The following is a 48,481-nucleotide window of genomic DNA, read 5'->3' as shown; positions in this document are numbered from 1 at the left end:
CCTCACCCACTACATCGCCCGATCTCTACTCGAGGCCGGCGGATTCAGACCCCGACTACACCCTCAACTGCGATGAGCCATCAAAGTGCTGGTGCTGATACCGCTCGCCCTGCTCGGATGGCTGCTCGCAATGAACAGCCCCATGGGCGCCTTGGTGCCTGTTCTCATCGTCGTCGGAGGAACCGTTGTCCTCGCCATCGATGGCGTTCTGAGATACAGGGCAGAAAGGCACACCGTGCACGGCTGATCGTCCTCACATACCGATACGGCAGCAACAGCCCGTTACTGTCCTGGCGACGGGCTGTTGCCACGCCGATTTCTCGATGGCTCCGTGCTGATCTCCTCCCGGCGAACCACTGCCCGATACATGCCGCTTGGCACGACAGAGGCGGAGCGAGTCCCACCAGGTTGCTCGTAGTTCGAGCCGGGTGAGCGACCGCCGTGCAGAAGAGGCTGCCTCCCTCACACCTCGGCGAGGGCGGACTCCATGTTCGCGAGCACCCGCGGCCAGCCGGCTCCCATCCCGGTGAACGCCTGCCTGCCCATCGGGGTATCGACGTCGAGGCCTGAGTGAGCGAGGTGCAGACGGGTGCCCGTGCCTTCGGGGTGGAGTGTCCAGGTGAGCGTCGAGTCAAGACTGCCCTCGGCGAACGTATGAGCGAAGAGGGTCTCAGGTTCGGCTCGGGTGACGGTGCACGGCTGCTGGCCGAAGCCGCCCATATCGAGGGTGAAGGCGTGCCCGACGACGGGCGCGACGTCGCCGAGCGCCCACCACATCGCCAGGAACTCGGGTTCGGTGAGTGCCCGCCACACTGTGCGGGGCGGATGGGTGAGGAACTGATCGACGTCGATCGTGCGTTCGTCGGTCATCTCTGGCCTCCAAGAAGTCGTGAATCTGGGCGACGCGGCGCGCGGCGTGGGCGACATGCGACGCGTCGGTCGGTGGCGGCGCGCAACGCCGGTCGCGGTCGCTGGCAACGTCAGTCCGAGATCGTACCCCATACGTGCGGCCGCAAAAACAACCCTGGGACACGTAGGATCTGCCGCTAAGACTCTGACGTGCTGAGCTGCCGAGGCGTTATGACGCGGAGGGGGTGATGTGCGGTTACAGGGATGAATTGTCGGCACGGGGTGGATTCGACGGCCGGAGGTTTCAGCGCGGCGCAACACGGAACGGGGGTCGATTCGGCGGCCGGAGGTTTCGGCGCGGCGCGGCGCGGCGTGGGGAGACAGGCGCGGTGGGGAGCGCGCCGGGGTCGAGGGGAGTGCTGATGATGACCGCGCGGCCGCGGGCGACGGTGCCCGCGGCCCCGCGGTGGGGTGAAGCGACCGTGCGCTCAGGCCTGGGGCGTGTAGACCGCGTTCTCTGCCGGCTGGACGACGACGAAGCCCGGGCCGTGGAAGGCGAGCTGGATCGACTCGCCGGAGCCGCGGCCGAAGAACGATCCGAGGCTGACGTCGGTCTTGATCTGCGGGGCGAGCGAGGAGGACCAGCACACGGCCGACTGCGGGTCGACGAAGGTCGGCTGCTGGGAGGCGTCGAGGACCATCGGGTCGCCCTTGCAGCAGATAGCCGCCGTGCCGGTGCCGCTGAGTTCGAGGTTGAACAGGCCCGATCCGCTGGCGAGCGCGCCGACGCCGCCCTTGATCCGCTTGATCTCCCACGCGAGAGCATCGTCGAAGGCAAGGAGGTTGGCAGTGTTGACGGTGAGCGCATCCTGCTGGCCCTCAAGGGTCATCATGAAGATGTTCGAGGCCTCGCGGGCGAAGAAGACCTCGCCGTTGCCTTCGACGCGCATGACGTTGCCGCCCTCACCGGTCGCGGCCTTCTTCATGAACTGGCCGACCGACTTCGATCCCTGGTGGGAGAAGCGGACGTCGCCCTGGTAGGCGACCATGGCGCCCTTCGTGGCGATCATCGGCGCGTCCGGCGTGATCACGGTCCGCAGCATCTTGCTCGACTGCAGGGTCCAACGGTCGCGGTTCTGCACCTCGGCGTTGCGCTGGGCAAAGAGCTCACTTCTCATCGTCTGTCATGCCTTTCTCACCAGGAGGGACCCAGTGTCCCTTCCTTCGTCGTCTCAATCGTAGAGGGATTCCGCGCCGGTGAGCGGGCGAATGATGTGGTGATTCTGGAACACGGGTGAATTCGGTGCGAACACGACGCAGGGCGGAACCGGGATGGTCCCCGATTCCGCCCTGCGTCCTGGCGTCGGCCCTCAGGCCTGCGGTTCGAACTCGATCGCCGAGATGGTGATCGCGTCCCCGCCGACGTCGGTCGTGAGCGTCTGCACCCGTCCGGCGGCCTTGAGATCGCCCTCCGCCGAGGCGACGGCCCCGGTGATCTGGGCTGGGGCCTCGATCGAGAGACTGAGCACCGGAGTCTTCTGCGAGACCTTCGCCTCGGTCTTCGCCCGCCGGATCTCGCTGAGCACAGCCGCCACCGAGGTGAGCAGGCCCGGATCGACCGAGCCCATCGGATCGATGAGCTGCTCCCTGCCCGGCCACGGCGCACGGTGGACCGACCCGGTCCGCCACCACGACCACACCTCTTCGGTGACGAAGGGCATGATCGGCGCGAACAGCCGCAGCAGCACGTCGAGGGCCGTGGCCAGCGTCACGTGGGCGGAGAGCTGATCCTCCTCGGTGCCCGCACCGTACGAGCGGTCCTTGACGAGTTCGACGTAGTCGTCGGTGAACTCCCAGAAGAAGCTCTCGACCTCGCGCAGGGCGTGGGCGTAGTCGTACGCGGCCATGTGCTCGGTGGCACTCGCCGTGACCTCGCCGAGGCGCACGAGCAGCGCCCGATCGAGGTCATGGGTGACCGAACCGACCTGTCCGACGAGTCCGGCGTGGACACCCTGGGCGAGAGCGAACTTCGAGGCGTTGAGCAGCTTCATCGCCAGCCGCCTGCCGATCTGCATCTGCGAGACGTCATAGGCCGTGTCGGCGCCGAGCTTCGCACTCGCCGCCCAGTAGCGCACCGCGTCGGGGCCGAACCCCGGCTTCGCCTCGGCGAGGATGTCGGAGGGGACGACGACGTTGCCCTTCGACTTCGACATCTTCTTCCGGTCGGGGTCGAGGATCCATCCCGAGAGGCCGGCGTGCCTCCACGGGGCCGCGTCGTTGAGAGAGTTCGCGCGCACGATCGTCGAGAACAGCCACGTGCGGATGATGTCATGGGCCTGCGGGCGCAGGTCGAACGGGAAGACGGTCTCGAAGAACTTCTCGTCCCGGCTCCACTTGCCCAGCAGCTGCGGGGTCAGCGACGACGTCGCCCACGTGTCGAGGACATCGGGGTCGGCGGAGAACCCGCCCGGCTGGTCGCGCTGGTCCTCGGTGAAGCCCGCGGGCACCTCGGCGATGGGATCGACCGGCAGCGACTCGGGAACGATCGGGCTCTCGTAGTCGGGTTCACCGGCCTTGTCAAGGCGGTACCACAGGGGGATGGGCACGCCGAAGTAGCGCTGCCGGGACACGAGCCAGTCGCCGTTGAGGTTCTCCACCCAGTTCTCGTAGCGCGAGCGCATGAACGCGGGGTGCCAGTCGATCTCCCGCCCGCGGGCGATGAGCTCGTTGCGCAGCTCGGCCGAGCGCCCGCCGTTGCGGATGTACCACTGGCGGGAGGTGACGACCTCGAGCGGCTTGTCGCCCTTCTCGTAGAACGGCACCGGGTGGGTGATCGCTTCGATCTCCCCGACGAGGTCGCCGCTGTCCCTGAGCATCTCCGCGATGTCCTTGCGGGCGGTGAACGTCGTCTTGCCCGCGAGCTGCTCGTAGTTGGCCACGGCGTCGGGCTTCGGGGAGGCGGCGATCCACTCGGGCACCTCGAGGCTGAGCCGTCCGGCGCGGTTGACGACGGCGCGGGTGGGCAGGTCGAGCTCCCGCCACCACGTGACGTCGGTGAGGTCGCCGAAGGTGCAGACCATGGCGATGCCGGTGCCCTTGTCGGACTTCGCGAGCTCGTGCGCCCTGACCTCGACCTCGACGCCGAAGAGGGGAGAGACGAAGGTCGTGCCGAAGTGCGGCTGGTAGCGCTCGTCGTCGGGGTGGGCGACGAGGGCGACGACGGCGGGGATGAGCTCGGGCCGCGAGGTGAGGATGATGATCGGGTCGGCGGAGGTGTCGGCGAGACCGTCAGTGCCCTGCGGGAAGAACCTCACCTTGTGGTAGGCGCCCTCCTTCTCCCGGTCCTCGAGTTCGGCCTGGGCCACGGCGGTGCCGAAGGTGACGTCCCACATCGTCGGGGCATCCTGCGAATACGCATGCCCACCGGCGAGGTCGGCGAGGAAGGCCCGCTGGCTCACGGCACGGGAGGTGTCGTCGATCGTCCGGTACGTGTACTTCCAGTCCACGGACAGGCCGGTGGAGCGGAAGAGGTCCTCGAAGACCTTCTCGTCCTCAGCCGAGAGCTGCTCGCAGAGTTCGATGAAGTTCCGCCGGGACACGCGCACGAAGTCCCGGGAGTTCTTCGCCGGCTTCGCCGGCGGTTCGAAGTCGGCGTCGTAGGGCTGGGAGGGATCGCAGGTGACCCCGTAGTAGTTCTGCACGCGCCGTTCGGTCGGCAGGCCGTTGTCGTCCCAGCCGAGCGGGTAGAAGACGTTCTTGCCCTGCATCCGCTGGAAGCGGGCGATGATGTCGGTCTGGGTGTAGGAGAAGACGTGGCCGACGTGGAGGGATCCCGACGCCGTCGGCGGGGGAGTGTCGATCGAGTAGACCTGCTCACGGTCGGTGTCGACGTCGAACGCGTAGACGTCGGACTCGCTCCAGGCGGCATCCCATTTGTCGCGAAGTCCTTCGAGGGCCGGCTTGTCCGGCAGGCTGACTGACTCGTGCGTCGAGTCTCCGTAGGCAGGTGAGTTCATAGTTGTCGATTTTCTCACTCGCACCCCGACTCGCCAAACCGGTCCCGGCCCCCGCACGCGCGCCTCACCGGCATGCGGAGCGGCCCAGCCCCCGGGCAGGAGCAGGTCGGGAGATGAGACGATGGGGACATGGCGACCTTGGACAAGATCGGAACAGAGAATCCGCCGCCCACCTCGACGGGCTGGATGAATCCGGCCCGCGCCTTCGCCATCGTCGCGGTCGTCGCCATCCACTCCCTCGGCACTGTCGTCGAGGAGAACTTCGCCGCACAGGGCCCCGACTGGTGGGTCGCGAACGTCATCGACTCCGCGTGCCGCTGGTCGGTGCCCGTGTTCATCATGATCTCCGGCGCCCTGGCCCTCGACCCCCGTCGCGGCACCGAGCCGCGGAAGTTCCTCTCCAAACGCGTGTGGCGCATCGGCATCCCGCTCGTGTTCTGGACGGTCGTCTACGTCGCCTTCCGACGCTTCTACCTGCTGCCGCCCGATTCGGACTGGAACGCCTTCCTCGCCATCCTCTCCGGTTCGCCCTTCGTCCAGCTCTACTTCCTCTACGTCCTCGCCGGGCTCACCCTTCTCACCCCTTTCTTCAGGCTGCTCAGCGTCCACGGCTCGCGGCGCCTCCAATGGGGGACGGGGCTGATCTTCCTCGGCATCGGCATGGTCGACCAGTTCGTGTCGATGATCTTCTCCGTCGGGGAGGCGAACATCGTCACCCGCTTCCTGCCGATGGCCGGCTTCTACATCCTCGGTTGGGTGCTCCGCGACGTCGTGCTTTCCACCCGCGGCGTCGTCTGGGGCTGGGTCGCCTTCGTCGCGGCGACGGCGACGACGGCACTGTGGGCGGGTTTCGGACCCGGCGAGAAGCCGTGGCTCTACCCGTACGAATACCTGTCCCCGGGCGTCGTCATCGCCTCCCTGGCCGCCTACCTCCTCCTCCACCACTACATGCGCACGGGCCTCCGGTTCCTCCACTGGTTCTACCCGTACTCCTTCGGCGTCTTCCTCCTCCATCCCCTCGTCCTCTATCCCCTGCGCAACGAGATCGGCCTGCCGACGACCGTGCCCGGCGTCCTCGTCCACGCCTTCGTCATGCCCGTCGTCTACACCGTCATCTGCGTCGCGATCACATGGGTGGCGGTGAAGATCCCCGGAGTCCGTGCCGTCTTCGGCGAAGGCGGTCCCCGCAACCCCTCACCACCGCCGAGGCGCTCGGCCTAGTCCCGCACACCGGATCGTCCCAGCCCCGCCCCCGTCACGACTCGTAGACTGGCCCCACAGTCAGTCAGCGAGCACAGAGGAGTGGGAAGAGATGAGCGCACTGCGGGCAGTGGTGACAGGAGCGAGCTCGGGCATCGGCGCGGCCACCGTGCGTGACCTGCGGGAACAGGGTTGGGACGTCGTCGCCGTGGCCAGACGCGAGGACAGGCTCGCCGCCCTGGCCGAGGAGACCGGGGCGACCGCGATCGTCGCCGACCTCACCGACGACGCAGCCGTGGCCGCGATGGCCGCCGAGGTGCTCGCCGGCGAACCCGTCCATGCCCTCGTCGCCAACGCAGGAGCCGCGTACGGCACCGACACCGTCGCTGAGGCCTCGGTCGAGGGGTGGCGGGACATGTTCGACATCAACGTCCTGGGCGTCCTCCGCGTCGTCAAGGCGTTCCTGCCCGCTCTCATCTCATCGGGCCGCGGCGACATCGTCGTCATGTCCTCGACCGCGGGCCATCAGGCCTACGAGGGCGGCGGAGGGTACGTCGCCGCCAAGCACGGCACGCACTCGATCGCCGCGACCCTGCGCCTCGAACTCGCCGGTGAGCCGGTGCGCGTCATCGAGATCGCCCCGGGCATGGTCGCCACCGACGAGTTCACGCTCAAACGCGTCGGGGGAGACGCCGAACGCGCAGGCAAGGTCTACGAAGGGGTCGAGAACCCGCTCACGGCCGAAGACGTCGCCGACGCCGTGGTGTGGACGCTCACCCGACCGCACCACTTCAACGTCGACCTCATGGTCATCCGCCCCATCGCCCAGGCAGCCCAGCACAAGGTCGCCCGTAACAAGGGGCTCTGAGAAGGGAGAGCACACCGACCACAACGCAGTCTCCGCGCTGCCCGCAGCGCAGTCCGCACCGCCCGCCGGGCGCCCGGCGCCGCACGGCACCCGGCGGGTGGTCCGGGGCTGCGGACAGGGTATAGAATCGGGACTGCGATGATCCGGCCATCACCGGGGAGCATCCGGAAGAACAGCGACTCCGATCGCCTCGGCGGCGGACCTCGCCCATTAGACCCGGACGGTTGGACCCGTCATCGTCCGCCGATGAGCGATCCGCTCGCCGCCGCCCCGCGGCGCGAACGGATAAGCGGGGTGGTACCGCGGCAGTGATGTCGTCCTCGCGGCACGTGACCGCTGCTACGCACAAGGACGCTCATGACGCAACCGCTCTACCCCAAGGTCTCGACCTCCGCCTTCGGCCTCAGCGCCTCCCCGAACTTCCCGGAGATCGAGCGCGCCGTGCTCGAGTACTGGAAGCAGGACGACACCTTCCAGGCCTCGATCGACGAGCGCGACCCGGGCGAGAACGGCTCGAACGAGTTCGTCTTCTACGACGGCCCTCCCTTCGCCAACGGCCTGCCCCACTACGGTCACCTCCTCACCGGATACGTCAAGGACGTCGTGCCGCGGTTCCAGACGATGCGGGGCAAGAAGGTCGACCGCCGGTTCGGCTGGGACACCCACGGCCTGCCCGCCGAACTCGAAGCCGAACGTCAGCTCGGCATCACCGACAAGTCCGAGATCGGCCGGATGGGACTCGCCGCCTTCAACGACGCGTGCCGTGCCTCCGTGCTGCGCTACACGAAGGAGTGGGAGGAGTACGTCACCCGCCAGGGACGCTGGGTCGACTTCGACAACGACTACAAGACGCTCGACGTCAACTTCATGGAGAGCGTCATCTGGGCGTTCAAGCAGCTCTGGGACAAGGGCCTCGTCTACGAGGGCTACCGCGTCCTGCCCTACTGCTGGAAGGACCAGACCCCGCTCTCGAGCCACGAGCTGCGGATGGACGACGACGTCTACAAGATGCGTCAGGACCCGGCGGTGACGATCGGGTACAAGCTCTCAGACGCCGACGAATGGGTCCTCATCTGGACGACGACCCCGTGGACGGTGCCGTCGAACCAGGCCGTAGCCGTCAACCCGGAGATCCCGCTCGTCGCCGTCGTCGCCGGTGACGACGGTGCGCCCGAACTCCAGGGCAAGACCCTCATCCTCGCCGAGGCGCGCCTGAGCGCCTACGCCCGTGAACTCGGAGAGAATCCGGAGATCCTTCGCACGTTCCCCGCCGGCGAGCTCGTCGGACGCGAGTACGAACCGCCGTTCCCCTACTTCGAGGCGCGCCAGGACGACTACGGGCAGCGGATGCACACGATCCTCTCCGCCGACTTCGTCACCACCGAGGACGGCACCGGCATCGTCCACCAGTCGCCGGCCTTCGGTGAGGAGGACAAGGAGCTCACCGACTCCTACGGCATCCTCGCCGTGCGCCCCGTCGACGATGCGGGCCTCTTCGACTCGACCGTCCCCGACTACGAGGGACAGCAGGTCTTCGACGCCAACCGCCAGATCATCCGCGACCTGCGCGACCACACCGGCCCGCTCGCCGGCCGCAACGCCCTGCTCGTGCGCCATGAGAGCTACGAGCACTCGTACCCGCACTGCTGGCGCTGCCGCAATCCGCTCATCTACCGGGCCGTGTCCTCCTGGTTCGTCCGCGTCACCGAGTTCAAGGACCGCATGGTCGAACTCAACGAGCAGATCAACTGGGTGCCCGAGAACGTCAAGTACGGCCAGTTCGGCAAGTGGCTCGAGAACGCCCGCGACTGGTCGATCTCGCGCAACCGCTTCTGGGGATCGCCCATCCCGGTGTGGATCTCCAACGATCCCTCCTACCCGCGCACCGACGTCTACGGCTCGCTCGCGGAGATCGAAGCCGACTTCGGACGCCTCCCGGTCAACGACAGGGGCGAGGTCGACCTCCACCGCCCGTGGGTCGACGACCTCACCCGCCCGAACCCCGACGACCCGACGGGGAAGTCGACGATGCGCCGGATCCCGGAGATCTTCGACGTGTGGTTCGACTCGGGGTCGATGAGCTACGCCCAGGTCCACTACCCGTTCGAGAACGCGGAATGGTTCGACAACCACTTCCCGGCGGACTTCATCGTCGAGTACATCGGCCAGACCCGCGGATGGTTCTACCTCCTCCACGTCCTCGCCACCGCGATCTTCGACCGGCCCGCCTTCCGCAACGTCATCTCCCACGGCATCGTGCTCGGCTCCGACGGGCAGAAGATGTCGAAGTCCCTGCGCAACTACCCCGACGTCAACGAGGTCTTCGACCGCGACGGCTCGGATGCGATGCGCTGGTTCCTCATGGCCTCGTCCATCCTGCGCGGCGGCAACCTCGTCGTCACCGAGCAGGGCATCCGCGACGCCGTGCGCCAGGTCGTCCTCCCGCTGTGGAACACGTGGCAGTTCTTCGCGACGTACTCCAACACGGCCGACGCCGCGGGAGGGGATGCCGGTGAGGAGCGCAGCGGCTACCGCGCGCAGAAGCGCTTCGACTCCTCCCAGGTCCTCGACCGCTACCTGCTCGCGAAGACCCATGACCTCATCGTCGACTTCGCTGCGGCGATGGACGACTTCGACGTGTGGGCGGCCTGCGAGATCGTCCGCAGCTACCTCGACATGCTCACCAACTGGTACGTGCGCCGGTCCCGGCGCCGCTTCTGGGACGGCGGCGCCGAGACGCATGAGACCTTCGACGTCCTCTACACGTGCCTCGAGGCCTTCTGCCGAGTCGCAGCCCCGCTGCTGCCGTTCACGGTCGAGGAGATCTACCGCGGACTCACCGGCAACCGCTCCGTCCACCTCGAGGACTACCCGGATGCCTCCGAGTTCCCGGCCGACGCCGACCTCGTCGCCGCGATGGATCTCACCCGCGACATCAGTTCGACCGCCTCGTCGGTGCGCAAGGCCAACCGCCTGCGGGTGCGCCTGCCGCTCAGCCGCCTCGTCGTCGCCAGCGGCGAGCATCTGGGGTCCGAGTTCACCGCGATCATCGCCGACGAGCTCAACGTCAGGGAGGTCGAATCGCTCGACCTCGCCGAGGCGGAGGCCGCAGGCTTCTCGCTCACCCAGAACCTCGTCGTCAACGCCCGTGCCGCGGGACCGCGTCTGGGCAAGCAGGTCCAGGCCGCGATCAAGGGCTCGAAGACCGGGGACTGGTCGGTCGGCGCCGACGGCACCGTGACGAGCGGGGGAGTCGACCTCGTCGAAGGCGAGTACACGCTCGAGTCGGTGGCCGAATCCGGCTCCGACGGCATGGAGCTCGCCGCCCTCGACTCGGGCTTCCTCGCCCTCGACACCCGGGTCACCCCGGAGCTCGAGGCCGAGGGCGTGGCCCGTGACACCGTGCGCGCGATCCAGGGCATCCGCAAGCAGCTCGACCTCAACGTCGCCGACAGGATCACCGTCGTCATCGAGGCCGAGGACTCCGTCGCCGAGGCGCTCGGCGCCCACCGGGACCTCATCAGCGCAGAGACCCTGGCCACCGGGCTCGACTTCGCGTCCCTCGATGGGGCCGGCGAGGTCTTCGCCCCCGAGGAGCTTCCCTCGGGCACCCGGATCTCGGTGGTGCGGGCATGAGCGCCGACGAGCTCACCCGGGTGTACGCGACCCTGCTCACCCGGGCAGGGGAGACCCAGGTCGAGGTCCGCCTCGACGCGACGAAGCGCGCCGTCGAACTCCTCGGCGACATCCACCGGGCAGCGCCGGTCATCACGGTGACCGGGACGAACGGCAAGACGTCGACGGCGCGGATGATCGATGCGATCCTCACCGCCCACGACCTGCGGGTGGGACGCTTCACCAGCCCCCACCTGCATTCGGTGACCGAGCGGGTCTCCGTCGACGGCCACCCGGTCGCCGATGAGGACTTCGTGCGGATCTTCGACGAGATCGCCCCGTACCTCGACATCGTCGACGCCGAACTCGCCGAGGCGGGCCGGGCGACCCTCACCTACTTCGAGGTGCTCACGATCCTCGCGTTCGCGATCTTCGCCGACGCCCCCGTCGACGTCGTCGTCGCCGAGGTCGGCATGGGAGGGGAGTGGGACTCGACCAACGTCGCCGATGCCGAGGTCTGCGTGTTCACGCGCATCGGCATGGACCATCAGGCGTTTCTCGGCGACACGCTGGCAGAGATCGCCCGGACGAAGGCCGGCATCCTCGACCGCACCGTCGATCCCAGCCCTGCCCCCGAGCCGACCGCCGTCATCGCCCTCCAGGAGGACGAGGCGCTCACCGTCCTCGATGCCGAAGCCGCCGAACGCAGCGTGCCCACCCTCGTCGAGGACCGCAACTTCCGCCTCCTCGAGCGCCAGCGCGCCGTCGACGGCCAGCTCATCACGGTCCAGGGTCTGCGCGACGTCTACTCGGACCTCTTCCTGCCCCTGCACGGGGAGCATCAGGCGCACAACGCCGCCGTCGCCCTCGTCGCCGCGGAGACGTTCCTCGGCGATGAGGACAAACCCCTCGACCGCGACACCGTCGCCGAAGGACTCTCCCACGTCACCTCGCCCGGACGCGCCGAACTCGTGCGCACCGGACCCGCGGTCCTCGTCGACGGGGCCCACAACCCCGACGCCGCAGCGGTGCTCGCCGAGACGATCGCCGAGGCGTTCGACTTCGACTACACCGTCATCGTCCTCGGCATGCTCGCCGACAAGGACGTCCACGGGGTGCTCGAGGCCCTCCACCGGTCCGCGGACGCCTTCGTCGTCACCGCCCCGGTGAGCGACCGGGCCCTCGACATCGACACCCTCGCCGAGGCGGCCCGGGAATGGGTCGACGAGGACGCCGTCCTCACCGCCCCCGACCTCAACGCGGCCCTGATGAAGGCCCTCGACCTCGTCGCCGCCGCCGATGCGGAGCGCCCCGGCGTCGTCGTCACCGGCTCGCTCTACACCGTCGCCGAGGCCCGCCTGCTGCTGGGACGGGAGGAGGCCGAATGAAGTCGAAGTACCCCGTGCTCGCCGGGTCGATCCTCATCTGCGAACTCGTCGTCGTCTACTTCGCGGCACTGACCGCGTACGGACTGACGGTGAAGACCAACGGCACGCTCACACTCACCCAGCTGCTCGTCGGCGCCTCGATCATCGCCGTCGTCGCGATCGTCGCCGTCGTCCTCCTGCCGCGGCAGATCGGGCAGCGCCGCCCCGGGGCGGCGATCGGGTGGCTCGTCCAGGTGCTCCTCGTGGCCACCGGCTTCGTCATTCCGGCGATGTTCTTCGTCGCGGCCATCTTCGTCGCGATGTACGCCGTGGCCGTCTACTGGTCGGCGCGCATCGACCGCGAGGTCGCCGAACGCGCGTGAGCGGTCATCGCCGGGAACCGCCCGGGTACACTGTCCAACGTTGATCTCATCGACCGGAAGGACCGGAATGGAACGCACGCTCATCCTCATCAAGCCCGACGGAGTCGCCCGGGGACTCGTCGGACAGATCCTCTCCCGCATCGAGGCCAAGGGCTACACGATCGATGCGCTGAGCCTGCGCACCGCCACCGCCGAGGAACTCGCCGCCCACTACGCCGAGCACGAGGGCAAGCCGTTCTACCAGCCGCTCGTCGACTTCATGTCCGAGGGCCCGATCGTCTCGATCATCGCCTCCGGGCAGGGCGTCATCCCCGGCTTCCGCTCTCTGGCCGGGGCGACCGACCCGACGGCGGCCGCCCCCGGCACGATCCGCGGCGACCTCGGCCGCGACTGGGGCGAGAAGGTGCAGAAGAACCTCGTCCACGGCTCCGACTCCGAGGAATCGGCCGAGCGCGAGATCGGGATCTGGTTCCCCAACTGAGCCGGGTCCGCTGAGACGAGAGTGCCCCGCAGGTCAGCCGACCTGCGGGGCACGTTGCTGTCTGGGGTCCGCACCCGACCATCGACGGGGAAACGGGACCTGGAGGAGGGACGACCGCCTCGGCGGGGACTGGGACCCAGAAGGGGCCTGGGACCCAGAGGAGGGACCGGGACTCAGAGAAGCGTCGAGAAGAAGTTCCAGAACTGGACGACGACGCAGAAGGCGATGATGAGCAGCCAGACGACGGCGATCGCGATGTTCTCCTTCGCGAGCACGCGGACGATCGCACTGTCGCGCACGCCGCGACCGAAGCTGCCGGCCAGGGCGTTGTGCGCGGTGACGGCGCAGAACATCGGGATCGTCACGGTCCACACGACCATGCACCACGGGCAGCCGACGCCGATGACGTAGATCGAGGTGTAGAAGAGGAACATGACGAGGGCGACGCCGAGGGCGAGGCCGATGTTGAGCCCGATCATCACCCAGGCGGGGATCCGCGCCTTCGCGACGAGGAGGACGCCGAGGAGGAGCGGGAAGATGAACGCGGCGACGCCGATGAGCTGATTGGGGAAGCCGAAGAGCTGGCTCTGAGGCCACTCCATGACCGAACCGCACGAGAAGAACGGGTTGAGGTCGCACGAGAGCGCCGCTTCGGGGTTCTCGAGCTTCTCGTACTTCTCGACGGCGAGGGCGAAGGAGGCGAGGAAGCCGATGACGGAGCCGACGATGAGGAAGATCCCCAAGGCCGTCGGCCGCAGCACCCACGACCTCGTCGGTGCTGCTGGAGCGATGTCGTCGGCCAGGTCGTCGTCTGCGGGCGCGTGTGCGGTGTTCACCCCTCAAGCATGCCTGGCCGCGGGGTCCGTGGCAAACCGCGCACAGCCCCTCGCACCGCAGATGACAGGAGAAACTGTGACATAATGGTGCGACGGATACTCGCCCTCACACCGGGCGGGAGACGTGCCTCCACCGAGTCGAGGGAACGGCCTCGCAGGTCGACACGAAGATGAGGCAGCATCCTGAGCCAACGCGCTGAGCGCGAGCCCGGGATGACATCCACAGGTTTCGGCCCGACACGGGCCATGCAGGACACCGGTCATCCGTGTGGTGTGGACGGAGACACCGGTCCAGGAGTGATCATGAACGATTCGACGAACGACAACGGCACATCGGATGCCACTGAGGGCATCCTCGCCGATCTCGCCGATCTGCAGGAGTCCGCGAATGCCGCGCGCAGCGCCGACCACCAGGTCGACGACAAGGTGCGCGAAGAGCTCGACAGCCTCGCCGATGCGGCAGGCTCCCTGCGGGAGAACCCCGACGAGGACGGCGAGGACTCCCGCCCCCGCAGCCGTCGCGGCCCGAAGCGGGCCCGTGAGGCGGTGGCCAACCGCGGGCTCGTCTTCGAGGAGTTCGTCCGCGAGACGGATCGCACCGGGTCGGACGGATCCGAGTCCGACACCGACGCCGAGGAGGACGCCGCCGATGCACCGGCCCGTCCGCAGGCGCCCGCATTCGATCCCCGCAACCCCTTCGCCGCTCCCGCCGCCCCGCAGCCGGCCGAACCCGCGAGCCGCCCTGCCCCCGCCGTTCCGCAGCACGGAGGCCTGATCTTCCAGGTGCCCCAGGCCGAACTCGCCGAGGTCGTCACGGTCGATGACGACTACGACGATGAGGACGACGACCTCGCCGAGGACCGGGACTCACGCAACGACGACGACCGCAGCGACGATGACCGCAGCGACGACGACCGCGGCGACCGGGACGAGGACTCCGAGTCCGGCGGACGGCGCCGTCGCCGCGGCGGCCGCGGCCGCCGCTCGCGCAGCCGCGACGATGACGCCGACGCCCGTGACGACGCTGAGTCCGAGCAGACCGAGGATGAGGACGAGCGTCCCTCCCGGTCGAAGCGCCGTGGCGGCAGGGCGGAGAAGAGCTCCGATCGTGAGGAGTCCGAGAAGCCGGAGAGGTCCGAGAAGGCCGAGGCGAATGAGGACTCGCCGAAGGACAGGACCGGCGACTCCGACGACGATGACGAGGACGGCGGTTCGCGCCGTCGCCGCCGTCGCCGTTCCCGCTCGCGCGGGTCCGACGGCGACGAGGTCACCTCGCTCAAGGGCTCGACCCGCCTCGAGGCCAAGCGTCAGCGCCGCAAGGAGGGCCGTGAGGCCGGACGCCGTCGCCCGGTCATCACCGAAGCCGAGTTCCTCGCCCGCCGCGAATCCGTCGATCGCACGATGCTCGTGCGCGAGAGCGGCGACCAGACCCAGCTCGTCGTCGTCGAGGACGGCATCGCCGTCGAGCACTATCTCAAGGAGAACCGCCAGCAGTCCTCGCTCATCGGCAACGTCTACCTCGGCAAGGTCCAGAACGTGCTCCCGAGCATGGAGGCGGCGTTCATCGACATCGGCAAGGGCCGCAACGCTGTGCTCTACGCCGGTGAGGTCAACTGGGACGCCCTCGGCATGGACGGCAAGGCCCGTCGGATCGAGACGGCGCTCAGCCCCGGCGACTCCGTCCTCGTCCAGGTGACGAAGGATCCGGTCGGGCACAAGGGCGCCCGTCTGACGAGTCAGATCTCCCTGCCGGGACGCTTCCTCGTCTACGTGCCCGGGAACTCGATGACCGGCATCTCCCGCAAGCTGCCCGACGTCGAGCGCGCCCGCCTGAAGAAGCTGCTCAAAGAACTCGTCGGCGACTCCAACGGCGTCATCGTCCGCACCGCAGCCGAAGGCGCGACCGACAAGGAACTCAGCCGGGACGTCGAACGCCTGACGAAGCGGTGGGAGACCATCGAGAAGAAGTCGAAGTCGACGAAGGTGCTCGCCCCGCAGCTGCTCTACAGCGAGCCGGACATGATCGTGCGCATCATCCGCGACGTCTTCAACGAGGACTTCAACTCGCTCGTCATCGACGGCGACGGCGCGTGGAACACCATCCACGAGTACGTCGAAGCCGTCGCCCCCGACCTCCTCGACCGGGTCCACCGGTACTCCGAGGACGATGGGATCTTCGACCACTACCGGGTCGAGGAGCAGATCCAGAAGGCGCTCAACCGCACCGTCAACCTGCCCTCGGGCGGTTCGCTCGTCATCGACCGCACCGAGGCGATGACGGTCATCGACGTCAACACCGGAAAGTTCACCGGTGCCGGCGGCAACCTCGAGGAGACCGTGACGAGGAACAACCTCGAAGCCGCCGAGGAGGTCATCCGCCAGCTGCGCCTGCGCGACATCGGCGGCATCATCGTCGTCGACTTCATCGACATGGTCCTCGAATCCAATCGCGACCTCGTCGTGCGCCGTCTCGTCGAATGCCTCGGTCGCGACCGGACGAAGCATCAGGTCGCCGAGGTGACCTCGCTCGGTCTCGTCCAGATGACGCGCAAGCGCATCGGCACCGGCCTGGCCGAGTCGATGGTCTCCGCCGGTGCCGACCTCAGCGGACGCGGGCTGCTCCTGCCCGGTTCGGAGGAGGACGGCACGAAGGCCCACCGCGGCGGACGATCGTCGAACTCGGAGACCGGCGGCAAGCGCGATCGCAAGCGCCGATCGTCGGCGAAGTCGACCGAGACCGAGACGCAGTCGGATGCGGCGGCCAATGAGGCCTCCCGCTCCGCGGTCGCCGCGATCGCCAAGGCGACCCTGAAGAAGGACGACGAGGCCGAGGCGGACGCGCAGCAGCCGTCCGAGGTCTCGGAGTCTCAGCCGAGCCGGTCCGAGCGGAAGTCCGAGGGCCGATCGAAGTCGCGGGGACGGAAGCGGTCGACGAAGTCCGAGCGCGACGCCGAGTCGACGAACGACTCGAAGGCCGGGTCCACGGCCGAGGAGGCCCAGCCCGAGCTGCCGACGGAATCCGAGTCGGAGTCGCTCGCACAGTCTGAGCCGTCGGCAACGGAGCCCGAGCAGCCGGCAGGAGAGCTGCCGCTGATGATCGGTGCCGACACCACGACGAAGGTCGCGGTGGCCGCTGAGGAGCCGGCACCTCGGCGCAAGGCTCCGGTGAAGAAGGACAAGCCCGCCGAGGCCCCGCAGGAGTCCCTGCCGACCTCGTTCGTCATCATCGGCGAGGACTGAGGCCGAACCGCCGACTCCGCACCGTCGGCAATCGGCACCGCGCACAGGGAAGCGCCCCACCGGCTGGTGGGGCGCTTCTCGCGTGCCCGGGGATCGAGCCCTGTGGCCTCTGGCGGGGATCTCAGCTGCCGGGCTGTCGGTTCCTCGTCGTGCTGATCGTCGGCTGCGCCGCCTGGTCCCCGCAGAGGACGATCATGAGGTTCGTGACGAGGTCACTGCGCTCGCCATGGCCGAGCGTGACGATGTCGCGGCGCTCGATCTGCTCGATCGCGGTCTCGACCATCCCGACCGCGCCTTCGACGATGAGCTGGCGGGCGGCGACGACGGCGGTCGCCTGCTGCCTCTGGAGCATCGCGCGGGCGATCTCCGGGGCATAGGCGAGCTGGGTGATCCGCGACTCGATGACCGTCACACCGGCGGAGGCGACGCGCGCGGCGACCTCCTCGGAGAGCTTCGAGGTGATCTCGTCCGCGTTGTCGCGCAGGGACATGCGGCGCGGATCGGAGGAGTCGTAGGCGTACGAGTTCGCAATATGGCGGACGGCGGTCTCGGCCTGGATCGCGACGAACTCCTCGAAGTCGTCGACCTCGAACAGGGCCTGCGCGGTGTCCCTGACCTGCCAGACGACGACGGCGCCGATCTCGATGGGATTGCCGTCGAGGTCGTTGACCTTGAGCGTCGACGTCTCGTGGTTGCGGATGCGCGTCGAGACCTGCTGCTTCGAATAGAGCGGATTGACGAAGCGCAGCCCCGACTGCCTCACGGTTCCGACGTAGCGGCCGTAGAGCTGGAGGACGACGGCATGGCCGGGCGCCACCGAGGTGCATCCCTTGAAGAGGAACATCGAGGCGATGAAGGCGAGGCCGCCGAGGACGATGAGGATGACCCCCAGCGGCTGCTGCGCGATCATCAGCCCGAAGCCGATGAGGGCGAGCAGCGCGGCGAGAATGAGCAGTCCGACGGCGGCGACGATCGCGAAGTAGCCCGAGACCCCTCCTGCGGGCCGCTCGCGCACCCGCTCACCCTCGGGGGAGACGATGCGGGTGGGCCGTCCCGGGCCGTCACGCAGGGGTCCGCGATGATCGTTCGGAGCCTCTCCCGCTGGGCCCCCACCGTGTGGGGGAGCGCCGAGTCCGCGTCCGGGGTCGGTCGGGCCGACCTGCCCGGGACCGGCCTGCCCCGGCGGATGCGGTCGGGGGTCGGAATCGTTCGGGAATGACGGCGGATGGTTCTCTGACATGACGCCAGCTTAGGGCACCGGGGGAGTCGCGGATCATTTGGTGCCACCGAATATGTGACTCACGTAACAGTTCCGTAACTGTCCGGATGACGGACGCGAATTCGCTTGATCCGGCGGCCCCTTTGCGGAACATTGAGGCTTCATGGACAGACTCCTCTTAGCCTCAGACGCCCCCACTTCTCCCGTCGACGACGCCATCAACGCGTGGTTCGATCCGATCGCCACCTGGTTCTCGAGCGTCATCTTCGTTCCCGTGACCATCGGGGAGATCTCCTTCCCGTTCGTCGTCGCGTGGCTCATCATCGGCGCCCTCATCTTCACCCTCTACTTCGGCTTCATCCAGTTCCGCGGCTTCAAGGTCTCCCTCGAGGTCGTCCGCGGCAAGTACTCCTCGCCGACCGACCCCGGTGAGGTCACCCACTTCCAGGCGCTGGCCTCGGCACTGTCGGGAACCGTCGGCCTCGGCAACATCGCCGGCGTCGGTGTGGCGGTGGCCCTCGGCGGTCCCGGCGCGACGTTCTGGATGATCATCGCCGGGCTGCTCGGCATGTGCACGAAGTTCGTCGAATGCACCCTCGGTGTGAAGTACCGCGAGATCGACGAGAACGGCGTCGTCCACGGCGGGCCCTTCAAGTACCTGCCCGTCGCGTTCCGCCGCTTCTCCCGCCCCGTGGCGATGACGCTGACCGGCATCTTCGCCATCGCCATCCTCATCTTCGGCGTCGTCGGCGGCGGCATGTTCCAGGCCAACCAGACCTTCGCCCAGGTGCGCACCGCGACCGGCGGCGAGGACGGGTTCCTCGGCGGCCCCTTCGCCGGACTGATCTTCGGCATCCTCTTCGCCCTCCTCGTCGGACTCGTCATCCTCGGTGGCATCCGCTCGATCGCGAAGGTCACCGACAAACTCGTCCCCGCGATGGGCATCTTCTACGTCATCTCCTGCCTCCTCGTCCTCGCCATCAACTTCGACACCATCCCGCTGGCGATCGGCGAGATCTTCGAAGGCGCGTTCAACCCGCAGGGCATCGCCGGCGGCATCGTCGGCGTCATGATCATCGGCTTCCAGCGCTCCGCCTTCTCCAACGAGGCCGGGATCGGCTCGGCTGCGATCGCCCACTCCGCGGTCAAGACCCGGCGCCCGATCTCCGAGGGCTTCGTCGCCCTCCTCGAACCCTTCATCGACACCGTCGTCATCTGCACCATGACCGCACTGACGATCATCGTCGCCAACCAGCCCTCCTACACCGAATCCATCGGCACCGGGGAGATCGGCGGCGTCACCCTGGCCTCGGACGCGTTCTCGACCGTCGCCTCGTGGTACCCGGTGCTGCTCGCCATTGCCGTCGCTCTCTTCGCGTTCTCCACGCTCATCACCTGGGCCTACTACGGTGAGCGCGCCTGGAGCTTCCTCTTCGGACGGGGCAGGGCGACGATCATGGTCTTCCGCGTCCTCGTCTGCGTCTTCGTCGTCATCGGCTGTGTCGCCAGCTTCAGCAAGGTCGTCGAGTTCGCCGACGCGGCACTGTTCATGTGCGCCTTCATCAACATCCTCGGCCTCTACATCCTCATGCCGGTGGTCAAGAAGGAGCTCAAGAAGTACCTCGCCGACCGCAAGGCCGGCACGCTCACCGACCCGGACACCAAGGACGCCGTCCCGGTCGAACAGCCTGCCTGAGCGGTTGCGGCCCTCACCGCGCCCCGGGAACCCGGTCGGGTCCCGGGGCGCAGTGCGTGCGTCGCGGTTAGACTGATCCGGTGACGAACGACACCCGAGCCCAGGACCGACTCCTCGAGCTGCGCGGCAGCATCGACAACATCGACGCCGCCCTCATCCACCTCCTCGCGGAGCGATTCAAACTCACCGAGACCGTCGGGGAGCTCAAGGCCGACCATGGACTCCCGCCCGCCGACGAGTCCCGTGAGGCCCGGCAGGTCGCCCGTCTGCGCCGTCTGGCCGAGGAGTCGCACCTCGACCCCGAGTTCGCCGAGAAGTTCCTCGCGTTCATCGTCGCCGAGGTCATCCATCACCACGAGCGGATCGCCGAGTCCCGCGAGGGCTGAGTCGGCCGAGCCGTCAGCGGTTTGCCGAGACGAACCCGGATCGACTAGACTGGATCGCCGGTGCGCGTATTGCACCACGGCCGGTGATTCCTCTCAATGGGTCTCCTGCGGAAGCCTCGCTTCCGTCAGAGCCAAGGGATCAGCCGCCGTTCGTATGCGAAAGAGCAGAAAGGGTTCGACCATGGTCTACGCCATTGTCCGTGCCGGTGGCCACCAGGAAAAGGTCAGCGTCGGCGACATCATCACAGTCAACCGAATGAAGGCGAAGGCCGGAGACAGCGTCGAGCTCGATGCCGTCCTCTTCGTCGACGGCGATGCGGTCACGACCGATGCCGATGCCCTCTCGAAGATCTCGGTCAGCGCCGAGGTCGTCGATGAACTGCGCGGTCCCAAGATCGTGATCCAGAAGTACAAGAACAAGACCGGTTACAAGAAGCGTCAGGGCCACCGCCAGGACCTCACCCGTCTCAAGATCACGAACATCAAGTAAGAGGAGACATCTGACATGTCAAGCAAAAAGGGAGTCAGCTCGACCCGCAACGGTCGCGACTCGAACCCGCAGTACCTCGGCGTCAAGCGCTTCGGCGGCCAGGTCGTCAAGGCCGGTGAGATCATCGTCCGCCAGCGCGGAACCAAGTTCCACCCCGGCGTCGGCGTCGGCCGCGGCAACGACGACACGCTCTTCGCACTGACGGCGGGCGCCGTCGAATTCGGCAAGCGCAACGGCCGCAAGGTCGTCAACATCGTCGGCGTCTGACCGACGGACACTGAACGTCTCCCGCTCGGCGGGGGAGCATGAAGGGTGAGTCTCCTGACTCACCCTTCATCTGATATAAGGACATCATGGCCACCGAGTTCATTGACCGTGTCACGGTCCACCTGGCCGCCGGCGACGGCGGAAACGGCTGCACCTCGATCCGGCGGGAGAAGTTCAAGCCCCTCGGCGGCCCCGACGGCGCCAACGGCGGCCGCGGCGGCGACATCACCTTCGTCGTCGACCCGCAGACGACGACGCTGCTTCCCCTGCACCACCGCCCCCACCTCAGGGCCGACGGCGGCGGCATCGGCAAGGGCGACCTCCGCCACGGCGCCGACGGCAAGGACCTCATCGTCCCCGTCCCCGACGGCACCGTGGTCAAGACGCAGTCGGGCGAGGTCCTCGCCGACCTCGTCGGACCCGGCACCGAATTCGTCGCCGCCGCCGGCGGCCGCGGCGGACTCGGCAACGCTGCGCTGGCCTCGACGAAGCGCAAGGCCCCCGGCTTCGCCCTCCTCGGTGAACCCGGAGAGTCCTCGACGCTCGTCCTCGAACTCAAGACCATCGCTGACGTCGCCCTCGTCGGCTATCCCTCGGCGGGGAAGTCCAGCCTCATCGCCGCGCTCTCGGCCGCGAAGCCGAAGATCGCCGACTACCCGTTCACGACGCTCGTGCCCAACCTCGGCGTCGTCGAGGCCGGCGACGTGCGCTACACGATCGCCGACGTCCCCGGGCTCATTCCCGGGGCCTCCGAGGGCAAGGGCCTCGGACTCGAGTTCCTCCGCCACGTCGAACGCTGCGCGGCCCTCGTCCACGTCATCGACATGGCGACGTGGGAGCCCGGTCGGGATCCCGTCTCCGACCTCGAGACCATCGAGTCCGAACTCGCCGCCTACTCCGTCGACCTCGGCGACGGCACGAGCGACCTTCCCCTCTCCGAACGCCCGAAGCTCGTGGCACTGAACAAGGTCGACATCCCCGACGGCCGCGAACTCGCCGACATCGTCCGCCCGGACCTCGAGGCGGCGGGCTACCGCGTCTTCGAGATCTCCGCTGTCAGCCATGCGGGCCTGCGCGAGCTCTCCTTCGCCATGGCCGGCCTCGTCGCCGCCGAACGCGAACGCCGCGCGGAGCTCGAGGCGGTGCCCCAGCGGGTCGTCATCCGACCCAAGGCCGTCGACGACAAGGGCTTCGAGATCCGTTCCGAACGCGACTCCGACGGTCCGGTCTTCCGCGTCCTCGGCGACAAGCCCGAACGCTGGGTCGTCCAGACCGACTTCGCCAACGACGAGGCCGTCGGCTACCTCGCCGACCGGCTCGAGCGCCTCGGCGTCGAAGAGGCGCTGTTCAAGGCCGGTGCGAAGCCCGGCGACACCGTCGTCATCGGCGAGGGCGACGGCGTCGTCTTCGACTGGGATCCCACGAGCGTCGGCGGGGCCGAACTGCTCGGGTCCCGCGGCACCGATCCCCGCCTCGAGGAGGAGGCCCGCGCGAGCCGCAAGGAGCGCAAGGCCGCCTACCACGAACGGCAGGACGCGAAGGCCGCGGTGCGTGCCGAGTTCGAGGCCGAGCGCCTCGCCGAAAGGGCCGCGCGGGCACGCGGCGACGCCGAACCCAGCGACGACCGATGACCGCGACGACCCGCTCGCAGGAGGCCGGCGCAGCGGTGCGCGCGGACATCGCGGCGGCCAAGCGCATCGTCATCAAGGTCGGGTCGTCGTCGCTGACGACGATCGACGGCGGACTCGACGAATCCCGCCTCGTTGCCCTCACCGACGCGATCGCCGCCCACCGGGCCGAAGGCCGCGAGGTCGTCCTCGTCTCCTCCGGTGCGATCGCCGCCGGCCTCGAACCCGTCGGGCTGCGCCGCCGCCCCCGCGACCTCGCCACCCAGCAGGCGGCTGCGGGCGTCGGACAGGGCCTGCTCATGGCCGCCTACACCCGGGCACTGGGCCGCTGGGACCTCGTGCCCTCCCAGGTCCTCCTGTCCGCCGACGACCTCATCCGTCGCACCCGGTACCGCAACGCCCAACGGGCCATCGACAGGCTGCTCACCCTCGGCACGCTGCCGATCGTCAACGAGAACGACGCGGTGGCGACGGAGGAGATCCGGTTCGGCGACAACGACCGGCTCGCCGCCCTCGTCGCCCACCTCTCCCACGCCGACGCCCTCGTCCTCCTCTCCGACGTCGACGCCCTCTACACGGGCCCGCCCCACCTGGACACCTCCTCCCGGATCGGCCATGTCGCCGGTCCTGACGACCTCGGCGGGGTCGCGATCGGGGGAGTGGGCTCGGCCGGCACGGGCACCGGGGGCATGGCGACGAAGGTCGATGCCGCGCTCATGGTCACCGATTCGGGCATTCCCGCTGTCCTCACCTCGGCGGACAGGGTCGGCGAGGTGCTTGCGGGCGGGAACGTCGGCACGGCGTTCTCCGTCACCCACCGTCGCCGCGGCACGCGTCTGCTCTGGCTGCGGCATCTGGCGCGGACCTTCGGCTCGGTGACGATCGACGACGGCGCCGCGACGGCCGTGCGTTCACGCGGGACGAGTCTGCTCGCCGCCGGGGTCGTCGGCGTCGACGGCGAGTTCGAGGCAGGTGACCCTGTCGAGATCCGCAGTCTGAGCGGAGAGACCGTGGCGAGGGGGATGACGAACTTCTCCTCCGCCGAGCTGCCGATGATGTTCGGGCTGACCACAGAGGAACTTGGCACCCGCCTGGGAAGTGACTACCGTAAAGAAGTCATCCATCGCAACGATCTCGTCCTCACCCACGTGAGCGGGAGGAGCTAGTCCATGACCGCAGCAGCCGACATCCACCCCAAGACCGTGCGCGGGGTGACGAGGATCGCGCGGAACGCGAAGGCGGCCGCCGCTCGTCTGGCCACGACCTCGACGGCGGAGAAGGATGCGGCACTGCAGGCGATCGCCGAGGGGCTGCGCGAGTCCTCTGCCCGCATCGTCAAGGCCAACGAGAGCGACCTTGCCAAGGGTGCTGAGAACGGGATGAGCGAATCGCTCCTCGACCGCCTCCGCCTCGACGAGGCGCGGATCGCAGCGATCGCCGATTCCGTCGAGCAGGTCATCGACATCCCCGACCCGGTCGGCACCACGGTCCTCGGGCGCACCCTGCCCAACGGGATCCGGCTCACGCAGTCCCGCGTGCCCATGGGCGTCATCGGTGCGATCTACGAAGCCCGACCCAACGTCACTGTCGACATCGCCATCCTCGCCCTCAAAGCCGGCAACGCTTCGATCCTGCGCGGAGGCTCGGCAGCGGAGAACACGAACGCCGAACTTGTCTCCGTCCTCCGCCGTGCCGTCGAATCCGTCCGTTTGCCCGCCGACACGATCAGCACGATCGACCAGTACGGACGCGACGGGGCGAGCGTGCTCATGAACTCCCGCGACTACGTCGACCTCCTCATCCCGCGCGGCGGCGCCGAACTCATCAACACCGTCGTCCAGGATTCGATCGTCCCCGTCATCGAGACCGGGATCGGCAACGTCCACATGTTCATCGACTCCTCGGCGACCGTGAAGACCGCCGTCGACCTCGTCATCAACTCGAAGACGCAGCGCCCGAGCGTGTGCAACTCGCTTGAGACGCTCCTCGTCCACGAGAAGGCCGCGAAGCGGATCCTGCCGAAGCTCCTCGAGCGCCTCGAGGCGGCCGGCGTCGTCGTCCACGCCGACTCCGATGTCGCCGCCCTGGCCCCGCAGTCGATGCGCATCCGCCGCGTCTCCCGGCGGGACTGGGCCAAGGAGTACCTCGACCTCGAACTCGCGGTCAAGCTCGTCTCCGGCATCGACGAGGCCATCGACCACATCCGTGCCTACACCTCCGGACACACCGAGGTGATCGTGACGAAGGACATCGACAACGCGGAGACCTTCGTCACAGCCATCGACGCCGCCGCCGTCGGCGTCAACGTCTCCACCCGGTTCACCGACGGGGGAGAGTTCGGCTTCGGCGCGGAGGTCGGGATCTCGACGCAGAAGCTCCACGCCCGTGGTCCTATGGGCGTCGAGCAGCTGACGACGACGAAGTGGATCATGCAGGGAAACGGGCAGATCCGCGACTGACTTCGCCCATGTCGCTGCACGCGCAGCCGACATGACGTGAGAAACTGATGGGACACCACACCGGTCACCGCCGGTCCGAGACACAAGGAGCACTACCGTGAACGCAACTCTGCTGGCAGCCGCCGAAGAAGCAGCGGCCCACAACGAGCTGCCGATGGAGCCGATCGGCTACGGACTCATCACCCTGGCGATCTTCCTCACGATGGCCGTCGTGGCCCGGTCGTGGAAGGGCATCTCCTACCGCCACTGATATGGCAGATCGCACCCGTCGGGTCGGTGTCATGGGCGGCACCTTCGACCCCATCCACCACGGGCACCTCGTCGCCGCGAGCGAGGTCCAATCGACCTTCGACCTCGACGAGGTGATCTTCGTCCCCACCGGTCGGCCCTATCAGAAGGACGCCCAAGAGGTCACCGATGCCGAGCACCGATACCTCATGACCGTCATCGCCACGGCGTCGAACCCGCGGTTCCGCGTCTCCCGCGTCGACATCGACCGGCCCGGCCCGACGTACACGATCGACACCCTGCGCGACCTCACCGCCAGCCTCGGCGAGGACACGGAGATGTTCTTCATCACCGGCGCGGACGCTTTGGCTCAGATCCTGACGTGGAAGAATGTCGATGAGCTGTTCTCCTTGGCGCACTTCGTCGGGGTCAGCCGACCCGGCCACGAACTGCGCAGCGAGGGACTGCCCGTCGACCGGCTGAGCCTGGCGCAGATCCCGGCCCTGGCGATCTCGTCAACGGACTGCAGACAACGGGTGATGGACGGAGCCCCGGTCTGGTACCTCGTGCCCGACGGCGTGGTGCAGTACATCGCGAAACATGACCTGTACAGGAGTGATAATGGCTGAAGAGCAGTTCACGTCACGGCGTGCCAGGCGCGAAGCCGAGCGTCTGGCCGCCGAACAGGAGTTCGAGGCCAGGTCGACCCCTGCACAGCCGACGGAGACGAACCGAGCCGATCTCCTCACGCCGCCGGAGCGTCCGGTGGAGAAGCCCAAGGCCCCCGCCGAGGCGGTCCAGGACTCCGCCTCGCGCATCGATCCGGCGCCGGCGGAGAAGGTCGCCCACGAACGCGGTGCGCTGGCCTCGGACCACCTCCCGCAGGAACGTCCCCCGGTCAACGCCGCGGATCGCCTCGATCCCCGGCGTGCGCCGCTGCCGCACTTCGAGTCGCGTGCCGAGCGCAAACGCTACCTCCGCGAACACGGACTCTCCCTCGACGGTGATCTCTCGACGGGCGCGATCCCCGTCATCGCCGAACCCGAGGAGTCGCAGCCCGACGCGGACGCCCGACCCGTCGAACACGAATCCTTCGACACCGCCGGCTTCGGGGGCACCTCCGACGAGGTGGCCGCGGGCGACTTCGAGTCCCCGGTGACCCCGGACTCGGCACCGCGCCCCGCCGCACCCGAGGACGCCCCCGCCCGGCCGACCGGCTCCGCACCTGCGGAGTACACCGTAGCGAAACCCGCCGACGCACCGGGCAAGGGCACTATGCCGAACCGGGAGGAGTCGAAGGCTCCCGACGTGAAGGCGGAGAAGACCCCCGCACCGGGTGAGAAGCCCGCTGCGCAGACCGACGCGACCCCGGAGACGCCGGCGGTCAAGCAGGCCGGGACGTCCGCGGCGGCGGAGAAGCCGGCCGCACGGGCGGGCACCGACGCAGAGTCTGCCGCGCCGGCGACACCGGCGAAGACTGCCGACCGGGAGGCGACGACGCGTTCGCGGCGGATGCCGATCGTCCAGCCGCCGGCGACGAAGGGAGTGCGCGTCGTCACCGCCGCCTCGGCGCAGGTGAGCGAGACGACGACGGAGACGGGGGCACGGGAGACCGAGATCACCGAGACCGAGGTCGTCGAGACCGCGACCGCGTCACCGACGTCGACCCCGCGGACCGGGACGACGTCGCCGACCGACGGGGCCGAGACAGCGAAGAAGGACGAGCGGGCGGGTGACGAAGCGGAGTCCGCGCAGTCGGCCGACGACGCCGCCCGGGCGCTTGCCGCGAACCCGGAGACCCGGCCGATGGATGCCGTCCCCGAGGCATGGGCTCTGCCGAACGCCGACTACGAGGACGAAGAGACGGAGAACCCGCCGGGACACCGGATCAAGGCGAGTGCCGTGACCGGTCACGACGGACAGATCCTTGTCGGCGAGGAGCCGTCCAAAGTACCCTTTATCGTGCTGGGCGTGGCGGCGCTCTTCGCTGTCGCCCTCATCGTCATCGCCCTCGTCATGCTGCTCTGACCTCCCGACTGCTCTGACCATCCCGAAAGGACCGCGTGGACACCACCGAACTGCTGAGGACGGCCGCGAAGGCCGCCGATGACAAACTCGGCACCGACATCGTCGCCCTCGACGTCAGCTCGACCCTCTACATCACCGATGCCTTCCTCATCGTCTCCGCCGACAGCGAACGGCAGGTCGGCGCGATCGTCGACGGTGTCGAGGAGGCCCTGCTCAAGGAGCTCGGCCGCAAGCCGCTGCGCCGCGAGGGCCGAGGTTCGGGCGATTGGGTGCTGCTCGACTACGGCGACATCGTCGTCCACGTCTTCTCGTCCGAGCAGCGGGAGTACTACGCCCTCGAGCGTCTGTGGAAGGACGTCCCGGTCATCGACGTCGGACTCGGTGACGAGTCCGGGCAGGCGACCGGGACCGAGGAGACGCCCGGCGAGACCGACGTCCGATGACGAAGACCGTCGTCGTCTGGCGACACGGTCAGACCGACTACAACGTCGCCCGGCGGTTCCAAGGGCAGTCGGACATCGCTCTCAACGCGGTGGGACTCGAACAGGCTGAACGCGCCGCCGTCGCCCTCGCCGAACTCCACCCCGATCTCATCGTCTCCTCCGACCTCCTGCGCGCCGCGGCGACCGCTGACCAGCTCGCCGAACGTGTCGGACTCACCGTCAGCCGTGACGCACGGTTGCGGGAGACCTCGTTCGGCGACTGGGAGGGACTGACCCGGGACGAGATCGCCCGGACGTGGCCCGATGAGCTCCACGCCTGGATCTCCGGAGCCGACACGCGTCCGCCCGGGGGAGAGACCCGAACCGAATCCGGGCACCGCGTGGCCCGGGCCATCACCGACATCGTCACCGGCACCGATGCCGAGTCGATCGTCATCGTCGCCCACGGTGCCGTGCTGCGCGCCGCCTCCGAGGAGCTGCTCGGGATGAGCGGCACCGGCCGCCTCGCCGTGCTCGGCAACTGCGGCCACGGCGAGTTCGGCTTCACCGGCGACGCGTGGGTGCTGCGCCACTGGGGGACCGCAGCGGTCTGAGACGCTCCCGCACCGACCACCGCTTATCTGCGCGCCGCGTGGACCGTCCTGACGAGGTCGACGAGGGCCGCGGCAGAGGCGTCCCAGGAGAACTGCTGTGACGCCTCCTGTCCCGCCACAGCCTTCTCCTCCCATGTGCGCGCATCGGTGAGCTCTCCGACCGCAGCGGCGATCGACGCCGGATCGTCCTCATCGAAGAACACCGCGGCATCGCCGGTGATCTCGTGGAAGATCGGGATGTCCGAGACCGCCACCGGCACCCCTTTGGCCATCGCCTCGATGACGGGCAGACCGAATCCCTCCGCGCGGGAGGCCGTGACGAGGGCCGTCGCCTCGGCGAGGAGATCGGCGTACTCCTCATCGCTGACCCCACGGTGGAAGACGACCCTGGCCCGGTCGGGGATGAGGGCTCGCAGCTGCGCCTCCCTGCGCCCCTCGATCCGGCTTGCGATGTGCAGGGTCCAGCCCGGCAGGTGCTCGAGCGCGCGGATGAGCGATTCGACGTTCTTATAGGGCATGAACGAGCCCATGTAGACCAGCGATCTTGCGCCCGCGCGGTTCGTCGTCCGCGGCTCGGTGACACTCACCTCCGCGGCATTCGAGACCACCGTCACCGGGCGGGTCGTCAGCCGTTGGTCGGCGATGAGGGACTTCGTCGTCTCACTCACCGCGGCGATGGCATCGGCCCGGTTGAGCAGCAGCCGCTGGGGAGTGAAGCTGAGGTGGTAGAGGCGCCAGAGCAGGCGCACAGGGGCGGGAAGATCGGCCGGGGGGAGCGGATGCGAGTAGTAGATGAGGTCGTGGACGGTGAGGATGAGCCCATAGCGGCGCCCCGTCGACCCCATGACCTGCATCGTCGAGAACACGACATCGGCACCGAGGGCGTTGAGTCGGCGCGCGACGGCGACCTCGGACGGTGACGTGGGGGAGTTGAGCCGCACCCACCGGCACGGCGGCAGGAGTCCGAGCTGCGCCTCGTCGCTGATGATCGCCGTGACCTCGATGTCCGTGCCCGCGGTGGCCTCGAGCAGAGCGGCGAGCAGGCTGGATCCGTACCGGGAGATGCCGTCGTGGTGGGTGGTCCGGGTGAACCGGGCATCGAAGAAGACGCGGATGGGAGAGGAGGTCTGAAGGCCGTCTGAGTTTTTGCTCATGGAACTCCGAGTCGATAGTCTGAACATTCGAAAGTGAGCGTTCGCCGCGACGAAGGGCCAGTGAGTGAAGGAACCAGCACCTGCGTCCGAAGCCCTGAGGCTCCGGTCATGATCCTAACGATAATCGCCCTCGCCGCCCTCGTCGTCCTCACCCCTCTCCTCACCCGCCTCTTCGGTCGGGCCGCGGGATGGCCGCTGGCTGCGGCCTACCTCGGCGTGGCTGCCCTCTTCACGCCCACCGCCGCCGAGGTCATGGCCGGGGCCGATCCCGAAGCGACGCTTCCGTGGGTGCCGAGTCTCGGCGTCGACCTCGCTCTGCGCGCCGACGGCATCGGCGTGGTCTTCACCTACATCGCCCTCATCATCGGCGCGATCGTCTTCGTCTACTCGACGGCCTACCTGCCCAGGGGAGGAGGGGAGACGAGCTTCTACTGGCTCATGGTCGTCTTCACCTTCTCGATGGTCGCGCTCGTGCTCAGCAACGACCTCATCGTCCTCTTCGTGTGCTGGGAGCTGACTTCGCTCGCCTCGTTCTTCCTCATCGCCCGCTCCGGCTCGCCCGGACAGGCACCGTCCCTCCGCACCCTGCTCATCACCTTCATCGGCGGGCTCACCCTCCTCGTCGCCGTCGGCGTGACGATCGCGGCGACGGGGACGACGAACCTCCACGAGGCCCTCGTCTCCGATGTGTGGGCCACCCAGCCGGCCGTGACGACGCTCGTCGCCGTCCTCGTCGCCGTCGCGGCGATGACGAAGTCCGCGCAGTTCCCGTTCCACTCGTGGCTGCCCGATGCGATGGCCGCCGCCACCCCGGTCTCCGCCTACCTCCACGCGGCAGCCGTGGTCAAGGCCGGCATCTTCCTCATGATGCGCTTCTCGCCCGCCTTCCACGCCACCCCCGCATGGAACGTCATCCTCGTGTCAGCAGGCCTCATCACTGCCTTCATCGGCGGCTGGTTCGCCCTCAACCAGCATGACGTGAAGAAGCTCATGGCGTACTCGACGGTCTCCCAGCTCGGACTCATCACCGCCGTCATCGGCGTGGGCACCGAGGCCGCTATCGCCGCGGCCGCCCTCCACGTCATCGCCCACGCGCTGTTCAAGTCGGGGCTGTTCATGATGGTCGGCGTCGTCGACCACCTCGCCGGCACCCGTGAGCTCACCCGCATCCCGCGCCTCATCGGCCCGGCTCCGGTCGCCTTCGCCGTCATGGCGCTCGGGTGCGCCTCGATGGCGGGCATCCCGCCGTTGCTCGGATTCGTGTCCAAGGAGTCGCTGTTCACCGCGCTCTTCGAGGTCCCCGGCTCCGGGTGGATGCTCTTCATCATCGCCGTCGCCGCCTCGGTGCTCACCTTCGCCTACTGCGCGAAGACCGTGTGGGGCGCGTTCATCGACGGCAAACCCGTGACGAAGAGCGAGCTCGGGCACTCCTCACCGGTCATGCTCATCGCCGCCGGACTGCCCATCGTCGCCTCCCTGCCGCTGAGCTTCGTCCTCTTCGTCTTCGACACCCCGCTCACCGAGGTCGTCGCCGCCGCGATCCCCGGTGAGCCTGAAGAGGTCCATGTGAAGTTCTGGCATGGATTCACCCCTGAGCTCTTCGCCTCTGCCCTCATCATCGCCATCGGCATCATCCTCATCATCAACCGGTCGAAGGTCTTCGCGTTCTTCCACCGCGCGCGGCTGAGCTTCGACGGCGCCGACGTCATCAACGGCATCGTTGTGGGCCTCATCCGCATCGGCCGCGGGCTGAGCATCGTCGTGCGCCCGATGAACTCGGGACCCTACCTCGCGACGAGCCTCGGCGGACTCGCCCTCATCGCCTTCGTCTCGGTGCCCGTGATCTTCCCGAACCTGCCGCCGCTGCAGGACAACCTGTGGCGGGCCCCCGACGTCGTCCTCCTCGTCCTCATCACCATCGCCGTCCTCGTCGTGTGCACCTCGCACTCGCGCCTGACCACCGTCGTCTCCCTCTCCGCCGTCGGCATCCTCGCGACCGTGCAGATCCTTGCGCTCGGGGCGCCCGACGTCACGCTCACGCAGCTGCTCGTCGAAGCGATGACGATCATCGTCATCATGCTCGTCCTCCAGAAGCTGCCGCGCTCGTTCTGGCGGTACTCGAAGCGCCTCCAGTCCACCCGTGCGGTCTTCGCGATCCTCGTCGGCGCCGCCGTCACCCTGCTCACGCTCACCCTCAACGGGCGCCGGGAGCGGTCGCTGGTGGGCATGTACTACATCGAGAACGCCCCGGAGATCAGCGGCGGGCACAACATCGTCAACACGATCCTCGTCGAGTTCCGAGCTCTCGACACGCTCGGTGAGCTCACCGTCCTCGGCATGGCCGGGATCGCGATCGTCGCCGTGATGTCGACGGTCAAGGACCGCTACATCGACCCTCCGGCGGAGAACATCCCGGAGCCGCCGAGGCGGGCGTGGGTGACCGTGCGGCCGAAGGGCACGAGCGCCTACCGCGGCGTCCACGAAGCGTGGCCCAACGTCATCCCGCTGCAGCTGACGATCAAGGTCCTCGGTCCGCTGCTCGTCGTCACCTCACTGCTCATCTTCTGGCGAGGGCACAACGAGCCCGGAGGCGGCTTCATCGCCGCCCTCATCGGCTCCGCGGTCATCGGGCTGCTCTACATGTCCACGGCCAAGGACCGGGCGATCGGTCCGCCGCGCGCCCCGCTCTACCTCATCGGCGTCGGCATCGGCATCGCCATCCTCACCGGTCTCCTCGGCCTTGTCGTCGCCGGGTCCTTCCTCGAGCCGATGCAGGTCTACATCCTCGGTGAGAAGTACACCTCGTCCCTGCTCTTCGACGTCGGCGTCTACCTCGCCGTCCTCGGGCTCATCCTCCTCTCCTTCAACCTCCTCGGCGTCTCCGACTCCGCGGCGACGCCGGCCGGCGACGATGTGCTCACCGACGGGATCATCCGCCGCGATGTCGAGCGGACCCGCGAACGCGCCGACGAACTCCTCTACGGTGAGCTCAAGGGCCCTATGGAGTCGATCAGGGGTGAGCGTCCCGGCCTCGGCGACCGCATCGCCGCGCGCGGATCCGACCGGAAGGTGAGAGCCTCGACGACGCACATCCTCGACGGAAACGCACCGCTCGACCGCGGTGAAGCCCCGACCACGGCTGAGGGGGAGACCCGATGATCCTGGCCATAACGATCGGCGTCCTCACCGCGGGCGGCGTCTACCTGATGATGCAGCGGTCGATGGTCCGCGGTGTCTTCGGCCTCACCCTGCTCTCGCATGCAGCGAACTTCGTCCTCCTCTCGGCCGGCGTCGGTGCGTGGCGGGTCGAACCGCTCAGCGGCCGCGGCGACCAGAGTCTCGCAGCGGACCCGCTGCCGCAGGCGTTCGTCCTCACCGCCATCGTCATCACCCTGGCGGTGACGATCTTCATGCTCGCCCTCGCCGTGCTCGGCCATGACGACGACCAGAAGCGCGCCCCCGAGACCGGGGAGGTCCGCGAATCGTGAACTCATCGCTCCTGCTCCTCCTCGTCGGCCTTCCGCTGCTCGCCTCGGCGCTCAGCGTCCTCATCACCTCCCGGACCCTCGACCGGGTCCTCCTGCTCGCCGTGCCCTCGTTCGTCGGTCTCAGCGGCCTCGGTCTGCTCGTCCTCCACCAGCGGATCCCGGTCATCGCCCACGACGTCGGCGGCTACATCCCGGGACTGGCGATCCCGTTCGTCTCGGACTCGTTCACGGCGCTCATGCTCGTGCTCACCTCCCTGACTGCGCTCGTGAGCTGCATCTTCCTCATCAACACCGGCGAGGACCAGTACCGGTTCGTCCCGGCCCTGGTGATGATGATGCTCACCGGCGTCTACGGGGCGCTGCTCACCGGCGACCTCTTCAACTTCTTCGTCTTCATCGAGGTGATGGTCCTGCCCGCGTACGCGCTCATCGCGGTCACGGGAACGTGGCGCCGCCTCGGCGTGGGTCGGATGTTCGTCATGGTCAACCTCCTGACCTCGACGATCCTGCTCATCGGGGTCGGTTTCGTCTACGGTGCGACCGGCACGGTCAACCTCGCCGTCCTCGCCCAGCTCGGCACACCCACAGGGCAGGGAGCGCTGGCGCTCGGCATCGTCCTCTTCGCGATGCTCGTCAAAGCCGGCGGTGCTCCCTTCCACGGTTGGCTGGCACGGTCCTACCCGAACACCTCGGCGGGGATGATGGCGCTCTTCTCCGGTCTCCACTCGAAGGTCGCGCTCTACGCGATCTACCGGGTGTGCACGACCGTCTACGGGGAACCGCCGGCGTGGGCGAACCTCATCGTCGTCATCGCCGTGCTCAGCATCATCCTCGGCGCGCTCTCGGGCTTCGGGCAGAACCGCGTGCGCAACGTCCTCGCCTTCCAGATGACCGCGAGCGTCGGCCACACCCTCGTCGGCGTCGCCCTCCTCACCGTCGCCTCGCTCGCCGCGGGCGCCTTCTACATGGTCCACAGCATGATCACGATGGCCGGGCTCCTCCTCGTCATGGGCGCGGTCGAGCAGACCTACGGCACGGGATCGTTCAAGAAGCTCTCCGGGCTGGCGAGCCGGGAGAAGTGGGCGAGCGTGCTCATGGTCCTCGGCCTCTTCTCCCTCATCGGGCTGCCGCCCACCTCGGGCATGTGGGCGAAGATCGGACTCATCCGGGCGGCGACCGGAGTCGGTGACGCCGCCGGCTGGTGGATCGTCACGGCGATCGTCGTCGGGGCGCTCATCTCGATGCTCGCCCTCCAGCGGACGTGGCGGAACACGTTCTGGGGTCCGCCCATGCAGTCCTACCGGCCCGACTCCGCGGAGACCGGGCGTGCACCGACCGAACCGGTCCCCGACGGACTGCGCATCCCCGCGCGCCTGCTCGTGCCCGGGACGATCATGATCGCCGTGTCTGTGGCGATCTTCGTCTGGCCCGAACCGCTGCTCGAGGTCACGGCGCGCGTCGCCGAAGGCCTCCTTGACCACACCGACTACATCGAGGCGGTGACGACACCATGAGACGCGTGATCAACGGCCTCTCCTACGTGTTCTTTATCCTCTGGGCCATCATCGTCGGCACCGCGAAGGTCGTCGGCCACCTGTTCCGGGTCAACCGCCCCTACGCCCACCCGATGATCGTCGAGGTGCCGCTGCGGTGCCGCACGGACCTCGAGGTGACCCTGTTCGCCTCCTCGATCACCATCACCCCGGGCACGCTCGTCACCGCGATCGCCGCCGGCACGGCGACGACCCCGCCGGTCCTCTTCGTCCACGCCCTGTTCGAGGACTCCGAGGACGCTGCCCTCGAGGGCCTCTACGACATGGAGTCGCGGCTGCTGGCGATGACTCGGGGACGGGCCCCGCAGAGTCCTCCCTCGGGCGTCGCCGAGGTGGAGGCGAATTGGATCGACCCGGGTTCGGCCGGAGAGAGGGGCAGACCATGACCGTCATCGTCGCCGTCTGTGCGATCATCCTCGCCGTGGCCATCGTCATCGGCCTCATCCGCGTCATCACCGCGAAGGACCTCGGCTCCCGTGCCGTCGTCAGCGACCTCGTGTACTTCTGCGCGGTCGGCATGCTCACGATCATCGGGATCCATGTCTCGTCCTCGATCGTCCTCGATGTCATCTTCCTCGCCTCGATGGTCGGCATCCTCGCCACCATCGCGCTCTCCCGCATCCTCACGAGGGGGCATCGCTGATGAATGAGCTCACCGCAACCATCCTCGTCGGCGTCTTCGGGATCACCGGCTCCCTCATCGTCCTCGCCTCTGCGCTGGCGATGTTCCGGGTCCGCGACGCACTCTCGCGGATCAACGTGTTCTCTCCTGCCACCGGTCTCGGTCTGCCGCTCATCGCGTTGGCCGCCTACGTCAGCGATCTCTACGTCGAGGGCTTCAGCGTCACGTCTCTGCTCGTCCTCCTCGCCACGATCCTCTGCCTCATCATCGTCTCCTCGGTCGCGAGCAACACGCTGTCGCGCGCGAGCGTGCTCTCGGGACAGCCGATCTACCGCAAGACCTCGCCGAACCGGCTGGCGCAACCCCCGGAGGGGATCGAGGACCCGGACCCCGCGGATGCGGAGCCGGTGACGAAGGACGACCGACCCGGGCCGAACGGCTGAGAACCGGCAGCTGAGATGCGGAAGCATCGCACCGACAGCTGAGGATTAGGTGAGCCTATCCTTATGCTAAGATGAGCGAGCCGCAGACGCCGGCGCGCCACCTCAGCAGAAAGCCAGCCATGTTCCAGACGTTTCTCATCGGCCTGCGTGAGGGCCTCGAGGCCGCACTCATCGTCAGCATCCTCATCGGCTACCTCGGGCGCATCGGCCGCACCCGCGAGATCCGCGCGATGTGGTGGGGGATCGCCGCTGCCATCGTCGTCTCCCTCGCCTTCGGGGCGCTGCTCACCTTCGGGCCCTCGACCCTGACCTTCGAGGCCCAGGAATTCATCGGCGGCACCCTGTCGATCATCGCCGTCGGCTTCGTCACATGGATGATCTTCTGGATGGCGCGCACCGCGAAGGGCCTCGCCGGCGAACTGCGCTCCGCCGCGGACAGGGCCCTCGACGGACCGCTCATCGGCCTCGTCATCCTCGGCGCCTTCTCGGTGGGACGCGAGGGCCTCGAGACCGCCCTCTTCCTCTGGGCCGCGACCCGGGCCAATGCCTCGGCGGGAGCGTCCGCGCTCGGCCTCACCCTCGCCGCGGTCGCCGGCATCCTCATCGCCGTCGTCCTCGCGTGGCTCATCGCCAAGGGGCTGCTGCGGCTCAACCTCTCGAAGTTCTTCAGGTACTCGGGGGCGTTCCTCATCATCGTCGCCGCCGGCGTCCTCGCCTACGGATTCCACGACCTCCAGGAGGCCGGGATCATCCCGGGACTCCACTCGCTCGCCTTCGACGTCTCCGGCGTGATCCCGCCGACGAGCTGGTACGGCGTCCTCCTCAAGGGCATCTTCAACTTCTCCCCGGCCACGACCTGGGTCGAGTTCACCGTGTGGTGGCTCTACGTCCTCATCGTCGGCACCCTCTTCGTCCGCGGGCTGCGCTCCTCGCCGAAACCGGCGACGGCGTCCGCGCCGGTGAGCGGCACCGCCACCGCCTGATCGACCTGCCGGCGACCCCGGTCGCCCGGACCCGGATCGCGCCACGCGGTCCCTCACCCTCCTCCGCTGAGTAGGCGGAGGCCTCACCTCAAGGATGGATATGAGAACCCTCAACCCCAGTGTCGCCGTCGTCATGGCCGTCGGCGGAGCGCTTCTGCTCACCGGGTGCGAACCCAACACCGAACAGGGCGGCGCGATCGCCGTGACGAGCACGGACGACTCGTGCGAGGTCGCCGCCACCGAAGCGCCGGTCGGCACCCTGAAGTTCGACGTCACCAATGAAGGATCGAAAGTCACCGAGTTCTACCTCCTCGGCGAGGACGGGCTGCGCATCATCGGGGAGGTCGAGAACATCGCCCCCGGACTCGAACGCTCCCTCACGGTCACCGCCCCCGAGGGCAAGTACTTCACCGCGTGCAAGCCGGGGATGGTCGGCGACGGACTGCGCGGGGACTTCACGGTGACTCCGAGCGAGGGCGGCCAGGAGGTCAGCGCCGAGGACTCGGAGCTCGCCGCGCAGGCGACGACTCAGTACGCCTCCTACGTCAAGGACCAGACCGAGCAGCTGCTCACCGGCACCGAGGACTTCGCGAAGGCATACAAGGCCGGTGACGACGACGAGGCGCGCCGACTCTACCCGGAGGTGCGCACGAACTGGGAGCGGATCGAACCGGTCGCCGAGTCCTTCGGCGACCTCGACCCCAAGCTCGACCTGCGCGAAGCCGACCTCGAAGAGGGCCAGGAATGGACCGGCTGGCACCTGCTCGAGAAGGACCTCTGGCCGCCGCAGGACGGCTACACCGCGCTCAGCGACGCGGACCGGGAGAAGTACGCCGACCTCCTCGTGGCCGACACGAAGGTCCTCTACGACCGCACCCGGTCGATGACGTTCACCCCCCGACCAGCTCTCGAACGGGGCCAAGGAGCTCCTCGACGAGGTCGCCACGGGCAAGGTCACCGGTGAGGAGGAGGCGTGGTCGCACACGGACCTCTGGGACTTCCAGGCCAACGTCGACGGCGCCAGGGTCGCCTACGAGGACCTCAAGCCGCTGCTGGCGACTCGGGACAAGGAGCTCGACGAGACGCTGAGCACCCGGTTCGCCGACCTCCAGACCCTCCTCGACGGCCATCGGAAGGGCGAGGGCTTCGTCCTCTACACCGAGCTGAGCGAGGACGAGGTCAAGGAGCTCTCCGACTCCGTCAACGCGCTCTCGGAACCGCTCTCGCAGCTCACCGACCGAGTGGTCGGCTGATGACCGACCGGCCCGGGGTCTCCCGCCGCGCGATGTTCGGCGTCGGGGCGGGCACGCTCGCCGCCGGTGCCGCCGCGGGCTTCTTCGCCCATGATCCGATCGCCGAGGCGGTCGGGGCGGAGTCCGACATCGTCGACTTCTTCGGGCGGCACCAGGCCGGGATCGTCACCGAGGCGCAGGACCGGATGTGCTTCGCCGCGGTCAACGTCCTCACCGACGACCGGAACGAACTCATCGATCTCCTCAGGCAGTGGACGGCCGCGGCGGCCAACCTCAGCCGCGGTCTGCCCGTCGTCGAGGACGGTGTGGCCGGGGGCTCCCGGTTCGCCCCGCCGATGGACACCGGCGAGGCGCAGGGACTGAGCGCCGGCCACCTCACGGTGACGATCGGGTTCGGGCGCAGCCTCTTCACCGACGCCGACGGCCGGGACCGGTTCGGCATCGCCGACCGGCTGCCGCCGGGACTCATCGAGCTCCCGCACTTCCCGGGCGACCGCCTCGACGAGGCACGAACCGACGGGGACCTGTGCATCCAGGCGTGCGCGGACGATCCCCAGGTCGCCGTCCACGCGGTGCGCAACCTCATCCGGATGGGCTTCGGCATCGTCTCGACCAGGTGGATGCAGCTCGGCTTCGGGCGCACCGCCTCGACGTCGCCGGCACAGGAGACCCCGCGCAACCTCTTCGGGTTCAAGGACGGGACGGCGAACATCCGCTCGGATGAGGAGAAGGCGCTGAACGAGCACGTGTGGGTGCGCGACGGGTCGTGGATGAACGACGGCAGCTACCTCGTCGCCCGCCGGATCCGGATGCACATCGAGACGTGGGATCGGGAGAGCCTCGACGGCCAGGAGCAGATCTTCGGGCGCACGAAGATGACCGGGGCACCGCTGTCCGGGGGTGAGGAGTTCACGGAGCCGGACTTCGCGATGGCAGGCGCTGCGAACCTCCCGATCATCCCGACGACCTCGCACGTCCATCTCGCCCACCCCAAGCAGAACGGGGGCACCCGGATCCTGCGGCGCGGCTACAACTACGCCGACGGCGCGGACGCCCAGGGCAACCTCGACGCGGGCCTGTTCTTCATCGCCTTCGTCGCCGATCCTGCCGGCGACTATGTGCCGATGCAGAACCGCCTCGCGAAGGAGGATGCGCTCAGCGAATACCTCCTCCACACCGGGTCGGGACTCTTCGCGATCCCGCCCGGGGTCGCCGAGGGCGGGTGGATCGGGCAGACCCTGTTCGCGTGAGGTCCGTGCCGCTGGGCTGAGTACCGTCGGGCCGGGCCCAGGGCGGGTGCGCCCGCGTGCTCAGTCGCGTCCGGTCGCGCGCATCGTGATGTTGATCCGACCCCCGCCGAGGTCGGAAAGCCGTGCCGCCTCCGGTGCCGTTCCCGGGTGGATCTTCGTCACCCCGTGGTAGGCGAACCGGGCGGGGCCGCCGAAGACGTAGGCATCGCCCGAGGCGAGGCGGATGTCCTCATAGGGTCGGTTCTTCGTCTCCGTGTTCCCGAAGCGGAACGTGCACGAATCGCCGAGGGAGAGCGAGACGACCGGGGCCGGATCGTATTCGTCCTTGTCCTGGTGCATCCCCATCTTCGCCGACTCGTCGTAGTAGTTGACGAGCGCGACGTCGGGTGAGTACGCATCCGGGTCGAGACCCCAGGAGGCGGGCGCGGTTCCGGGGGAGTCGGGGTCGGCGGCGACCGCCTCGGCGGCGGCAGCGATGACCTGCCGACCCAGCCGGGTCATCCAATCGGGGAACGGGAGGACGCGCTCATTGTTGACGTCCTTGGCCTGGCGGTCGTAGCGGCCGGGACGCCAGTGCCAGCCGAGCCCGATCGTCGTCACGCTCATCGGATGCCCGCGGATCGTCGTCGCGTGGGCAGGGACGGGTCCCGCGCGCCATGCCGCGTACTGCCGGAGGATCCACGCCTGTGCGGCGTCGTCGAGGAAACCGGGGAGCCAGACCGCGCCCGGGGCGACGACCCGGGGCGCGCGGTCGAAGGCGTCGTCGGCAAAGAGGGAGTCCATCGCCGGCCTCAGAGCTCGGAGAGGGGCACCGCCTCGTCGGCAAGCTTCGCGGTGTCGACCTTCTTGCCGATGAGGGCGCGCAGGTCGTCGCTGACGTCCCAGATGTTGACGTTCATCGCCGCGGTGAGCGTGCCGTCCTTCGTCCAGAAGACGATGAACTCGCCGGAGCCCTTGTCGCCGCGGATCGTCACGTCGTCGTCTCCGGAGCCGTGGCCGACGTACTCCATGCCGAGGTCGTACTGGTCGGTGAAGAAGTACGGCTCCCAGTCGTAGACGGCGTTGCCGCCGGTGAGAGTCGAGGCGGCGACGTCGGCCTGGCGCACGGCGTTGTCCCAGTGCTCGACGCGGATGCGGGAGTCGAGTCGGGTGTTGAAGGCGTTGGCGATGTCGCCGATCGCGAGCACATTGCTCTCGCTCGTGCGCATCCGCTCATCGGTGGGAACGCCGTTGTCGACGTCGATCCCGGCCGCCTCGGCGAGGTCGACGGTGGGGTCGGCACCGATGCCGATGACGACGAGGTCGGCGGGGATGTCGCCCTGCGTGGTCTGCGCGGTCTCGACGGCACTGTCGCCGGTGAAGCCGGTGACCTCGGCGTCGCCGAAGAACGTCACCCCGTGGGAGACGTGGAGCTCTTCGAAGTACCTGCCCATCTCCTCACCGAGGACGGCCTTGAGCGGAGGGGCGTCGCGGACGACGACGGTGACCTCGGAGCCGTGGGAGCGGGCGGCAGCGGCGAGTTCGAGTCCGATCCACCCGCCGCCGACGATGACGACCTTCCGTCCCTCGCCGAACTGGGAGCGGATGGCGACGGCGTCACCGGCGGTGCGCAGCGTGTGGACGTTGCCGAGGTCGGTGCCGGGGACGTCGAGGGTGCGCGGGGTCGATCCGGTGGCGAGGATCGCCTGCCCGTAGGAGAGCTCATCACCCGAGGCGAGGGTGACGGTCCGCGATGCGGGGTCGAGCTCCGTGGCCGCGTCACCGAAGAACGTCTCGACGTCGTGGGCGGCGTACCAGTCCTCCCCGCGCAGGGCGGAATCGCCGGGGTCGGTGTTCTCGAGCATGAACTTCTTCGACAGGTCCGGACGGTAGTACGGGGGAAGGGGGTCGGCGCCGACGAGCGCGATCGTGCCGGCGAAGCCGTCGTTCCGCAGCGACTCGACGACCTGACCTCCGCCGATGCCCGCACCGACGACGACGATTCCGAATTCCTGTGCCATGTCCGCTCCTTCTCATCAGTGGTGTCAATCACAGCCTGTACCGCGGTGGGGTGAGAGTCAAACAGGCGTGGGACATGGTCGGTTGTCAACTCATCCCTGGGTCCTCGCCGAGGCGGTCGCCACGTGATTTTGTGCAACCCGGGTGGTCGGGGCTAAAGTTGATCCCTGTCAGGGGCTATAGCTCAGTTGGTAGAGCGCTTCGTTCGCAATGAAGAGGTCAGGGGTTCGATTCCCCTTAGCTCCACCCCATGAAGTGTCGCGACATCGTTCCTACGGTGTCGCGACACATTGCTCTTCTGTCGACAGAGAACACGGTTCGAAGCGGCGACAACGGGTTCTCTGTGGTTGCGACAGTCAGACCTCCAACGCTTCGACAGGCGCACAGGCGCTGAGTGCGAGCTTACGTGGTGTCACCGAGATCGAATACAGGGTCGAGGTACGAAGACACCAGTGCCATCTGCTCATCGAGGTCCGCTTCGCAGACTGCTTCCATTCGCTCCTTGCGACGCCACGCTGCCCATTTGGCCTGCCCGATCCGCCCGCAGCCGACGACGTGTGGCGCAACGGGTTCGAGGGAGACGCCGCGGGAGCGGGCAACGGCCAGAGCGGAGCAGTTCGTCGCGCTCGATTCGTACCTGCCGAGGCGCGGGCACGATCGGATCTCCGGTGGAGACATCCCACGCCGCGGTGTGCCCTTCCAGGGCCCGATCGAGGGGCGATTCCAGCGGGTGCCGGATCAGATACTCCTGCGTCGGCGCACCTGTCCCAGCCTTCGTGCCCGCGGCGCGTGCGGCGGATTGGACGCGGCGGAACACCTCATCTCCCGCACTCACGCCAGCGCCGCCATAGCCTGAAGAACGGGAGAATTCGCGCGAGGCAGCCGAGTGGCGATCTCCATGGGCCGAGCAGGCTTCCCGCCGCGACGCAGCCACTCCTTTAACGACTCCCGCGCCAGCTCATACCCGACCTCGCCCCGCAGTCGGAACGCGTCCGCGATCGACCTCTCATCCCGATCGCCTGATCCGTGCCCGGAATCAGGATCTCCTCACGCCCGATATCAAATGCGGACAGGTCGAACTGATGCCAAGCGAAAGCACCCTCGCTCACCGGTATGCGCGACCCACGCGGGATCGCGACATCCAATGCGGCGGGGATCACATCAGTGAGATCATGGTGAGCAAGTGCTGAGGCCAAACATATCGTCGCATTCGGGCGACGAGCCGTTGCCTCGATCCAGTCCCAGTCCGCCGCAGCCGCATCCGCCGGAAGGTATATGCCCCGCGCGATCCGCTCTAGCCGCCCCTCGCGAACCGCTCGATACAGCCCGCAACGTGACATGACGGCTTCCTTGGCCGCGCCCGGCATCAACGTCGCCATCGCAGCTGCTGCTACGCCTGATACAAATCGTATACACGTAAGCATAGCTGTTGACGAATTGTGCCAGGGCGAGGGGCCGAGCGGCAGCACACCTCCATGGAGTACCTATCAGGTAGTGGCCGTGAGCTTGGGTCTCCTCACCGGAGGTCGCAGAGTTGGCGTTGTCATAGGAGTTCGCGAGTTTCGCAACGATCACGGGCACAGTGTCGTAATCGATGACGAGAGCCCGCAACGCCCATTCGTCGCCGGTTCGCGAGCGCTTGCCTCGTGGTGGTGCCGCAGCAGTGGTGTATTGAGGCCAAACACGTCCGCACTCGTCGCACTTGTAGCCTCGGAGGCGAATATGTAGCGTGGTCGGTCGGTGGCCGAAGGGTTCGTGGACGAGCTGGCGGACGACGGTGTCGTTGATGGTTCCGTGGCCGGCGCAGGCTCGGCACCAGTCATCGGCAGTGTTGGTACGGCATTCGAAGACGCCTTTGCGTCTGATAATTGGTTGGTCGGTACACGCGAGGTCGATGTTGTCGAGGCGGCAGATTGTCGTGAGTTCCCCGGGAGGAGGAAGGAGGCTCGGCCATGTCGACGTCTTTCGGATCGACGGTTTAGGAACTTCCATCTTCGAAAGATCTCCACGGCTATCCGGGCAACGACTCGCCCCGTCTGCGGATCGCCGATCCGCACTCTCAATTGCAACGAACCAATAAACTGTGGACATGAGCAGTGCAGGTCAGGCCAATGAAGCGGGTAGCGTCTTTCGTCGTGACGCTGCGGTCTACTTCGCCGTGTACGCGCTCATCGGCAAGCCGATCGCCCCTCTCAGTGAGACAGCACGGGTTCAACGGTTGGACTTCGAGACTACCGATCCTACAGATGACATTATCTTAAGCCTCGACAATGGCGCGAAAGCTTTCATCTCGGCGAAGAACCACGTGGACGCAGGAAAATCATTCCAAGAGACGGTCGCCGGTTGGGTTGCTCAGGTCGAAGCAGGGATGGAGTCCAACGACCTGCTGGGGTTGACCTTTGGTAGTTGTGCCAAATGGGTCCGTGAACTTGCGGATGCCTTACGCCGACTACGTATCGGTCAAGAAATCTCAAGAACGGCGGAGCTATCAGCATTACGGAAATTGGATGCGCTAGTTCCGGAAAGACATCGTGACGCGATCCGTCAGCGAGCAAGATTAGTGCAGATTTCTGGATCTTCGATAAGCGGAGATACGACGACAACGCTTGAGGTGCTACTTTCTGGAGTTATCGAAGGGGATACGAAGCTGGCAATTTCGGTCTTGTCAAGCATGATTCATGCGCTGGCAGGGGGCGCGCTAGGAACTGACGTTCCAACATTGGTTAGGAAGATCGGTGACACGGCGGGACTTGTTGTCCGACCAGGACGTGATTCTCCCGCCGGGGTCGAAGCATCCTCTCTCGCGGCGTTGACTTCCTATCGTGAAGATTTTGCATCTCGGCGCGGAAGGGTGAACCTTCCGCTCTTAGCAGATGACCTCGAACCGGTAATAGTTGAAGACCTTTATAGCAGCATCAAGGTTATCGACGTTTCGCATGCTGAGGATCGACGTAACGAAGAATATTTGCCGCGACTTCTTCGAAGACGTCGCCGTATTTTATTGGTCGGTCAGCCGGGGTCAGGAAAATCTGTCGCAACTTGGGAGATTGCTGCATCCTGTGCAGAAGATTGCGATGCACCCATTCCGGTACGAGTGCATCTTCCCGACCTTCTTCCTATCGTTCGGTCACGCGATTTAGCGTTATCGGACATCATCGAAGCAGGCGTGCGACATACGCAAGGAACGATGCGCCCCTCTCTGATATCGGGTTTGAATGAAGCGGCTGTAACCGGAGATCTAATGCTGCTCCTCGATGGGCTTGATGAGTGCCGAACCGAAGCGGCCACAATGGCTGAGCATTTACGTCGCCTGATCGGGAAGCTTCACCCTAAGACAGGCTTGGTGCTTGCGACAAGAGCAAGCGCAGAGGTCCCAGCAGAACGTCTGGGTCTCGGACGGCTGGATCTCGTCCGTCCTGCAGATTTGGACTCCACGATGGACGCGGTTCTTGTAGAGTGCGCGAGAGTGCGCGTTCCCGATGCGCAACGCGAGGGGTGGCTAGCGGCTCGTCGCAGTTGGATACGAGACGTACAGACTGCTCAACGTGGGCTAGTTGACGCGCCACAGTTGGCGTTGCTGGTGGTCTTGATTGTCGCTGAGTCTGTGGACATGGATGTTCCACGGGAGCGCGCAGAGCTACTGCACGCCGCTGTTGTGCGCTCCGTTCAACGCTGGGAGTTGACGCGATTCAAGGGGCCCGGGTTGGAGTGGGCAGGTGACTTGACTCCGAACATGCTCCTCGATGGCTTCCAGATACTGGGGCAGTTGCTTGATACTGATGACACTTGCGATCGGGCTGATGCGATATCAGCCATAATGATGGTGCTGTCGAGCGATCGCTGGGGAATAGCACAGGGTCGTGCGGAAGAGTTGGCTACTCAAGTCCTGAAATTCTGGGATGAGCATGTGTCCGTGTTCACGTTAGACGAGACAGGCACCTTGACGACTCGCAGTCGAGTATTCACAGAGGTGGCGACGGCGATGTGGACCAAGACCTGCAGCGCGGAGGAACTGGAGACTTGGGCAACATCGGCGCTCGGCTTCCGAGACTCCGAGGGCGTACTTGGTCTCGCGCAGGGCCTGAATCCGCTGCTTGTTCAGACACTCCTGGTGATGGGCAGCGAGAATCCCGAGGCCCCGTTAGCCGTCGCCAGCGCTACCGCCAGCGGCACCATTTCTCCCACTCCGGACGACCTCCAACTGCTGTCAGCGCAGCTGATGAAACACATCACAGCGATTGATGCGGGAGAGCTTCGACTAACAGATCGGCGGCCTCGCCGGCAAGACTCAGTGGCGTCACTTTTTGGCGATCGGCGCGGAGGAAAATCATGGCCACTCGTCGAAGCCCTATGCGGACTGCCGCTGCACGACCCAGCACGGGAAGAGCGGCGCGCGTTTGTTGATGATCTACCAGGTGAACCTCCCGATAAGACGGTTCTCAATGCCTGGATTGTGCTCGTCGACGCGGACAACGATGATCGTGAGCTGACCGAATCAGAGGTCGGCACAGTCCAGGCTGCATTAGATTTAGATATTCCCGATCTGGATCCGCCTATTTATACGTCACGTCGAAGCATAAAGTTACCCAGCGGTCCACCTGTTCCTCAAGGAATTGGATCGGTCGCGCTCCACGCCGTCCGACACCTAGCACAGCTTTCTGTGACTGCTCCTGAACAGATTTACCGCATTTCGGTGCGGGTATCGGGAGGCGAACACGACGCTATCGAGCGAGCACTGAGAAATGCTGGTGTAGACATATCACCGTGGCAAGACTACAGTGCGTTCGCCGGACTCATTAGTGCGCTAAACGATGACGATCATGAGCTGCGCTTTTTGGAACTGATAGCTGGATTGGATACCTCTCGTGGCAGCGCAGCGTTAGACAAGTCTGAGAAATGGTCTTTGAAAGATGCTGGCGACCTAATATTCGCATCGGGCTATCTGTCGGTGGGAGTGCGAGACTTCAGGGCGGCTTTTTTGATTGACTCGCTGAAGTTGAGAAGTGACTGGCTTGCTTGTGTCGCGTGCGCCCATCAGGTTGATGTCGCCGCAGCAGCGGCCCAGGCCCGATACATTATCGATGCAAACCGCTACGAAGACGACTGGCCTATTCTGATCGCGCGACCAGCCTACAAACGCGGAGCTATACGGACAAACGCTCTTGGCCCGGATGAACAAGTAAAGCTACTCGGCGCGCTAGAAGCCGTATCCAATTGGATCGCATGGAGTGCCGCTAACATCCTTGCGCAGACGGCTCCTCACTGGGATACCGACGAACTATTCGATTTAGACAAAAGTAAGTGGAAACCTCGCAGGGCGCTGTTATTTCCGTTGGTCGCGATACTGGCGAGCGAAGACGGTGAGAGGCTTGCACAGAAGGCCGCTAACTCGGATGACCCGGCGTTCCGTCAGGCCGCTGCGTTTGCGATCGCCGCTAATGCGGCACTTGATCCTCGTGGAGACATCGCCCGCATTCTTAGCATTGACGAAGATCTCACGGTGAGGGGCAGCCTCGATGCGGGAGATCCTCCGCCTCTCCGCTGGTCTTGTAACGACTGCGGCGCTGTCAATGACATCGAAGTCGTCGATTGCCCAGGGTGTGAGGAGGGGACCAGGCCCAACCGAGAGAAGGCTAGTAAGAAGCGCCGCTGATGCGTATCTGGCGCCCGTTGAAAGCCGAGCGCGATCAATTCCAGGAACTCATCCACACGACGCGCTGCCGCTATCTCGTCCTCGCGGGAGATTCCGAACTCTTCAACGAGTGACGACCGCACTGATGAGCTATCTGGTCGGGTAGGTCGAGCACCAGGATGGTCATGCGTAAGGATGCGCAGGGTGGGTTGCCCGCACGCTTGCAGCGGTAGATCAAGCTTTCTTGAATCAGCACGCCATCGAAGTGACCCGTGTCTGCGTCGACAATTTACGGAGCGAAGGACTTGCTCGACAGCTAGCGAGCAACCGCGTAGTCTCCCAGACCTGAATCCGGCAAGTCCTCCATGTAATCGGCTCATCGTGTTTGAGGGTGTAGTAGTGGCCTGAATCCGCCGGTCTCGAGCAAGCTTCTCGCGATGTAGTGGGTCAGGTTCCTGAAGCCCAGGGCAGACCCGCGGAGGTGCTCGAGGCGGCCGTTGATGGCCTCCGATGGCCCGTTGGACGTGCCGGGGCGGTCGAAGAACGCGAGGATGTCGGCCGCGCGGCGCTTGATCGTCCGGCCGAGGGTGATCAGCTCGGGCAGATCCTTGGGGACGCCTGCGGAGAGTTCCGCGATCACGCGTTCGAAGATCTTCCTCCCGCGGGCGGGATCCTTGTGTCGGTAGGCGGCGACCGCGCGCTGGTAGACGTCCCAGGTGACCTCGACGGCGACATGATCGGGATGCTGGTCGAACACTGCCTCGAGCGTCGCGAGTTGGTGCTGCTTCAACAGTCCGAGCCCCGTCCTGAGCAGACGGCGGCAGCCGTAGAGCGGGTCGCCGGTCCGGCCGCGATGCCCGAGAGTCTCCTGCTGGACGCGCTGCCTGGTCTTGTCGAGCGCATCGCCGAACAGCTGAACGACATGGAAGGGATCCATCACGGCCGTCGCGTCGGGGATCTCTTCGCCGGCGGCGGTCTTGTAGCCGGTGAAGCCGTCCATCGCGACGACATCGATGCCATCGCGCCAGGCCTTGGGGCGTCCGGCGAGCCAGGTCTTGAAGGCGTGCTTCGAGCGGCCTGGGACCATGTCGAGCAGCCGGGCGGGGCCGGTCTTCTCGCGGGCCGGGGTGAGGTCGATGATCACGGTCACGTATTTGTCGCCGAGGCGCGTGTGGCGCCAGACGTGTTCGTCGACGCCGATCGTGGTCACCCCGTCGAACCTGCGGGGGTTGTCGATCAGGACGCGCCGGCCCTCGACGAGCACGGCGTCGTTGGCGGCATGCCAGGACACGTCGAGGGACTCCGCGACCCGCGCGACGGGCAGGTGCTGGCAGACGACAGCTTCCAGGGCCCACCGGATCGCGGCGCGAGTGAGTTTCCCCCGCGGCTCGGCCGCCGCCGTGGTGTCCTCGCGCCAGATCGTCCCACAGTCGGAGCATGCGAAGCGGCGGACGCGGACGAGGAGCGTCGTCGGCCGCCAACCCAGCGGGACATGCGCCAGCCGGCGGGCCTGTGTCCCGCGGGCGATGCCTTCGGCGCCGCAACCGCGACAGAACGGGTCGCGGTCAGTGACGCGGCATTCGAGTACCGCCTTGTCAGGATCGATCTGCTGGCCCGTGACGGTGAGGCCGTGCTCATCGAGGAGGCAGAACGCAGACAGGTCAGGGGCGGCGAAGGTACCGTGGAACATCGTCGAGGTCTTCCTGATGGACAGCGTGAGAACTTCCATCATCGGAAGGCCTCGACCTCGTCTCCGCGACCGCCACGCCGCCGGCTCGTCAACCGACGGCTACACCCTCATCCGCGAAGAGCC

The 48,481-nt window shown here is 67.1% G+C and carries 39 protein-coding genes, 1 tRNA gene and 2 pseudogenes; 31 read left to right on the top strand and 11 right to left on the bottom strand.

Annotation, left to right across the window (positions count from 1 at the left end):
* The first annotated feature begins 85 nt into the window (after positions 1-85).
* Positions 86-247 carry a hypothetical protein gene (locus tag EZE58_RS07940; protein WP_167560217.1) on the top strand — a complete coding sequence of 54 codons (162 nt, stop codon included), beginning with the start codon at positions 86-88 and terminating at the stop codon, positions 245-247.
* 215 nt (positions 248-462) lie between these two features.
* Here the strand turns inward: EZE58_RS07940 and EZE58_RS07935 are convergent, their stop codons facing one another.
* The 3 genes from EZE58_RS07935 to valS all read right to left on the bottom strand — a co-directional run bounded on the left by EZE58_RS07935 (position 463) and on the right by valS (position 4,865).
* A complete protein-coding gene (locus EZE58_RS07935) occupies positions 463-870 on the bottom strand; it encodes an SRPBCC domain-containing protein (RefSeq protein WP_009375396.1) in 408 nt (135 codons plus the stop codon).
* Between the two features lie 467 nt (positions 871-1,337).
* A complete protein-coding gene (locus EZE58_RS07930; RefSeq protein ID WP_009375398.1) occupies positions 1,338-2,027 on the bottom strand; it encodes an AIM24 family protein in 690 nt (229 codons plus the stop codon).
* A 192-nt stretch (positions 2,028-2,219) separates the two neighbouring features.
* Positions 2,220-4,865 (bottom strand): valine--tRNA ligase, encoded by a 2,646-nt coding sequence (gene valS / locus EZE58_RS07925; protein WP_167560215.1) that lies wholly within the window; start codon positions 4,863-4,865, stop codon positions 2,220-2,222.
* Between the two features lie 129 nt (positions 4,866-4,994).
* Between valS and EZE58_RS07920 the strand changes: the two genes are divergently transcribed.
* The 6 genes from EZE58_RS07920 (at position 4,995) to ndk (ending at position 12,779) form a co-directional block, all read left to right on the top strand.
* Complete coding sequence (locus EZE58_RS07920) at positions 4,995-6,086, top strand: acyltransferase family protein (protein WP_167560213.1); 1,092 nt, start codon at positions 4,995-4,997, stop codon at positions 6,084-6,086.
* 91 nt (positions 6,087-6,177) lie between these two features.
* Positions 6,178-6,933: an SDR family oxidoreductase gene (locus EZE58_RS07915; RefSeq protein WP_119296277.1), complete on the top strand. Its 756-nt coding sequence runs from the start codon at positions 6,178-6,180 to the stop codon at positions 6,931-6,933.
* A 357-nt stretch (positions 6,934-7,290) separates the two neighbouring features.
* On the top strand, positions 7,291-10,569 hold the full coding sequence (ileS, locus tag EZE58_RS07910; RefSeq protein ID WP_119296276.1) for an isoleucine--tRNA ligase: 3,279 nt from the start codon (positions 7,291-7,293) through the stop codon (positions 10,567-10,569).
* Positions 10,566-11,936: a folylpolyglutamate synthase/dihydrofolate synthase family protein gene (locus tag EZE58_RS07905; RefSeq protein ID WP_063249781.1), complete on the top strand. Its 1,371-nt coding sequence runs from the start codon at positions 10,566-10,568 to the stop codon at positions 11,934-11,936. Before ileS ends, EZE58_RS07905 begins: the two co-directional genes overlap by 4 nt.
* Positions 11,933-12,298 carry a DUF4233 domain-containing protein gene (locus tag EZE58_RS07900; protein ID WP_063249782.1) on the top strand — a complete coding sequence of 122 codons (366 nt, stop codon included), beginning with the start codon at positions 11,933-11,935 and terminating at the stop codon, positions 12,296-12,298. Before EZE58_RS07905 ends, EZE58_RS07900 begins: the two co-directional genes overlap by 4 nt.
* A gap of 67 nt (positions 12,299-12,365) precedes the next feature.
* Positions 12,366-12,779 (top strand): nucleoside-diphosphate kinase, encoded by a 414-nt coding sequence (ndk, locus tag EZE58_RS07895; protein ID WP_119296275.1) that lies wholly within the window; start codon positions 12,366-12,368, stop codon positions 12,777-12,779.
* Between the two features lie 173 nt (positions 12,780-12,952).
* Here the strand turns inward: ndk and EZE58_RS07890 are convergent, their stop codons facing one another.
* The gene (locus EZE58_RS07890; protein WP_009375419.1) at positions 12,953-13,615 is read right to left on the bottom strand and encodes a vitamin K epoxide reductase family protein; all 663 of its coding nucleotides are present in this window, start codon (positions 13,613-13,615) and stop codon (positions 12,953-12,955) included.
* A gap of 303 nt (positions 13,616-13,918) precedes the next feature.
* On the opposite strand from EZE58_RS07890, the gene EZE58_RS07885 reads away from it, so the two are divergent.
* Entirely contained in the window at positions 13,919-16,855 is a 2,937-nt protein-coding gene (locus tag EZE58_RS07885; RefSeq protein ID WP_205772173.1) for an Rne/Rng family ribonuclease, read from the top strand.
* A gap of 121 nt (positions 16,856-16,976) precedes the next feature.
* On the opposite strand, the gene EZE58_RS07880 is transcribed toward EZE58_RS07885, so the two are convergent.
* Positions 16,977-18,095: an SPFH domain-containing protein gene (locus tag EZE58_RS07880; protein ID WP_205772172.1), complete on the bottom strand. Its 1,119-nt coding sequence runs from the start codon at positions 18,093-18,095 to the stop codon at positions 16,977-16,979.
* Positions 18,096-18,237: 142 nt separating this feature from the next.
* On the opposite strand from EZE58_RS07880, the gene EZE58_RS07875 reads away from it, so the two are divergent.
* The 12 genes from EZE58_RS07875 (at position 18,238) to EZE58_RS07820 (ending at position 28,292) form a co-directional block, all read left to right on the top strand.
* Entirely contained in the window at positions 18,238-19,770 is a 1,533-nt protein-coding gene (locus EZE58_RS07875; RefSeq protein WP_009375424.1) for an alanine/glycine:cation symporter family protein, read from the top strand.
* A gap of 80 nt (positions 19,771-19,850) precedes the next feature.
* Entirely contained in the window at positions 19,851-20,156 is a 306-nt protein-coding gene (locus EZE58_RS07870) for a chorismate mutase (RefSeq protein ID WP_009375426.1), read from the top strand.
* A gap of 181 nt (positions 20,157-20,337) precedes the next feature.
* Positions 20,338-20,646, top strand: coding sequence for a 50S ribosomal protein L21 (rplU, locus tag EZE58_RS07865; RefSeq protein ID WP_009375428.1), 309 nt, complete (start codon positions 20,338-20,340; stop codon positions 20,644-20,646).
* A gap of 15 nt (positions 20,647-20,661) precedes the next feature.
* Entirely contained in the window at positions 20,662-20,913 is a 252-nt protein-coding gene (rpmA, locus tag EZE58_RS07860; protein WP_009375430.1) for a 50S ribosomal protein L27, read from the top strand.
* Between the two features lie 86 nt (positions 20,914-20,999).
* A complete protein-coding gene (gene obgE, locus EZE58_RS07855) occupies positions 21,000-22,544 on the top strand; it encodes a GTPase ObgE (RefSeq protein ID WP_167560209.1) in 1,545 nt (514 codons plus the stop codon).
* Positions 22,541-23,707 (top strand): glutamate 5-kinase, encoded by a 1,167-nt coding sequence (proB, locus tag EZE58_RS07850; RefSeq protein WP_095375864.1) that lies wholly within the window; start codon positions 22,541-22,543, stop codon positions 23,705-23,707. Before obgE ends, proB begins: the two co-directional genes overlap by 4 nt.
* Before the next feature lie 3 nt (positions 23,708-23,710).
* Positions 23,711-25,000, top strand: coding sequence for a glutamate-5-semialdehyde dehydrogenase (locus EZE58_RS07845; protein WP_167560207.1), 1,290 nt, complete (start codon positions 23,711-23,713; stop codon positions 24,998-25,000).
* 97 nt (positions 25,001-25,097) lie between these two features.
* Entirely contained in the window at positions 25,098-25,250 is a 153-nt protein-coding gene (locus tag EZE58_RS07840; RefSeq protein WP_167560205.1) for a hypothetical protein, read from the top strand.
* A gap of 1 nt (position 25,251) precedes the next feature.
* The gene (gene nadD / locus EZE58_RS07835) at positions 25,252-25,857 is read left to right on the top strand and encodes a nicotinate-nucleotide adenylyltransferase (protein WP_040340979.1); all 606 of its coding nucleotides are present in this window, start codon (positions 25,252-25,254) and stop codon (positions 25,855-25,857) included.
* The gene (locus EZE58_RS07830; protein WP_167560203.1) at positions 25,850-27,256 is read left to right on the top strand and encodes a hypothetical protein; all 1,407 of its coding nucleotides are present in this window, start codon (positions 25,850-25,852) and stop codon (positions 27,254-27,256) included. Before nadD ends, EZE58_RS07830 begins: the two co-directional genes overlap by 8 nt.
* Positions 27,257-27,291: 35 nt before the next feature.
* Positions 27,292-27,699, top strand: coding sequence for a ribosome silencing factor (rsfS, locus tag EZE58_RS07825; RefSeq protein ID WP_009375441.1), 408 nt, complete (start codon positions 27,292-27,294; stop codon positions 27,697-27,699).
* Positions 27,696-28,292 carry a histidine phosphatase family protein gene (locus EZE58_RS07820; RefSeq protein WP_167560201.1) on the top strand — a complete coding sequence of 199 codons (597 nt, stop codon included), beginning with the start codon at positions 27,696-27,698 and terminating at the stop codon, positions 28,290-28,292. Before rsfS ends, EZE58_RS07820 begins: the two co-directional genes overlap by 4 nt.
* A gap of 23 nt (positions 28,293-28,315) precedes the next feature.
* Here the strand turns inward: EZE58_RS07820 and EZE58_RS07815 are convergent, their stop codons facing one another.
* Positions 28,316-29,446, bottom strand: a complete 1,131-nt coding sequence (locus tag EZE58_RS07815; RefSeq protein ID WP_205772171.1) for a glycosyltransferase family 1 protein — start codon at positions 29,444-29,446, stop codon at positions 28,316-28,318.
* 108 nt (positions 29,447-29,554) lie between these two features.
* On the opposite strand from EZE58_RS07815, the gene EZE58_RS07810 reads away from it, so the two are divergent.
* The 9 genes and pseudogenes from EZE58_RS07810 to efeB all read left to right on the top strand — a co-directional run bounded on the left by EZE58_RS07810 (position 29,555) and on the right by efeB (position 39,038).
* Positions 29,555-32,605 (top strand): DUF4040 family protein, encoded by a 3,051-nt coding sequence (locus tag EZE58_RS07810; RefSeq protein WP_167560199.1) that lies wholly within the window; start codon positions 29,555-29,557, stop codon positions 32,603-32,605.
* Positions 32,602-32,934, top strand: coding sequence for a cation:proton antiporter subunit C (locus tag EZE58_RS07805; protein WP_009375449.1), 333 nt, complete (start codon positions 32,602-32,604; stop codon positions 32,932-32,934). The genes EZE58_RS07810 and EZE58_RS07805 overlap by 4 nt, the downstream gene beginning before the upstream one ends.
* A complete protein-coding gene (locus EZE58_RS07800) occupies positions 32,931-34,448 on the top strand; it encodes a monovalent cation/H+ antiporter subunit D family protein (RefSeq protein ID WP_009375450.1) in 1,518 nt (505 codons plus the stop codon). The genes EZE58_RS07805 and EZE58_RS07800 overlap by 4 nt, the downstream gene beginning before the upstream one ends.
* Positions 34,445-34,873: a Na+/H+ antiporter subunit E gene (locus EZE58_RS07795; RefSeq protein WP_162909019.1), complete on the top strand. Its 429-nt coding sequence runs from the start codon at positions 34,445-34,447 to the stop codon at positions 34,871-34,873. The genes EZE58_RS07800 and EZE58_RS07795 overlap by 4 nt, the downstream gene beginning before the upstream one ends.
* Entirely contained in the window at positions 34,870-35,130 is a 261-nt protein-coding gene (locus EZE58_RS07790; protein ID WP_009375453.1) for a monovalent cation/H+ antiporter complex subunit F, read from the top strand. Before EZE58_RS07795 ends, EZE58_RS07790 begins: the two co-directional genes overlap by 4 nt.
* Complete coding sequence (locus EZE58_RS07785; protein ID WP_009375456.1) at positions 35,130-35,552, top strand: monovalent cation/H(+) antiporter subunit G; 423 nt, start codon at positions 35,130-35,132, stop codon at positions 35,550-35,552. The genes EZE58_RS07790 and EZE58_RS07785 overlap by 1 nt, the downstream gene beginning before the upstream one ends.
* 119 nt (positions 35,553-35,671) lie before the next feature.
* Positions 35,672-36,535 (top strand): iron uptake transporter permease EfeU, encoded by an 864-nt coding sequence (gene efeU / locus EZE58_RS07780; RefSeq protein WP_167560197.1) that lies wholly within the window; start codon positions 35,672-35,674, stop codon positions 36,533-36,535.
* 100 nt (positions 36,536-36,635) lie between these two features.
* Positions 36,636-37,788 (top strand): annotated as a pseudogene (gene efeO, locus EZE58_RS07775) (iron uptake system protein EfeO).
* On the top strand, positions 37,788-39,038 hold the full coding sequence (gene efeB, locus EZE58_RS07770; RefSeq protein ID WP_167560196.1) for an iron uptake transporter deferrochelatase/peroxidase subunit: 1,251 nt from the start codon (positions 37,788-37,790) through the stop codon (positions 39,036-39,038). Before efeO ends, efeB begins: the two are co-directional and overlap by 1 nt.
* 60 nt (positions 39,039-39,098) lie before the next feature.
* Here the strand turns inward: efeB and EZE58_RS07765 are convergent, their stop codons facing one another.
* Both EZE58_RS07765 and EZE58_RS07760 read right to left on the bottom strand, forming a co-directional pair.
* Positions 39,099-39,821, bottom strand: a complete 723-nt coding sequence (locus EZE58_RS07765) for an alpha-ketoglutarate-dependent dioxygenase AlkB (protein ID WP_131248615.1) — start codon at positions 39,819-39,821, stop codon at positions 39,099-39,101.
* 8 nt (positions 39,822-39,829) lie between these two features.
* A complete protein-coding gene (locus EZE58_RS07760; protein ID WP_131248614.1) occupies positions 39,830-41,038 on the bottom strand; it encodes an FAD-dependent oxidoreductase in 1,209 nt (402 codons plus the stop codon).
* A 171-nt stretch (positions 41,039-41,209) separates the two neighbouring features.
* Here EZE58_RS07760 and EZE58_RS07755 point away from each other — a divergent pair.
* Positions 41,210-41,282 (top strand) — tRNA-Ala (locus EZE58_RS07755).
* A gap of 692 nt (positions 41,283-41,974) precedes the next feature.
* On the opposite strand, the gene EZE58_RS07750 is transcribed toward EZE58_RS07755, so the two are convergent.
* Positions 41,975-42,376 carry a type IV toxin-antitoxin system AbiEi family antitoxin domain-containing protein gene (locus EZE58_RS07750; RefSeq protein WP_346773176.1) on the bottom strand — a complete coding sequence of 134 codons (402 nt, stop codon included), beginning with the start codon at positions 42,374-42,376 and terminating at the stop codon, positions 41,975-41,977.
* Between the two features lie 187 nt (positions 42,377-42,563).
* A pseudogene (locus tag EZE58_RS07745) lies at positions 42,564-43,007 on the bottom strand (ISL3 family transposase); the annotation flags it as partial.
* Between the two features lie 118 nt (positions 43,008-43,125).
* On the opposite strand from EZE58_RS07745, the gene EZE58_RS07740 reads away from it, so the two are divergent.
* Positions 43,126-46,689 carry an NACHT domain-containing protein gene (locus EZE58_RS07740; protein WP_167560194.1) on the top strand — a complete coding sequence of 1,188 codons (3,564 nt, stop codon included), beginning with the start codon at positions 43,126-43,128 and terminating at the stop codon, positions 46,687-46,689.
* A 355-nt stretch (positions 46,690-47,044) separates the two neighbouring features.
* Here the strand turns inward: EZE58_RS07740 and EZE58_RS07735 are convergent, their stop codons facing one another.
* Positions 47,045-48,358, bottom strand: coding sequence for an ISL3 family transposase (locus EZE58_RS07735; protein WP_167560186.1), 1,314 nt, complete (start codon positions 48,356-48,358; stop codon positions 47,045-47,047).
* Positions 48,359-48,481: the final 123 nt, after the last annotated feature.

Source organism: Brevibacterium sp. LS14, from assembly GCF_012027885.1.
In the GTDB taxonomy this organism is placed as follows: Bacteria; Actinomycetota; Actinomycetes; order Actinomycetales; family Brevibacteriaceae; genus Brevibacterium; species Brevibacterium casei.
Note: the sequence above shows the minus strand (reverse complement) of the source record. Positions and strands in the feature narration are given on the sequence as shown.

Bases quoted from the DNA above. Each gene is read 5' to 3' on its own strand.
- EZE58_RS07885 (WP_205772173.1), top strand. From the start codon at position 13,919: ATGAACGATTCGACGAACGACAACGGCACATCGGATGCCACTGAGGGC.
- EZE58_RS07905 (WP_063249781.1), top strand. From the start codon at position 10,566: ATGAGCGCCGACGAGCTCACCCGGGTGTACGCGACCCTGCTCACCCGG.
- EZE58_RS07880 (WP_205772172.1), bottom strand. From the start codon at position 18,095: ATGTCAGAGAACCATCCGCCGTCATTCCCGAACGATTCCGACCCCCGA.
- EZE58_RS07845 (WP_167560207.1), top strand. From the start codon at position 23,711: ATGACCGCAGCAGCCGACATCCACCCCAAGACCGTGCGCGGGGTGACG.
- EZE58_RS07900 (WP_063249782.1), top strand. From the start codon at position 11,933: ATGAAGTCGAAGTACCCCGTGCTCGCCGGGTCGATCCTCATCTGCGAA.
- obgE (WP_167560209.1), top strand. From the start codon at position 21,000: ATGGCCACCGAGTTCATTGACCGTGTCACGGTCCACCTGGCCGCCGGC.
- valS (WP_167560215.1), bottom strand. From the start codon at position 4,865: ATGAACTCACCTGCCTACGGAGACTCGACGCACGAGTCAGTCAGCCTG.
- efeU (WP_167560197.1), top strand. From the start codon at position 35,672: ATGTTCCAGACGTTTCTCATCGGCCTGCGTGAGGGCCTCGAGGCCGCA.
- EZE58_RS07820 (WP_167560201.1), top strand. From the start codon at position 27,696: ATGACGAAGACCGTCGTCGTCTGGCGACACGGTCAGACCGACTACAAC.
- EZE58_RS07915 (WP_119296277.1), top strand. From the start codon at position 6,178: ATGAGCGCACTGCGGGCAGTGGTGACAGGAGCGAGCTCGGGCATCGGC.
- efeB (WP_167560196.1), top strand. From the start codon at position 37,788: ATGACCGACCGGCCCGGGGTCTCCCGCCGCGCGATGTTCGGCGTCGGG.
- EZE58_RS07805 (WP_009375449.1), top strand. From the start codon at position 32,602: ATGATCCTGGCCATAACGATCGGCGTCCTCACCGCGGGCGGCGTCTAC.
- EZE58_RS07740 (WP_167560194.1), top strand. From the start codon at position 43,126: ATGAGCAGTGCAGGTCAGGCCAATGAAGCGGGTAGCGTCTTTCGTCGT.
- EZE58_RS07785 (WP_009375456.1), top strand. From the start codon at position 35,130: ATGAATGAGCTCACCGCAACCATCCTCGTCGGCGTCTTCGGGATCACC.
- ndk (WP_119296275.1), top strand. From the start codon at position 12,366: ATGGAACGCACGCTCATCCTCATCAAGCCCGACGGAGTCGCCCGGGGA.
- EZE58_RS07875 (WP_009375424.1), top strand. From the start codon at position 18,238: ATGGACAGACTCCTCTTAGCCTCAGACGCCCCCACTTCTCCCGTCGAC.
- EZE58_RS07810 (WP_167560199.1), top strand. From the start codon at position 29,555: ATGATCCTAACGATAATCGCCCTCGCCGCCCTCGTCGTCCTCACCCCT.
- proB (WP_095375864.1), top strand. From the start codon at position 22,541: ATGACCGCGACGACCCGCTCGCAGGAGGCCGGCGCAGCGGTGCGCGCG.
- EZE58_RS07760 (WP_131248614.1), bottom strand. From the start codon at position 41,038: ATGGCACAGGAATTCGGAATCGTCGTCGTCGGTGCGGGCATCGGCGGA.
- EZE58_RS07930 (WP_009375398.1), bottom strand. From the start codon at position 2,027: ATGAGAAGTGAGCTCTTTGCCCAGCGCAACGCCGAGGTGCAGAACCGC.
- EZE58_RS07795 (WP_162909019.1), top strand. From the start codon at position 34,445: ATGAGACGCGTGATCAACGGCCTCTCCTACGTGTTCTTTATCCTCTGG.
- rplU (WP_009375428.1), top strand. From the start codon at position 20,338: ATGGTCTACGCCATTGTCCGTGCCGGTGGCCACCAGGAAAAGGTCAGC.
- EZE58_RS07935 (WP_009375396.1), bottom strand. From the start codon at position 870: ATGACCGACGAACGCACGATCGACGTCGATCAGTTCCTCACCCATCCG.
- EZE58_RS07735 (WP_167560186.1), bottom strand. From the start codon at position 48,358: ATGTTCCACGGTACCTTCGCCGCCCCTGACCTGTCTGCGTTCTGCCTC.
- nadD (WP_040340979.1), top strand. From the start codon at position 25,252: ATGGCAGATCGCACCCGTCGGGTCGGTGTCATGGGCGGCACCTTCGAC.
- EZE58_RS07815 (WP_205772171.1), bottom strand. From the start codon at position 29,446: ATGAGCAAAAACTCAGACGGCCTTCAGACCTCCTCTCCCATCCGCGTC.
- EZE58_RS07765 (WP_131248615.1), bottom strand. From the start codon at position 39,821: ATGGACTCCCTCTTTGCCGACGACGCCTTCGACCGCGCGCCCCGGGTC.
- EZE58_RS07830 (WP_167560203.1), top strand. From the start codon at position 25,850: ATGGCTGAAGAGCAGTTCACGTCACGGCGTGCCAGGCGCGAAGCCGAG.
- rpmA (WP_009375430.1), top strand. From the start codon at position 20,662: ATGTCAAGCAAAAAGGGAGTCAGCTCGACCCGCAACGGTCGCGACTCG.
- EZE58_RS07750 (WP_346773176.1), bottom strand. From the start codon at position 42,376: ATGTCACGTTGCGGGCTGTATCGAGCGGTTCGCGAGGGGCGGCTAGAG.
- EZE58_RS07790 (WP_009375453.1), top strand. From the start codon at position 34,870: ATGACCGTCATCGTCGCCGTCTGTGCGATCATCCTCGCCGTGGCCATC.
- EZE58_RS07920 (WP_167560213.1), top strand. From the start codon at position 4,995: ATGGCGACCTTGGACAAGATCGGAACAGAGAATCCGCCGCCCACCTCG.
- ileS (WP_119296276.1), top strand. From the start codon at position 7,291: ATGACGCAACCGCTCTACCCCAAGGTCTCGACCTCCGCCTTCGGCCTC.